Origin of the sequence: Neoroseomonas lacus, from assembly GCF_014644535.1 — a bacterium.
Taxonomy (GTDB): domain Bacteria; phylum Pseudomonadota; class Alphaproteobacteria; order Acetobacterales; family Acetobacteraceae; genus Neoroseomonas; species Neoroseomonas lacus.
In genome coordinates this window covers 333,754-390,124 of the sequence record NZ_BMKW01000005.1, presented here as the reverse complement: position 1 = coordinate 390,124, position 56,371 = coordinate 333,754, and the positions used below count along the sequence as shown (strand labels likewise).

Here is a 56,371-nt window from a genome sequence, read left to right as displayed (position 1 = left end):
GATGTTGGGCCGATCGAAGGACGCCCGGAACACCGGCGCCTCGGACAGGTCCAGCTGGTGGCGGATATCCTCGACCGTGCGCGGGTCGGCGGTCGCGGTCAGCGCCAGGCGCGGCACGCCCGGGAACCGCGCCCCCAACACGCCGAGGCCGCGATACTCCGGCCGGAAGTGATGGCCCCATTGGCTGACGCAATGCGCCTCATCCACCGCGAACAGCGCGATCGGCATTTCGTCGAGCCGCTGCAGCGTGCCTTCGAGCGTCAGGCGCTCGGGCGACACATACAGCAGCTTCAACCGCCCGCCATGCAGGTCGCGCAACACGGTGCGCGCCTCATCCGGCGGCAGGTCGGAATGCAGCGCCGCGGCCGCCACGCCTTGCTGGCGCAGCGCCGCGACCTGGTCTTCCATCAGGGCGATCAGCGGGGAGACGACGATCCCGACGCCAGGCCGGCACAGCGCCGGCAACTGGAAGCACAGGCTCTTGCCGCCGCCCGTGGGCATGAGGACGACGCCCGAGCCACCCTCGGTGGCGTGGCGGACGATCTCCTCCTGCCGCCCGCGGAACCCCTCATGCCCGAAGACGCGGCGGAGGACCTCCCGCGGGTCCTCCAGGTCGAGCATCAACCGTCGATACGGATCTCGACGCGTCGGCTCTCGGTCGCGATGGACTCGAACGGCACCGGGCCGCGCGGGATGATACGGATGCGCTCGCGCGCCACACCGTTGCGCACCAGCTGGTCGCTGACCTGCTGCGCGCGCGCTTCGGACAGCGCGACGTTGTAGGCGACGCCGCCGGCAGGCCCGGCGAAGCCCAGCACCAGCACCGGCCCGGTGGTCGCCTTGGCACGCTGCGCGGCACCGGCCACCACTTCCAGCGCCTCGGGTTCCAGCGTCGCGCTATCGGCGGTGAAGAAGACGGCGATCGGCGGCAGCGGCGGCGGTGCGCTCGTGCAGGCGGCGGCCAGCAGGATCGGGGCGGCAGCGAAGAGAGTGCGGCGGCGCATCTTGGAACGACTCCGGGGTTGGATTGCCCCCTTGGTCGCGCGAAGCCCGGCAGCCCGTCAACTCCCGCGCGAGGGGAATCGCACGATCATCGTGAACAGGCCGCGCCGCCGAGCACGCAGAAGGTCGCGCAATGCGGGTGGTTCAGCGCCACCGGCCGCGATGCCTCGGCCAAGGTCGCCCCCAACTCGAACTGCGGATCGTAAGGCAGCAGCGTGCAGGCCAGCACCGCCGGCCCGGCCGAGCCGCGCCGCTTCACCACCATGCGCGCCGAGGCGCACATCAGGCTGTCGGGCGACTTGCGCAGGATACCCCAGCAGGCCGTCGTGATTTCCGGCACATCGGTCTCGGCATCCATCTCGGGGAACAGCATCAGCGCGACCGGGTCGCCAGCATCCACCGGGATGCCGCGCGCGGCGAACAGGGCCGCATAGCCGGCCCGCATCGCCGCCTCCCCGTCATCGCCGAAGGCGAGCCGTCCCGCGACATGGATGGTGAACCCCTGCCGCGCCAGCCAGGCGAGGCCCTCCATCGTCCTGGCGTAGGCGCCATCGCCGCGTTCGATGTCGTGCAAGGCCGGCTCGAAATGGTCGAGCGACACCCGCATGGTCAGCCGCGCGCCGAATTCCGCCTGGAGAACGGACAACGCCGCAGCATGGTTCATCATCGGCTTCATCGCATTGGTCAGCACCAGGGCCGACAGTCCGCGCCGCAATACCTCCCGCAGCATCGCCGGCAGGTCGCGGTTCAGGAAGGGCTCGCCGCCGGTGAAGCCAACCTCCGTCAGCGGCGCGCCGAGCGCGGCGGCCTCGTCCAGATAGGCCACCAAGTCGCCCAGGGTGAAATAGGCCAGCGCATCATTGGTCGGGCTGCTGTCGATGTAGCAGTTGCGGCAGGTGATGTTGCACAGCGTGCCGGTATTGACCCACAGCGTCCGCAGGCCGGCCAGACCCACGCTCGCGCGCGTTTCCCCCTTCGCCGTCACGACGGGGTCGCGGAACTTGGCCGGGTCGAGCGACTTCGGCCGCATGGTGATAGGCGCAGTCATGCGGGGCTTGATCCATGGCAAGGCGCAGGTTGGGCGGACAGGTTAGACGAGGTTTCAATGGCCCCGACGGGCCAGGTGACAAGGAGGGAGAGAACCATGTTGCCTCGTCTTCCCATGTTCCGTTCCGAATCTTCGTCCGATGCGCTGACAACGTTACAGCGCGAGGTGAACCGGGTCTTCGATCAAATGTTCGGCGGTGCAGCATCGGCGCCGCTCGCCAGTTTCGCCCCATCCGTCGAGATGAAGGAAACCGACCAGGGCCTCGTCGTCACCGCCGAGTTGCCCGGCATTGACGAGAAGGATGTGGAGGTTTCCCTGGAAGGGGATCTGCTGACGCTCTCCGGGCAGAAACAGCAGGAGAAGGTTGAGGAAAAGGCAGGCGTCCACCTTTCCGAACGCTCCTATGGCAGCTTCCGCCGCAGCCTTCGGTTACCCTGGGCCGCAGACCCGGCCAAGGCGCATGCGGGCTTCGACAAGGGTGTTCTGACCGTGACGCTGCCACGGCCGCCGGAAGCAGCGCCTTCGGTCAACCGTATCCCGATCAGCGGAAACGGCGCGCCGCCGGCCTGAACGGCCTCATCCGGTGGCCGGGATCGCCCGGCCGCCGACCAGGCGGAGGATGCGGGTCGGCCGTTCGACACCGATCAGCCGGTGCAGGATCAGGATCACCGTCCGCCCCGCTGTCGCCTCGTCCAGCGTAGCCAGGAAGGCTCGCTCGGTATCGGCATCCAGCCCCGCCGCCGGCTCATCGAGGATCAGCACCGGCGCGGGAGACAGCAGCGTTCGCGCCAGCGCGATGCGCCGCGTCTGACCACCCGAGAAGCGGCCACCGGCCTCGCCGCAGACCGTCTCCAACCCTTCCGGCAGGCCGCGCACCACATCGCCGACCTGGGCGCGGTCGAGCGCCTGCCACAGCGCCGCATCACTGGCCTCGGGTGCCGCGAGCCGCAGATTCGCCGCGATGGTGTCGTCGAACAGCCGGGCATCCTGGGTCAGCCAAGCGACGCGGCGGCGCAGTTCAGATGCGGCCAACGTCGCGATTTCGACCCCGCCAAGGGTGATCAGCCCCGCCTGCGGCGCGGCGAATTTCAGCAGCAGCGCCGCCAGGGTGGATTTGCCTGTCCCCGACGGCCCCAGCAGCGCGATGCGCGCCCCTTCCGGCACATCGAGGTCGAGCCCGTCAAACACCGCCGGTCGATCCGGCGCCCAGGCGAAGGTCACGCCCGACAAGCGTAGCGCATGCCCTTTCGGCGGTGCGGCCGGCACAGCGGGGTCAGGCACGGGTTCGGGCGTGTCGGCGGCCTCGAACAGCCGATGCGCGGCGGCGGCGGCGGCAGCCAGCGCGGCGCCGGCCCGCGGCATCAGCCCAAGTGCCTCGGCCGCGGCGATCGCCAGGAAAATGGCCATCAACCCCACCGCCAGCGCCTGCTCCCGCGTCGACAGCGCCCAGGCCACCGAACCGAGCAGCGCGACCTGCGTCAGCAGCGAGCCCATCGCCCCGCCCCAGGCGGCACGCCGCGCCAACGCCGACTGCGCCCGGGCCAGCGCCCCGCCCTCGGCGGCGACGCGCCGCCCGGCCAGTGCCTCGCCATTGGCGGCCAGCGTGTCCTCCAGCCCGGTGAGGGGTTCGACCACGGCGCTGCGCAGCGCGCCCTGCGCCTCGGCCACATGGGTGCCGGCGCGCGCCGCCGCGGGGGCGAGCAGCACTGGCAAGGCCAAGGCGGCCGCGAGCGGCAAGGCGAGGATGGCGGCAAGCCCCGGCTGCGCCGCACCCACCATCAGCGCGAGGGTCAGCACCACGGCGAGCGACGCCGCCCCCGGCACGATGACGCGGAGATAGAGCCCGTCCAACGCCTCGACATCCGCCACCAGCCGGCCCAGCAGATCCCCCGCGCGGCGCAGCCCGAGCCCAGCCGGCAGGCGCTGGGCGAGGCGGGTGAAGAACCACACGCGCATCATCGCCAGGGCGCGGAAGGTCGCCTCATGCGTGACCAGCCGTTCGAGGTAGCGCGCCACCGGCCGAAACAGCATCACCGGCCGCAGCCACAGCAGCGCGGTGAAGCCGAAGCCGGTCAGCGCCACGGCGCCACCTTGCCCCTGCGCCACCGCGCCTGAGATCACCCGCGCCGCCAGCACCAGCAGCGCCACTCCCGCCAGGGCCGAGACCACCGCCACGGCGACACCGGCCAGCAACCAGCCGGCATGGCCGCGCCACAGGCCGAGGACCCGCATCACATCGCGCCGCATCACTCGCCTGCCATCCGTGCCGGGCCCGCGCGGCCGGCCTGCAATTCCAGGACCTGCCCGAAGATGTTGCGCGCCGCACGGGCATGCGTCGCGACGATCGCGGTGCGGCCGACACACAGGCGGCGCACCGCCTCGAACACGATCGCCTCGGTGCCCGGGTCGAGATGCGCGGTCGGCTCGTCCAGCAGCACCAGCGGCGTGTCGCGCAGGAAGGCGCGCGCCACGGCCACGCGCTGCGCCTGGCCCCCGGACAGGCCGAAGCCGCCCTCACCCACCTGCGTGTCGAGGCCCTGCGGCAGGGCGGCGGCAAATTCCATCACCTGGGCGGCGCGGGCGGCCGTCTCGATCGCCGTGTCATCGGCGTCGGGCCGGGCGAAGCGGATATTGTCGCGGATCGAGCCGCGGAAGATGAAGGCGCGCTGGCCGACATAGGAGGACAGCCGGCGCAATTCGGCCGGCTTGAGTAGGGTCGCGTCACGGCCATTGATGGCGATGCGCCCGCTGTCGGGCCGGCGGAAGCCCATCAGCAGGCGTAGCACGCTGGTCTTGCCCGAGCCCGAGGGGCCGGTCAGCAACAGCGTTTCGCCGGTCAGCACCCGAAAACCGAGGCCATCCAAGGCCGGCGGTCGGTCGGGCGCATAGGTGAGGACCACCTCATGGAAGGTGACCGTCACCTTGGGCGGCACTTCCTCGAGCAGCAGGCCTTCGGGTTCCGGGGCATCGAGCAGCGGCGCGAGGTCCGCCGCGGCGCCACGGGCGGAAAGCTGTTCGTGATAGGCCGCCGAGAAGGCCCGCAGCGGCGCGAAGAAGGCCGGCACCAGCAGCAGGGCGAACAGCGCGGTGACCGGCGTCGGATGCGTGCCGCGCACCAGCGCGCCGTGGTGATAGGCGAGCGAGGCCAGCGTCGCGGCGATGATCAGTTCCATCCCGCCGGCCGAGATGAAGGCGACGCGCAGCACCCGCATGGTGCGCTGGCGAAGCTCCTCGGCCGCCGTGCCGAGCCGCAAGGCCTCGGCCTGCTGCTGGTTGAACAGCACGAGCACCGGCAGGCCGCGCATGCGGTCAAGGAAGCGGCCCGACAGGCGTTGCAGGGCGGCAAATTGCCGCCGGCTCGCCTGCGCCGCGCCGATGCCGGTCAGCGCCTGCACCACCGGCACCAACAGCCCGGCACCGAGCAGGATCAGCCCGCTCACCAGGTCCGCGGCGGCGGCAGCGGCGGCGACCATCAGCGGCGCGAGGATGGCGAGCATCGCTGCCGGCAGCCAGCGGGCGAAATAACCCTCCAGCGCTTCGATACGTTCGACGACCAGGGCGGATTTCTCGCCCACGGCGCGGTCATCGGCGGGGCCGATGGCGAGCAACCGGGCGAAGGCGGCGGCGCGCAGCCGAGCCTTCGCGTCCTCCCCGGCGGCGAGCTGCGCGCGTTCCTGGGCGATGCCGAGGGCGGCCATTAGCAACGCCAGCGCGGCCGCCGCGGCGAGGTCCGGCCAGCCGGCATCGCCCCGCCCGAGCAGGGTCGCCAGCAGCCGCGCCAGCAGGAAGGCCTGCGCGATACCGCAGGCAGCGATGCCAAGGCCGAGCAGGACCGGAGGAATGAGGCGGGCACGCTCGGAACGCGCCTCCCGCTTCAGGAGTGACGCGGCAGCAGCTTCCGCGCCCGTCGAAGGGGTCGCCATGGGGTGCAGCATAGCCGAGATCGCTTGGCGCCGAAATCACGCCCGGCGGGACGCTTGCGGTAACCCAGGACCGGCCCCATCACGGCTGGGCAGGAAGGGAGACCCGGATGCTGATCACCCATGGGCGCTACGATTACCACGCCTGGCCGGACCGGCCGTCCTATGCTTGGCCGGGCGGGGCGCGGCTGGCGGTCTATCTCGGCGTCAATCTCGAGCATTTCGCCTTCGGGGAAGGGCTGGGCGCGGAACTCGCCCCCGGTGGGCCGCAGCCGGATGTGCTGAACTTCGCCTGGCGGGACTATGGCAATCGCGTCGGCGCGTGGCGCTTGCTGGCCTTGCTGGAAGAGACCGGCTTCCCGGCGACGGTGCTGCTGAACAGCGCGATGTATGACTACGCGCCGGGGCTGGTCGCCGCGCATCGCGCCCGCGGCGACGAGATCGCCGGCCATGGCCGGACCAATTCCGAGCGCCAGTCCACCCTGCCGGAGCCCGAGGAACGCAGCCTGATTGCCGAGAGCACCGCCGCGATCCTGCGCCACGAAGGCGCCGCGCCGCGCGGCTGGCTCTCGCCCTGGATCGCCGAGAGCCGCATCACGCCCGACCTACTGGTCGAGTCGGGCTATGGCTACACGCTGAACTGGTGCGTCGATGACGCGCCGGTCTGGATGCGCACCCGCGCCGGCCGACTCCTTGCCATTCCCTACCCGCAGGAGGTCAACGACATCCCGGCGATCGCCGTGCGCAAGGATGGCGCGGCGCAGTTCGCCGACATGATCATCGACGATTTCGAGGAGCGCCTGCATCAGGTCGCCGATGGCCGGCCGCAGGTGATGGGTATCGCGCTGCATCCGTACCTGGTTGGCCAGCCTTATCGGCTGCGACAGTTGCGGCGCGCGCTGATGCATCTTTCGGCGCGGCGCGCCGTTGTCTGGGTCACCACCGCGGGCGCGGTGTTCGACCATGTCCGGTCCCAGCCCGCCGGACTGGTCCCTGGAGGCTGAGATGCGTCACCTTCTGCTGGCCCTGCCGTTGTTGCTCGGCGCCTGCGTCACCGAACCCGGCCCGACCACGCCGCGCACCGTCGGCACGGTGGATCTGCAACGCTATGTCGGCACTTGGTACGAGGTGGCGCGCTTCCCGACCTCGTTCCAGGACAGCGGCAGCCTGCGCTGTGACGATGTGACCGCGACCTACACCGCGCGACCGGACGGCAGGATCGATGTGGTGAACCGCTGCCGCAACGGCCTGGCCGGTGGTGCGCCGCGCGTCGCCGAAGGCGTCGCCTACAGCGCCGCGCCGGACAATGACAGGCTGCGGGTGTCGTTCTTCTGGCCGTTCTACGGCGATTACTGGGTGATCGGGCTCGACCCCGACTACCGCTGGGCGGTGGTGGGCGCACCGGGGCGCGACTACCTGTGGGTCCTGTCGCGCACCCCGCAGATGACGCCGGCCGACTACGCCGCGGCGGTGGCGATCGCCGCCCGGGAAGGCTTCGACACCAACCGCCTGCGGCGGACGCCGCAGCCCGGCGGTTAGCGCCGGTCCGGCGACCCGGACCGGCTCGACGTCACCGTCCCGACGGCAGCAGGATCAGCTCGAACGCACCGGCGCCGTCCCCGAGCACCCCGGCGCGCAGGAAGGCGCCGCCCTTGTTCGTGCCGTCTATCGCGAGGCGCGAGGCCAACCCGTCCCCGCCATCATCATCCTCGGCAAGCATCTGGCCATTGGCGTCGAGCAGTTCCAGGATCGTATCCGTCCCGTCGCGCAACTCCCGCGTAGCCGCCACATGCGCGCCAGGTGGCAGCATGAAATAGGCCGACTGGCCGCGCCGCAGCCGGATCGGCACCGCCGCGCCGGGCTGCAGCATTGGCGCGGCCTGTGCCGCCTGCAGCGAGGTCGGGAAGGTGGGCGGCCCGGCCGTATCGGCCTCGACCATGATGTCGAACTCGCCGGCCCCGTCGCCGATCACCCGCGCCCGGACGAAGGCCGGCCGCGGATCCCCTGCGGCGATCTCGATGCGGGAGGCGAGGCCGCCGCCGCCATCGTCATCTTCGCTGACTTCCTGGCCCTGCGCGTCGAGCAGCGTCAGCACCGTATCCGCGCCGCGACGCAGATTGCGGGTGAAGACGGCGATGTCACCCTCCGGCAGGCCGAACACCGCAGTCTGGCCGCGCCGCAGCCGCAGTGACACCGACTGGCCGACCGCCAGCGCCGGCGCCGCCATCGCCTCCCGCAGGGAGCGCGGGAAGCTGGGGCCGGGCGGCGCCGTGTCGGGCTGCAGGACCAGCTCGAAACTGCCGCCACCCATCGTCCCGGCACGCAGGAACAGCGGCCGCCGCTGCGCCCCGGGCACTTCGAGGCGCGAGGCGAGTTCCTCGTCCCCGCCATCATCGTCATTGCCGAGTTCGCGCCCATTGGCATCCATCAGGGTCAACACCGTGTCGGTGCCGGCAGCGAGGCCGCGCGTGACGGCGAGCAGGTCCGGCGCATTGGCCGGCATCCGGAAATAGGCCTCCTGCCGGCCGCGCAGCGTGACGTGCTGCGGCTCACCCACGACAAGCGGCGCGCGGCCCGCCGCCTCGGCGAGGGTGCGCGCCGGCGCCTTGGGGTCGGCCGCCGGCGCCTGGGCCAGCGTCAGGTCGAAACGCCCACCGCCGCCCTCGAGCAGGCCGAGGCGCAGGAACAGCGGCCCGCGCTGCTCGGCGCCGATCTCGATGCGGGAGGACAGGTTCTCCTCCCCGCCATCATCATCCTCGTCGAGCACACGACCCTGCGAATCGAGCAGGGCCATGACGGTATCGGCATCACCGGTGAGGTTGCGCGTCTCGGCCACCAGGTCGCCGGCGCCGTCGGGCAGGCGGATGAAGGCCGATTGGCCGGGGGCGAGTTCGATCGCCAGCGCGGTGTCGACCGCCATGGCTGGCTGCGACAGTGCATCGGCCAGTTCCATCGCCGGTGGCGCAGCCGGTTGCTGCGCCATTGCCGGCAGCGGATGAAGGATCGCGAAACCCAGCAACGCAGCGGCTAGCATGGCAGCGGGTCGGGTCGCCTGGCGGGTGTTCGGCCGAAGCATCGCGGTGCATCCCCTGTTCGGTACGCGACAGCGCTAGCGCCTGCGGGTCACGGGGGTCAATCGCGCCGCCGTGTCAGCCGAGCATGCGGTGTTCGCCGGCATTCCCTGACGAGCATCGTCACGCCTCAGGATGATCCGACCAGCAGGTGATCCGCCCTACCCCAATTCGAAGCTGGTGATGCCATAGATGTCGTGCAGCGGCAGGGCCGGCGCCGGCCCGGCATACATGCGGGCGGTCTCGAAGGCGGGCGTCATGCCGGCCTCGCGCGCCATGGCCAGGGCATCGCCATTGGGCTCCGGCATGTCGAGAAACACCGGCCCGGGCGGTGCCGCTGCCAGCAGATCGGCGAACAGCGCCCGCGCCATCTCCGGTCCCTGCGCGAACAGCGGCCCGATCTTCGAGCCCTCGCGACACGGCCGCAGCACCGCGAATCCGCGCAGCCCCTGCGCACCGGTCACGACGCGCGCGACATGGCCGGGGGCGGTGATCCAGCCGCGCAGGAAGGCCTCGCGCGCGGCCGGGAAGTGGCGGCGGTCGAAGGCCGCGATGGCAGCGAAAGGCACGCTGGCGGCATCGACCACCGCTGGCGCGCCCACCATGCTCGGCGCCTGCGGGGCGGCGGCGGCATAGCGGATGTTCCGGTGCAGCAGGTCGAAGCCGGAGCGCCGGTAATTCGCCTGCTGCGCCACCACGCCATCGAGCCCCACCACGCCCGGCCGCAACCGCGCCATCGCCGCCTGCCACAGCGCCAGCCCGTGGCCCTGCCCGCGAAACCCAGGTCGCACGATGTAGAAGCCCAGGAAGCCAAAGCCATCGCCGTACCGCACGGCTGAAACGCAGCCGACCGGCTCGCCCGCCAGTTCGGCGATCAGGAACCCGTCGGGATCGGCGGCAAGGAAGCAGGCGGCGTCGGCCAGGCCGGGATTCCAGCCTTCCGCCGCCGCCCAGTCGAGCGCGAGCGGCAATTCCGCCGCCCGCATGGTGCGGACCGCCACGGTGCTCAATGCATCACATCCCCGCCATTGGGCGACAGGCAGGCGCCGATGTAGAAATCCCCGCCGCGCCCGGCCAGCAGCAGCGCCGTCGGCGCGATGTCCTCCGGCACGCCGAGCCGCCCGGACGGCAGCGACGCCTCGATCATCGCGCGCCATTCCGGCCCGCGCGACTGGGTCAGGGCGGTGTCCACCGGGCCCGGCGCGATGGAATTCACCCGCACGCCATGCGGCGCGGCCTCGAGCGCCAGGGCGCGGGTGAAGGCGAGAATCGCCCCCTTGGCCGCGCAGTATGGCACGATGTTCGGCGCCCCCTTGAAGACGAGCTGCGAGGAGATGGTGATGATCCGCCCCCGCTTGCGCGCCACCATGCCGGGGTAGACCGCCTGCGCAGCGGTGACCGTGTGCATGTAGTGGACGTCCATCACGCGGCGGAACGTCTCCTCCGGCAGGGTCTCGAAGGCGCCGCGCAGATTGATCCCGGCATTGGTCACCAGGATGTCGGGCGGGCCGAGCGCGGCCTCGGCGGCGGCGATGAAGCCGCGCAGCCGCGCGCCATCGGCAACGTCGAAACTCTCTTGGTACACGCGCCGGCCCAGCGCCGTGATGGCCCCGGCGGTCGCCGCCGCGCCTTCCGTATCATCGAGATGGCATAAGGCGATATCCGCCCCGGCCCGTGCGAAGGCCAGCGCAATGGCACCACCGATGCCACGGCTGCCGCCGGTGACGATGGCGACCTGTCCGGCGAGTTCCGTCATGCTGAACATCCTTGCGATCGCCGCCATGCTCGCATCGCCCCGCCGGGGAGGCCAGCCTCCGGGCGGGATGGCGAAGCCGACCGCGCTCGGGCAGCATCCGCGCCCCCACCGCCGGAGAGATCGCATGGACGACCCTTCGCCCTCCCCCGCCGCCATCCAGGCGGTGGTGCATCAGGGCGTACCGCTCGCCGCCGCCTGGGGGATCGAGGTGGTCTCGGCCGCCGACGGTGCGGCCCTGTGCCGGCTGCCCTGGCGCGAGGAATTGCTGCGCCCCGGCGCCACCGTCTCCGGCCCCGCGCTGATGGGCTTGGCCGACGTGGCGATGTGGGCGGCGCTGCTCGGCATCACCGGCGGCAAGGATGAGAGCCTGACCACCAGCCTGACCATCCATTTCCTGCGCCGCTTGGCCCCCGGCCCGGTCCTGGCCGAGGCGCGCATCCTCAAGCACGGCCGCATCATCGTGGGCGAGGTGCTGATCCGATCGGAAGCGTCGGAGGAGGTCGCCGCCCATGTGACGCCCTCCTGGACCGCGGTCAGCCCGGCGCGGCGCCCCAGCCGATGAAGGGGCCGTTGCGCCAGTCGGCCTTGCCATAGCGGAAGGACGCGCCCTCGGGCGTCAGCACCCGGCCGCCGGCGGCTTCCAGCACCGCTTGCCCGGCCGCGGTGTCCCATTCCATCGTGGTGCCGAAGCGCGGATAGACATCCGCCTCGCCCTCGGCGACCAGGCAGAACTTCAGCGACGAGCCCATCGAGCGCATCCCCGCGACCGTCTGCCCGGCAAGAAATGCCTCGGTCGCTGCATCGAGATGCGATCGGCTGGCGACCGCGACGACCCCCGTCTCGCCCGGCCGCCGGCAGCCGATCGGCTGCCATGGCGCATCACCGGCCGCGCGCTTGCGGGCCCCGGCGCCCGCCGCGCCGATCCACAGCCGCCCCAGCGCCGGCGCGAAGACGACACCGGCCACCGGACGACCCTGTTCGATCAGCGCGATGTTCACGGTGAACTCACCATTGCGGGAGATGAATTCCCGCGTGCCGTCGAGCGGATCGACCAGGATAAAGCGCTCGGCCGCGTCGGGTGTGCGGTGGGCGGCATCCTCCTCGGACACCACGGCGATGCCGGCGCAGTCGCGCGCCAGGCCCTCCAGGATCACCTGATGCGCGACGAGGTCGGCTTCGGTCACCGGGCTGCCATCGGCCTTGGACTCGGACGCGGCCGTGCCATAGACCGCCATGATGCGCTCCCCGGCGACTTCGGCGATCGCCGCAAAACACTCCGCCAAGCGCATCCGGGAAACTGGATCGGTGTTCACGCGGCGAGGCTCCACAATCATAGGCTGTGGAACTTGCGCGGATCGGGCTGTCATGGGAAGAGGCTTCGCTGCGCTGCACAAGTTTTTCGCCGCGCTGTCATCATGGTGAGGGACCCGTGCAGAGCACCTCCACGAAAGCCCCGCTGACCCCGCATCTTGCGCGGCTCGAAGCGGAATCCATCGGCATCATCCGCGAGGTCGCGGCGTCCTTCCGCAAGCCGGTCATGCTCTACAGCATCGGCAAGGATTCCGGGGTGATGCTCCACCTCGCGCTGAAGGCTTTCGCGCCGGGCAAGCCGCCCTTCCCGCTGCTGCATGTCGACACAACCTGGAAGTTCCGGGAGATGATCGCCTTCCGCAACATGATGGCCGAAAGGACCGGCATGGAACTGCTGGTCCATACCAACCCCGACGGCATCGCCCGCGGCATCAACCCGATCGATTCCGGCTCCTCGCTGCACACACAAGTGATGAAGACCGAGGGGCTGAAGCAGGCGCTCGACAAGCACGGCTTCGACGCGGCCTTCGGCGGCGCGCGGCGCGACGAGGAAAAATCCCGCGCCAAGGAACGCATCTTCTCCTTCCGCGGCCCGGGCCATTCCTGGGACCCGCGCGCGCAGCGGCCGGAATTGTGGTCGCTGTTCAACACCCGCATCCGCGACGGCGAGAGCATCCGCGTCTTCCCGCTGTCCAACTGGACCGAATACGACGTGTGGGACTACATCCTCGCCGAGGATCTGCCGATGGTGCCGCTGTACTTCGCCAAGATGCGGCCGGTGGTGCGGCGCTCGGGCACCTGGATCATGGTCGATGACGACCGCCTGCCGCTCGAACCCGGCGAGACGCCCGAGATGCGCATGGTCCGCTTCCGCACCCTCGGCTGCTACCCGCTGTCCGGCGCGGTTGAGAGTACCGCCACGACGCTGCCCGAGATCATCACCGAGATGCGCGCCGCCAAGACCAGCGAACGCGAAGGACGGCTGATCGATTCCGACGAGGAAGCCTCGATGGAAAAGAAGAAGCGCGAGGGGTATTTCTGAGATGACGCATCATCGCGCACCGGATCACCGCGAGCTTCTCCGCTTCATCACCTGCGGCTCCGTCGACGACGGCAAGTCCACGCTGATCGGCCGGCTGCTGTATGACAGCCAGCTGATCTTCGAGGACACGCTGGCCGCCATCACCAAGGACAGCCGCAAGCACGGCACTACCGGCGACGACATCGACCTCGCGCTGCTGGTCGACGGGCTGGAGGCGGAACGCCAGCAGGGCATCACCATCGATGTCGCCTACCGCTTCTTCCAGACGCCGGGGCGCGCCTTCATCGTCGCCGATACGCCGGGCCATGAGCAGTACACGCGCAACATGGCGACGGGTGCGTCCAGCGCGTCGCTCGCCGTCATCCTGATCGATGCGCGCAAAGGCGTGCTGACGCAGACGCGGCGGCATTCCTACATCTGCTCGCTGCTCGGCATCCGCGATATCGTCGTCGCGGTCAACAAGATCGACCTGGTGAATTTCGACGAGGACACCTTCGACCGCATCGTCGGCGACTACGTCACCTTCGCCTCGGAACTCGGCTTCCGGTGCATCGTGCCGGTGCCGATCAGCGCGCGCTTCGGCGACAACGTCTCGACGCCGTCGGGCAACATGCCCTGGTATCACGGCCCGACGCTGATCCAGCATCTCGAGCACGTGGACGTCGCGCAGGACCTCGCGGTGCGGCCCTTCCGCTTCCCGGTGCAGTGGGTCAACCGGCCGAATCTCGATTTCCGCGGCTTCGCCGGCACCATCGCGTCGGGACGCGTCGCACCGGGTGACCAGGTGGTCGTCGCCGCCTCGGGCAAGACGTCGCGCATCGCGCGCATCGTCACCGCCGATGGCGACCTGCCCGTCGCCGAAGCCGGCCAGGCCGTCACGCTGACGCTGGAGGACGAGGTCGATGTCGCGCGCGGCGACATCCTCGTCCACACCGCCGACCGCCCCCCCGTCGCCGACCAGTTCGCCGCCCATCTGATCTGGATGGACGAGGAAGCGATGCTGCCCGGCCGCTCCTACCTCATGCGCATCGGCAATATCTGGACGCCGTGCTCGATCACCTCGATCCGTCACCGGGTGGATGTGAACACGCTCGAGGAACACGCCGCGCGGCGCCTCTCACTGAACGAGATCGGCTTCTGCAACTTCTCCGCCGGGCAGCCGATCCCGATCGATTCCTACGAGGACAACCGGACCACCGGCGCCTTCATCCTGGTCGACCGCTTCACCAACCGCACCGCAGCCGCCGGCATGGTCGCCTATCCGCTGCGCCGGGCGTCCAACATCCACCACGAGCACTTCACGGTGGATAAGGCGGCGCGCGCCGCGCTGGTCGGCAACAAGCCGATGGTGCTGTGGTTCACCGGCCTGTCGGGCTCGGGCAAGTCGACCATCGCGAACATCGTCGAACAGGCGCTGCATCGCGCCGGGCGCCAGACCTACAGCCTGGACGGCGACAACATCCGCCACGGGCTGTGCCGCGACCTCGGCTTCACCGCGGCCGACCGTGTCGAGAACATCCGCCGCGTCGGCGAAGTGGCGAAGCTGTTCGTCGATGCCGGCGTGATCGTGCTGGCCTCCTTCATCTCGCCCTTCCGGGCGGAACGGCGGATGGTGCGCGACCTGCTGGCGGAGGGCGAATTCCTCGAGGTCTTCGTCGACACCCCGATCGAGGATTGCATCAAGCGCGACCCCAAGGGCCTCTACGCCAAGGCCAAGGCCGGCGAGATCAAGAACTTCACCGGCATCGACAGCCCCTACGAACCGCCGGAGGCGCCGGAGCTGCATCTGCTGACCGCCGGCAGCACGGCCGAGGAATCCGCCAACGCCGTGCTCGAACAGCTCCGCGCGCGCGGTATCGCCTGCTGATAGCAACGGTCGAATTCGTCGACCATTGGCATTCGCCTGTTCATGCCCTCAGACGCCGGGCGCAAACCTCCGGTTTGCTTGGCTCTTGCCGGACTCCCGGTGGGCCGCATTCGCGGCCTCGACACGAGTCAAAACCTCGTGCCGTTGGTATGAGTAACGCGTCGGCATGGACGGGGCGGTGGCCCTCCCCTGCCAGCGCGCTCACCTCGGCCAGATGAACGGCGCCGCCGGATCCCCCGCGAAGGGGTCCGGCCCATCGGCGATGGACGCGGCCAGCAGCCCCTCCGCCGCCCGCGCCAGCCGCGCGAGGCTGCGCCGCCACGCCGACAGCAGCTCCACATCCGGCGCCGCGCGGCCCATCGCCTCGTCGAGCCAGGCGCCATAGGCCCCCGGCATCGCCGTCAGCAGCCGGGCGAACAGCAACCCGTCACGCGTCGTCAGCCCGGCCGGCAGGCCAAGTTCCCCCGCCGCGCTCATCGCAGCCTGCAGCGCCGGCCCGCCGGGCGCGGCCACGGCCAGTTGCAGCGCCTCAGCCTCCGCCCGGAAGGCGCAGGCGAGATGCGGTTGCGGAGTCGGCCCCAGCCGCGCCGCCTCCAGCCGCATGTCGAGCATCCGGGCTGGGCCATCCGACAGGAAGGCCATCCTCGCCCGCCCCGTCATCACCGGCAGGCGATCGTCGAGGAACCGCCGGCCGGCGACCAGCGCCAAGGCGTCGCCCGCCGCGCCGGGCCCCGCCGCGGCGCTCTCGAGCACCAGGGTCGACAGGCGGAAGCCGACCGCGCGCATGCCCTGCATCGGCGCCGGCAACAGGCGCAGCTTAGCGGCATGGAACCAGAATTCGGCGCGCACCTCCCCGGCCATCGCCGCGTCGTCCCAGGCGAAGTCGAGCACCGCCATGCTGCCGAGCCGGCGCGGCGTGACCGCGAGCCGATGGCCATTCAGGAAGATCGCGACATCAGGCACCGGCTCGGGATCGACCAGGGCGAGATGCGCCTCGCCACGCCCCGCACCGGCCGGCAGATGGACGCGCAACACCGAGAAATGCCCCGGCCCGCTCCAGCGATACCCGGTGGCATCGCGCAGCTCGGCCGGATGCCAGCCGCTGCCCTCGATGCCGAACAACATGTCGTGCACATGGCGCCGTCGCCAGTGGGCCGCTTCCATTCTCACTATTCCAATGTCCAGGCTTGGCGCTCGGCGAGGCGAACCACCTCGATGCCGAAGCGCGTGCCCGCCGTCTCGGCCAGTTCGGACAGGGGATAACCCTCCTGAGGCGAAGCCGCCACCGCCGCGAGCATATCCGCCGTCGCCTCGGCGATGCTGCCCATGCCAAGGCCTGACAAGGCCGCCCGGCGCGGCGCGACATGCGCCATCATGCTGCGCAGCGCCGCAAGCCAGGCTGGCCGCTGCCACGCCGCACGATGCGACAGGTGCCGCACGCCGGCGCATTGCACGACCTCGACCGGCAGGCCGTGCAGCAGGGCATCGAGCAGGATCCAGTAATCCCACCACGGCACGCCGAGGGCAAAGCCGCGCATGTCGAGCATCATCGCAAGTTCGCGCGGCATCAGCAGCAGGTCGTACCCATAGCGATAATACGGCCCCTCTTGCTGCCCGGGATGACCGAGGTCCATCCGATTGCAGGCGAGGATTCCATGCCGCGCCCGCGCCATCAGCGCATGACGTCGGCCAGCGTCGAGGTCGAACCGGATATCCGCATTGACGATGCCCACCACCGAGGCCCCGGTGCCGACCGCCTGGCCCAGCGCATCCCACACCCAGGTGCCGGGCCGGCCGAAGGCCTCCGCCACGCCAGGCTTTGCCGCCACCGCCGAGACACCGTCCGGCAGGTTGGTCAGCGTGCCCAATTCCTCGGCCGGATTGACCGACAACACACGCCAGCCCGGCGCCGCCCAGGATGCCGCGCAGGCCGCGCGCCACGCCGGACCACAGTCCTCGCCGCCGGGCGCCGGGCGGCGCATGGAAGGCGGGATGGAGGTGGCGAGGACGACCTCAGTCACGGGCATCCAGCCGCCGCGCCTTGGCGACATTCCAGGCAATGCCGATGCTGCGGAAGGCATGCCCCGCGATGGTGCGCAGCCGCGTCTCGACCGGCGCGGCGATGTCGCGCAGCGGGGTCCCGTTGCTCGCCCGGGCGAGTTCGCGCCCCAACGCCGTCGCCAGCGCCACGCCGCGGCCATTGCAGCCGGTCCAGCTCAACACGTCGGGGGCGAGTTCATAGACATGCGGCATCTTGTCCGCGGTGGCGGCGATATAGCCCCACCAGCTGTAGTCGAAGCGAATTTCGCCGATCTGCGGATAGACGCGGCGGAGCCGCTCGGCGATGCGCGCACGGATGCGGCTGTCCCAGCCGAAGGGGATCATCAGCCCACCGCCGGTCACCAGCCGCCCATTCGCGTCGAAGCGGTAGAAGTACAGATCCCCCCGCGTATCCGACAGCGCATGGCCTTCCGGCAGGATGGTCTTGCGGATGTTGTCCGACAACACCGAGGTCGCCATCTGGTAGGACCGCACCGGCACGATGGTGCGCTTCAGCCCGGGCCAGAAATCCCCGGTATAGGCCTGCGTCGCGATGACGATGCGTTCGGCGGTGAGCGTGCCGCGCGGCGTGTCGAGCGCCCAACCGCCCGGCACCGGCCTGATCGCCTGCACCGGACTGCCGGTGTTCACCACTGCCCCCGCGCCGATCGCCACCCGCGCCATGCCGCGCGCAAGGCCCAGCGGATTGATCCGCCCCCCCGTCGTGTTGCCCCAGCCGCCATGCCAGTGGACCGAACCGGTCAGCGCCGCCATCTCGTCGCGCGAATACAGCCGCACCGGCGCACCGCGGCGCCCCCACTGCTCGGCCCGCGCCGCCGAGAGCTTCAGCCGCGACGCGCGATGCGCCGGCTGAATCCAGCCATTCTGGACCGCCTCGGCCTCGATGCCGTGGCGGCGGATCAGGTCGAAGGTGAAGGCGGCGCTGTCGCGGATCAGCCCGACCAGCGCCTCGCCCTTCTCCCGCCCGCCATTCTCGGGCGCGACGGCCGCGACGATGTCATCGGGGTCGATGCGCGAGAGCGTCGGGATGACCTGGCCATTGTTGCGCCCCGAGGCGCCCCAGCCGATCTCGGCCGCTTCCAGCACGGTCACCGGCACCCCGGCCTCGGCCAGGTGCAGCGCGGTCGACAGGCCGGTGAAGCCACCACCGACCACCGCGACGCCGGTCCGTGCCTCCCCCATCAACGGCGCCGTCGGCGGGGCGGCGGGCGCGGTGGCGGCCCACAGGGTCGGCGGCATCGGCGGTGTGGTCATGTGGTTTTCCGTCCGGTGAACAGCACGGCCGCCAGCATGCCGCCCGCCGCCAGCGTCGCCCCGAGCCCCTGAAGGAGCGAGATCGGCTCATGCAGCAGTAGGCCGGCGAGCAGAAGGGCGGTCACGGGCACCATGATACCCAGGGTGGCCGCTCGCGTCGGCCCGAGCAACTCGACCGACCGCGCATAAAGGAACATCGCCAGCGCGCCGAGTGCCACACCCTGGGCAATGAACTGCACCAGCAGCGGCCCCGCCGGCAGCGCCAGCACCGCCGCCGCCCGCCAGGGCAGCCAAAGCGGCAGCACCGCCACGGCGGAGATCATCGTCACCGCCGCCGTCGCCGGGATGGCCGGCACCTGCCAGCGGCGCAGCAGCAGGGTGAAGATCGCCCAGGTCGTGCCCGCCAGCACCAGCAGGATATCGCCTCGCCAGGCCCCTGGAAAATTGCCCGTCACGCCGTCCCAGCCGATCATCAGCACGCCCACGCCCATTACCGCGAGGGTCGCCGCCCGGCCGCGGCTCGGCCATTCGCCGATCATCGGTATGGCGAGCAATGCACCGGCGATCGGCATCACCATCGGCGCGATGGTCCCGCCATGCGCGGCCGGCGCATAGAGAAGCGCGCAGACGAACAGCAGCAGGTTCGGCGCGCCCCCGAAGGACGCCAGCACCAGCAACCGCCACCAGCCGACGCGCGCCAGCGCCTCCCGCGCGCGCCACGCCAGCGGCGCCAGCAGCAAGGCGGCCGGCCCGTAGCGGAACGCCGCGAGGTCGAGCGGATGGAACCCCTGCCCCGCCAGGGCGGGCCGCGCCACCACGGCATGGCCGCCCCAGATGATCGAGCAGGCAATGCCGAAGGCCAGGCCGAGCAGGATCTTCGGATTCATCGGGGCGGAACCTGCATCGCGGGACGCGTTTCGGATACGTCGCGGCGACGCGCGTCAGCCATGCCCGATGAGGCCGGCCGTCACAAGAGCGACGATGGTCGCGCCGGGCCGGCCGTGGCGGCACGCTCGCCGTCCGGACGGCACCGGCCGGCATCCGACAGGCCAGAAACGCCCTGGCGATCAGGCCGCGAGGACGCGGTTCAGGTCCGAGCAGAAGCGGCCATAGGGCAGGCCATAGGCGTGGATGGACACCGCCGTCTCGGTGCCGAGATTGGCCAGCCGATGGATCGCGTCCGCCCGCGCCGGGCCGAAGGTGATCTCGCCCGGCCGACGCAGCGCGACGCCCGTCAGCAACGGCGGGCCGCCGGCCTCGTCCTCGGCATAGAAGGTCTCGGTCATGGTCGCGTGGTGGAAGGCGACAGCGCACCACGCGTGATGGCCATGCACCGGCGACATCTGCCCCGGCCGCCACACCAGCGCCGCGACCGCCCAGCCGCCCTCGGCATCCTCGTGCAGCAAATGGCGGATATAGGTTTCGGCGCGACAAGGGCAGTCATGGCCGGCGAGCAGCAGCGGGTCGGTCGCATGCGGCGCCATGGCCGCGGCGACGGCGGCGGAGGGGTCGCCCTCGACGCTGTCCAGCGCGGCGCGGATGGCGTTCACCATGGCATCGAGACGCGTGCGGGTGGCGATGACGTTCATGCGCGTGTCCTGCGATCAGGCCGGAAGCGGTGCCCGAATGCACCGCACCGCAGCAGGATAGCCGAGAGATAATTATCGCTCAATTTCTATTTTGCATGGAATGAACATCCATCGCATATCGATGATGAGGATTTTTCATCTCCCGCCAAATGCGCCTCCGTCGGGTAGCCCGATGCGGAACGGGCGGCATCGGGTCCCTCATCGGCCGCGGCCCGAACGCCGCCGGCTCGGCGTCCCATGCCGGCGGCCGGGTTCCTCGACCGCTGGAATCGGCGTTTTCAGATCCTCGAACGCCGGACGTAAACCTCCGGTCTGCTTGGCGTTCGCCGGGCTCGCGGCCTCGGCGCCACCGGCACGACCGATGGCGGCATGACCGACGCGGATGTGGAGAAGAATGCGCGCGCCGCCGCCGCCGCGACCGGGTCCCAGCCCGCCCGAACCGATCGGCGACCGTCAGGCGACGGTTTTCTGGAACGCCACCTGGTAGGTCGAGTGCCAGTCGAGCAGCCGCAGGCGCCGGCGGAAGATGGTGGTGAAGCTGTCGATCGCGATCTTCGGGGTGTCGAGGACGTCCTCCTCGCCCGGGCGCTGCCGCTGCCAGATGTAGTCGTCGCAGATCACCACGCCGCCGCGGCGCAGCAGCGGGAAGGCGAGCACCAAATCCTCCAGCACATCGGCCGCCTGGTGCGACCCGTCGACATAGACGAAGTCGAAGGTGCCGGCGAAACCCTTGGCATGGAGGTCGCGCAACGCCGTCGAGGAAAGCGCCCTGTGCCCAATCACCTTGTGCTGCGGAAAGCGCTTCAACATCGCCGCGACATTGGTCCGGAAGCGGTCGAACACCGCATCCATCGCGATCCCGCCATGCTCCACGCCACCGGCCCAGCTGTCGACGCAGTGGATCTCGCCGCTGAGATCCGGCGGCAGGATGTGCTCGAGCATGAAGCAGGTGGAGCGGCCCTCGAAAGCGCCGATCTCCAGGATGCGCTGGGGTCGCGGCATCACGCGCGGGAACAGGTGCTTCCAGGCCGGGATCGACCGGCTGAACCAGTCGGCGGTGAAGGCCGGCGTCGAGGCGCCGTCGGTCTGGGAGCCGCCCGACATGTGGGGAACCGCCTGTCGTATTCGTGATGTCTGATCGACGGCGCGTATTTGGCACCCCGGGGCGCGGATTGGCTACCCACCGCGCAAACGCAACGCGCGCCGGGCGTGAGCCACGGCGCGCGTGAAGCAACGGGTGGCCGGCGCGAGGCCGGCCGATATCAGGTCAGCGGCTGTAGAATTCGACGACCAGGTTCGGTTCCATCTGGACCGGGTAGGGCACGTCGGACAGCTTCGGCGCGCGGAGGAACTTGCCGCGCATGGCGCGGTGGTCGATCTCCACATACTCCGGCACGTCGCGCTCGCCGGACTGGGCGGCGTCGAGCACGGCGACGAGCTGCTTCGACTTTTCCTTCACCTCGATCTGGTCGCCATCCTTCACCAGGTAGGACGGGATGTTCACGCGCTTGCCGTTCACGGTGATGTGGCCGTGGTTGACGAACTGGCGCGCGGCGAAGGGGGTGACGGCCAGCTTCATGCGGTAGATCACCGCATCGAGGCGACGCTCCAGCAGCTCGATCAGGTTCTCCGAGGTGTCGCCCTTCCGGCGCACGGCTTCCTCGTAGTACTTGCGGAACTGCTTCTCGCCGATGTTGCCGTAGTAGCCCTTCAGCTTCTGCTTCGCCATCAGCTGCACGCCGAAGTCGGTCGGCTTCTGCTTGCGGCGCTGGCCGTGCTGGCCAGGGCCGTATTCGCGCTTGGAGATGGGCGACTTCGCACGGCCCCAGAGATTGACGCCGAGGCGGCGGTTGATCTTGTACTTGGATTCTGCGCGCTTGGTCATGCGCTGATCCCGCCGCGTTAGGCGGTCGGGCCTTCTTCGCTATGCCCCTGGGGGCTGTTGTCCCGGTAGTCCCCCGCCCGGCTTGGGCGGCAGCGGGCGCGGACCCCGAAGGCCCGTCCACGTTCCCGGAAGGAAGGCGGCCACATAAGTGCCCGGGCGGGCCTTGTCAAACCGGCGCTGCCCGGCCTACTCGCCGGCCATGGTATCGCGCTCGGACATCCTCGTGCTCGGCCTCACGGCGGGCGTCATCGGCAGCCTGGTCGGCGGGCTCATGCTCTATGCCGGGCTCGCGCTCGTCATGGCGGGCAATCATGCCGGCTGGGTGCTCGCCCTGCCAGCCGCCCCGGCGGGCGGCGGGATCGGGCTGCTGCTGGCCCGGAAGCTCGCGCGACAGCTCTAGGCGCCGCCATACGCCTTACCGCGCGGTCCGCCGGCGGCGACCCGCCGGCCATTCGCCCGCCAGATAGGCCGACACCGCCCGGTGATAGTCGCCCAGGCCGGGCCGTGACCCACCGCCGCCCACCAGCCGGTTCATCGCCCGCCACCGGCGCAGCACAGTGGCCGCCGCGCCCGCATGAGGCCCGAAGCCCGCGCCATCCGCCGCGATCAGGCCGAGCGCCCGCGCGTATTCGGCATCGAAGCGCCCGCCCTCCGTATCCGTCGCCTGGCCCGGACGCAGCTGGTAGCGATAGGCAAGGCCTTCGGCCACCGGCACTTCGCCGCCCGCCGCGGCGAGGACGGCGAGGTCGAACAACACATCGTCGATCAGCCTGAACGGCCGGAACATTGGCGCGAGATCCCGCCGCGCGATCAGGTGCAGCGAGGCGAAAGCCGAGGCCCAGCCCGCGAAGCCGAAGCGCCGCACCCCCTCGGCCGGGACGCGCCGCACCGCCTGGCCCGCCGCATCGCGCACGACGCTCGGCACCACGACGGCGCCGGCAGGCCCGACCGCCGCCAGGGCACTGGCAAGCGCATCGACCGGCCCCTCCAGCGCGTCGTCGCCGTCGAGCATCAGCACATGGCGGCCCGTGGCGAGTGAAAGCGCCCGGTTGCGCGCCGCATACGCGCCGCTGGCCACCGGCCCGACCAGGGTGAAGCGCAGCCGGGCATCCGCCGGCAGGATCCCGGCGTAATCCGTGCCGTCATCGGAGGCGACCACGACCTCCACCGCGACGCCGGCGGCGCGTTCGAGGACCGAGGCGACCGCGACCGGCACCTCCCGCCGCAGGCGGTGGGCGGCGATCAGGATGGAAAGGTCCGGGCGGCGCATGGCGCCCTTCTGTGCCAGCCGGGACGACCCGAGGCGAGACCCGCGCGGCAAATTTCATCCACAGACTCATCCACAAGCAAAAGCATTTGACTGTGGCACTGGAACCTAAATAGAACACGCTTGACGTTGCCCATTTGTTCCGACCGAGTCGCAAGGCCCGGCGCCTGGAGGAGGAGCAGGAATGCTCACGCGCAAGCAGCACGAATTGCTGATGTTCATCGACCGCCACCTGCGCGAGACAGGGTTCTCCCCCTCCTTCGAGGAAATGAAGGGCGCGCTCAGCCTCAAGTCGAAGTCAGGCATCCACAGGCTGATCACGGCGCTGGAGGAACGCGGCTTCCTCCGTCGCCGCGCCCATCGCGCCCGCGCGCTGGAAGTCATCCGCCTGCCGGAGAGCCTGGCCCCGCGCGCCGCCCGCGCCACCGCCAAGTCGCCCGAGGCACCGCTCGGCCCCAATGTCATCCGCGGCCCCTTCGGCACCCATGCCCCGGCCCGGCCGGCGGCCGACGCACAGGACAACGCGCCGATCACCCTGCCGCTCTATGGCCGCATCGCCGCCGGCCTGCCGATCGAGGCGCTGCGCGACAATGGCGCGAGCGTGGACGTCCCCGCCTCGCTGATCGGCAGTGGCGACCATTACGCACTCGAGGTGGCTGGCGATTCCATGATCGATGCCGGCATCCTCGATGGCGACACGGTCATCATCCACCGCGCCGAGACGGCCGAGAACGGCTCTATCGTCGTCGCCCTGGTGGATGAGAACGAGGTGACGCTGAAGCGCATCCGCCGCCGCGGCAATTCGATCGCGCTGGAACCGGCGAATCAGCGGCACGAGACGCGGATCTTCGGACCGGATCGCGTCAAGGTGCAGGGTCGCCTAGTGGGCCTGCTGCGGCGGTATTGAAGCCCGCGCGGGTGCCCTCGGCATCCGCGCCTATTCGACCGGCGCGCTCGGCAGGGCCTCCCGCCCCCGTGGCACCGGCATGGGCGGCACCCAGGGCCGCTCGCCGCGCCAGGCGCGGTCCGAGACGACGCGAATGCCATCCGGCTCGATCCACACCGCGTGCGGCCCGTTGCGCCACACGGAGAAGCGGTCGATCACCTGGCTGCCGGCGCAGCGCCCACGCAGCGGTTCCGCCGAGATCACGAGCCCGACGCGACCGCAGGCCTCGCCCGGCGCGTCGCCGCGCAACAGCAGCGCCACCGGCCCGTCCACCACCGGCTGCAGCCGGCATGCACCCGGCAGGCAGGCGATGGCACCGCCCGCCTCCTCGCCGCTCGACGGCAATGCCCGCGCCGCCGTCAGCCCATGCGCCCGCAGCCAGAAATCGCGCGTCATCGCCGAAGCGCCGGACTGCCGCTGCACCCACATCTCCCCGCCCGCCATCACGCCGAGCAGCCGCGCATCCCCCGAGACGAACAGGTCCGGCGCCCGATGCAGCATCGGGCTCATCAGCCCCAGCACCAGCACCGGCACCCCGAGCCACCGCCACCGCAGCCGCCACAGGCAAAGCCACACCATGCCGAAGGCCGCTGTCGCCAGCCCCCAGGGCGGCAGCGGCCGTGCGGTCTGCGCAGCACCCGGCCAGGACGCGACCTCCCGCGCCACCACCAGCACCGCCTCGCACCCCCAGCCCATCACCCACAGAGCCGGGCCGTCCAGGCCGAGCGGCATCAGCGCCGCAGCGAGCATCCCAGCCGGCATGACCAGCACCGAAGTCAACGGCACCGCCACCGCATTGGCCGCCACGCCATACCATTGCAGCCGGCTGAAATGCGCGAGGCCGAAGGGCGCCGTCGCCATCCCCGCCAGCACCGACGTCCCGACCAGCCCCGCCGCGAGCACCAGCCCCTTGCGCCACGAGGCGCCATCGCCGCGCAGGCGCCTCATCGGCTCCTTCAGGATCTCCCACCCGGCGATCAGCGCGAGCACGGCGGCGAAGGACATCTGGAAGGACGGACCGAGCAGCGCCACCGGGGAGATCAGCATCACCGCCGCCGCCGCCAACGCCAGGCTGCGCATGGACACCGCCTGCCGCCCTGTCAGCAGCGCCAGCGTCACCAGCACCGCGGAGGCGAAGGACCGCTGCATCGGCACCTGCGCGCCCGTCAGCATCATGTAGAACCCGCCGGCGACCAGCGCGGCGACCCCGGCGACCGCCTTGCCATCCACCCGCAAGGCCAGCCAGCGCCAACAGGCGATGAGCAGCCGCACCACCCAGAAGCTCACCCCCATCACGATGGCGATGTGCAGGCCCGAGACCGAGAGCAGATGCGCCAGCCCCGCATCCCGCATCGCCGTGAGGTCGGCGGCCGGAATGGCGCTCTGGCCGCCCGTCAGCAGTGCCGCGGCGACAGCCCCGGCCGCGCCGGGCAATGCATTCGTCGCGCGCGCCTCCAGCGCCGCCTGCAGGCCCGACAGCGGCTGGCTGCCGCCCGCCGCGGCGACGACCTCGGACGGGCCGATGGCGAAGCCCGACCCGCCCTCCCCGGCGAAGAAGGCCGCGCGCTGGAAGTCCCACGCCCCGGGGAAGGCTGGCGCCGAGGGCGCCCGCACCAGGGCGCGGACGGCGACGCGATCGCCGGGCTGCGGTCGCGCCGGGTCATTGGCGCGCAGCCGGACGCGGAAGCTGCGGGGCTGCACCGGCTCATCGGGGCCGAAGCGCACCCCGGCGAGGGTCAGGCGCCGGCCCGCCGGCAGCAGGTCCACATGCTGCACGATGCCGTTTAGGATCACCGCCTGGCGTGGGGGCGTCGCCAATGGCGGGGCGCGCCAGCCATGCCAGGCCGCAGCCCCGAAGCCGAGCGCCGCCGCCCCCGCCAGCCCGATCACCCAGCCGGCCTGCGGCATGCGTTGCGCCACCAGCACCGCGACCAGGATCAGCACGGGGGCCAGCAGCAGGGTCCAGCCCGGCGGTTCCTCCCGCAGCCCGAAATAGGTGATCACCCCCGCACCCATCGCCACCGCCAGCCAGGGCGCCAACCGTCCGCGCTCGCCGGCCAGCAGCAGGCCCGCCCCGCCGGCGATGGCGCGCAGGCGGTCGACAGCGTGCCTCGGGGCCATGCGCGTCACGGTGCTGGACAGGGGTCGGTTCCACAACCTGTGCGTTCATTCTACCCACAACACCGTCGGGCGCGGGAGGGGCTTGCGCCCCGCCGCGTTCACCCCTTCCGCCGATCCGGTATAAACGTCGGTCTGGTAAGTCCGGCACCGGCCCGCACCCCAACCCGGCCACCCACGTCAGTATCCTGGAATGGGCGACCGGGTTGGGGTGCGGGCCGGTGCCGTCTAATCGGAAATGCTCTAAGAAGCCCCCCCCCGCCAAGAAGCTCAGGTATCATGTCCGTCCGCACCCGTTTCGCTCCCTCCCCCACCGGCTACCTGCATATCGGCGGGGCGCGCACCGCGCTGTTCAATTACCTGTTCGCCCGCCACCATGGCGGCACCTACCTGCTGCGCATCGAGGACACCGACAAGGAACGCTCCACTCAGGCAGCGGTGGACCAGATCCTGGAAAGCCTCGCCTGGCTCGGCCTGTCCCCCGACGAGGCGCCGGTCTTCCAGGCCAGCCGCGAGGCGCGCCATGCCGAGATCGCCCGCGCCTTGCTCAACATGGGCAAGGCGTATCGCTGCTGGGCGACGCCCGAGGAACTGACCGAGATGCGCGAGCGCGCCGCCGCCGAGGGCCGCCCGCCGCGCTACGACCGCCGCTGGCGCGACCGCGAGCCCGGCCCGGAGCAGGAAGGCAAGCCCTACGTCATCCGCATCAAGGCGCCGCTCGAGGGCGAGACCGTCGTCGAGGACCTGGTGCAGGGCGAAGTGCGTGTCGGCAACGTCGAACTCGACGACATGATCATCCTGCGTTCGGACGGCACGCCGACCTACCTGCATGCAGTGGTGGTGGACGACCACGACATGGCGATCACCCATGTCATCCGCGGCGACGACCACCTGACCAACACCTTCCGCCAATGCATGGTCTATGACGCGATGGGCTGGCGGCGCCCGCATTTCGCGCACATCCCGCTGATCCACGGCGCCGATGGGTCGAAGCTGTCCAAGCGCCACGGTGCGGTCTCGGTGCTCGACTTCCGCGAGCAGGGCTACCTGCCCGAAGCGGTGAACAACTACCTGCTGCGCCTCGGCTGGGGCCATGGCGACGAGGAAGTGGTCCCTCACGACCGCGCCGTCGAGCTGTTCGATATCAAGGATGTCGGCCGCTCCGCCTCGCGCATGGACTACGCCAAGCTGACGCATCTCAACGCCGTCTATCTGCGCCAGACCGACGATGAACGGCTGACGCGCGAGGTGCTGGAATTGCTCGCCAGGCGCGGCGTGCTGTTCGGCACCGATGGCGCGCAGCGCGTCGGCATGCTGATGCCCGACCTCAAGGAACGCGCGCGCACACTGGAGGAACTCGCCGGTGCCGCCGCCTTCGCCGCGCATGAAGGCCCGCCGGCGATGGAGGAGAAGGCGCTCGCCCTGCTGACGCCCGATGCGAAGGAGCGGCTGCAGAACCTCGCCGAATTCCTCGCTGATGCGCCGTGGGAGAAGACCGATCTCGAGCAATGGCTGCGCGACTACGCCGATGTGAAGGGCGTGAAGCTCGGCCAGGTGGCGCAGCCGCTGCGCGCCGCGCTGTCGGGCAGCACGACCAGCCCGCCGATCAATTCGGTGCTCTGGGCGCTGGGGCGGGATGAGAGCCTGCTGCGGATCTTCGCCGCGGCGAGCGACTGACGACACAGCGCGGCGGGCCCATGCAGCATGGGCCCGCCTTTTTCGATCGAGCGGGGCGCCCTGATCAGGATACGCTTCAGCGTCCCATTGCACCGCCAGCTTGGCCCATCGTCATGGGCGCCGCCATGCTTGGCATTCCCGCGGCGCCCATGCCGCCGCCTGCCGGGAACGTCGGCAAGGCGCGCGGCATGGCCAGGACGACCAAGCCGTAGGCGACGAGCCCGACCGCCGCGCCCCGAGCCAGCCAAAGCCCCAGGGCGAGTGACTTCTCGGCAAAGACCAGCGCTGCCAGCGCAGCCATGGCGGTGATGTTCATCATCCCGAGTGGGAACAGGATGGCAAAGAGCAGCCAGCAGCAGCCCAGGCACCAGAGCCCATGCACGAGACCCATTCTGAACGCGCCGCCTGCCCCGTCGCGCCATGAGGTCATGATGAAACCGACCGGGCTGCGGCATTTCGACAGGCAGAGATCCTTGATCGGCGTGAGCTGGTAGATCCCGGCCGCGATGAGCAGCCCGCCGCCGACGCGCGCCGCGGTCGACGCGGACATCCCCGCGCGGGCGGCCAAGGCCTCCCCCACCGTCGCCACTGCGTAGGCGCCGAGTCCGGCTGCCGTCCAGACCACCATGTAGCCGGCGACAAAGACCCAGGTGGAGACGAAGGCCTCGCCACGATTCGAGCGGCCCGCCTGCACGCGATGGAAGGTCAGGATCATCGGTGCAGCGGCCGGGAACATCATGGCTACCATCATCACGACCCAGACCGCGAGAAAGAGCAGCCAGCCGAGACCCATGGTCGGCGAGCCCATGGCCGCGACGTCCATGCTGGCATCTTGCATGCGCGCCATCGACAGCAGCCACAGCCAGCAGGCCGCGGCGATCAACACCAGCAGCGCGAGCAGAATACTACGCGGCAGGACGGTGCTGCCGGTCGCATCGTCCGTCATCACACGGGTCCTTCCGGCCAGCAACGCATCGCGGCACCGGTCCCTGGCCGGCGCCGGGACATTCTCAACCTGACCAGGCGATCGGTGCGTAATGACCGTTCTTTCCCGAATTGTCCCAGACCATCCCGTGGTCCGTGTAGCTGTTGCCCGGCAGGCCCACCGCCAGCGCCATGCGGTCCGGCGCGATGGGGTGGCCGGCGGCAATCCATGCCTCGCCGCTTTCATGCATTGTCGGGATCGGCGCAACGGTCATGCGCATGACGCCCGGAATCTCGGCCGAGCGGTTCTTGCCATCGATGGCATAACGGATCGGCACCTTCCTGACACCGAGATGCTGGCCAACGAGGGGCGCGAAAGCCGCCATCGGCCCGCCCTCGGCACCGCCGAATATGGCGCCGAGCGCCTCGGCCTGGCGATCGTCGGCGCGTTCGTCGATATAGGCGGCCAAGGTCATGTTGCCGTCCGCCATGGGGCCGGGCGCATAGCCGATCAGCGCGACGTTGAGGCCGTCCAGCGCGACGCCGTCATAAGTGCCGCGATCGATGTGAAAGGCAATCGCTACGTCGCAATGGCCCTCGCTTGGCTTTGCGGTCAGCGGCGCGGCGGTCGAAACGAGACAGGGGCAGACAACGTCACAGTTGCAGTTCTCGAAGTAGTCACCGCTGATTTGCCATTTCTTGTGTGCGCTCATTCGAATGCCCTCCCTCAGCTGGATGGTTCGTGGAGCGTACCAACGCTGATCCTGCAGGCGGATGGGTGCAATCGAATATCACATGCAAAATCCATCACCTGCTGCGCCGGCGCGTCGCGGCGGGGCACCGCCGATCATGTGCCGGCGATGATCCGCCAGGAGAGCGGCCCCATGGGCTCGATCCGCGCGAAGCGGTCATGCGCGGCGAGCGACCCGACCAGGAGTTCGCTCCATGCCGCGAGCATCGCCGGGTGCGGGTCACCGACGCCGCGCAGCAATGACAGGCGCGACCGCGTCAGGATGACGCTGCCATCAGGCTGCATCACCGCATCCGACGCGTCACCCTCGGCCACGGCGAGCGCCACGAGGAATTCGGCGAACCCCGTCACGCCGAGCGATGCCGCTGTCGCGTGATAATGCTGCATCGCCACCAGCCTGGCCGCCTGACCGAGCAGTCGCCCACCCGCCTCCGCGCCCCACAGCGCCACCGCTTCCTGCATCACCGTGCGCGCGTATTCCATCGCATAGCCACGCTTCGCTTTCGCGACGCGTTCCGCCGGCCACTCCGCCGAAGGCAGTGATGGTGCCTGCGACGGATCGAAGCGCGGCATGCGCTCGTGTTTGGCGAAGCGCAGCCGCTCCTCCTCGGCGAGGTCGCGGTCATGCTCGATGTAGTAGCCCTCGAGCCCCGGATCGCCATCCACCGTCTGTCCGGTGCAGACGAAGCCAAGGCCGAGCCGCCCCAGCATCACCCCGTTATTGGCGTGCCAGCCGCGCAGCATGGCGGCATTCACCTCCGACGGGATGCCGCAGATCGTCGCCCCCGGCCACACCCAGCGCGGCGGCGGATAGCGGATCCAGGCCTTGCGCGGGCTCTCCTCGACATACTCGACGCCGACGCCACCGATGAAGTTGGAGAGGTAGTGGTAGCGCGCCGCCGCCACCGCCGGCGGCAACCCGTCGATGCCGAGCTTCGCCAGCCCGGCAAGGAAGGTCTGCTGCTGCTGGCGACGGAACACCCGGAACACCAGTTCCGCCGCCTCCGCCGGCCCACGGCGCGAGACGGCGACGAGCACCGTCCCGGTGAACCAGGCATGGTACCAGTCGCCCACCGCCTCCCAGGCGGCGCGGTCATCCATCGCGTCAGTCCGCCTGAATATTGCCGCGGCGAATGACCTCGCCCCATTTGTCCAGTTCGGCGCGCAGGAAGGCACCGAATTCGGCGCGCGAGTTGCCGCCCGGAATCGCCCCCTGATTGTTCAGCGCCTGGCGGATCTCGGGATCGTTCAGCGCGCCGGCGATCGCCGCATGCAGCTTTTCGAGGATCGGCTGCGGCACCTGCGCCGGCGCGATGAAGCCATGCCAGTTGTTGGCGTCGACCGAAGGAAGTCCGACCTCGATCATGGTCGGCACATCCGGGATCCAGGACAGCCGCTGCTGCGTGCCGACCGCCAGCGCGCGCAGCGCCCCGGCGCGCAGATGCGGCAGCAGGATCGGCAGGTCGGCGAAACCGAGCTGCACCTCATTCTGCAGCAGCGCCGTCGTCAGCGGCGCGCCGCCACGATAGGAAATATGCGTGATGTCGATCCCCGCCGCCGCGCGCAGCAACTCGCCCGCCAGATGCGGCATGCTGCCCGACCCGGCCGAGCCGAAATTCAGCTTGCCGGGCTCCGCCTTCGCCGCCGCGACGAGTTCGGCCACCGTGCGATAGGGCGTCGCCGCCGGCACCACCAGCGGTTCCGGCACCAGCACCGCCAGGGTGATCGGCGCCAGGTCGCGCAGCGGGTCATAGGGCGTGCCGCGATCCAGCCGCGGCGAGATGGCGAGCCCACCCGCGCTGCCGATGCCAAGCGTGTAGCCATCCGGCGCCGCCTTCGCGACCGCGTCCACGCCGGTCACGCCGCCGGCACCGGCACGGTTGTCGACCACCACCGGCTGCCCCAGCGTCGCCGTCAGCCGTGGTGAGAGCAGCCGCACCACGATGTCCGACGGCCCACCGGCCGCGAAGGGCACGACCACGCGGATCGGCCGGTCCGGCCAGGGCGCCTGTGCGAGCGCGGGCGTTGCGAGCGAGATGGCGGCCATGCCGCCGAGGAGCGTTCTGCGATCCATCGGAATCCTCCTGCGCCGGCTTCTGTCCGCCGGGCCTTCGAGGCAGTATCGACGCAACGCGCCGCGCGCGAAAGGGAACGCCGATGAAGATCACCAACGTCACCACCCACCACCACCGCACCGACTTCACCTATGGCGCGAGTGCGGGTGGCGTCGGCGGCAACCTGCATCTCAAGGCGATGGACACGCTGCTGGTGCGTGTCGAGACCGATGCCGGTATCCATGGCTGGGGCGAGGGTTTCGGCTTCACGCTGGTGGAAACGACGAAGGATGCGATCGACCGGCTGATCGGCCCCGCCTGCATCGGCCAGGATGTGAGCGACATCGCCGCGCTGATGCGCATGCTCGCCCGTCGCTTCCACAATTTCGGGCGCAACGGACCGGTGACCTTCGGGCTGTCGGCGATCGACATCGCGCTGTGGGACATTCGCGCCAAGGCGGCGGGCAAGCCGCTGCATGCGCTGCTCGGCAACGCGGCACGCAGCAGCGTGCCGGCCTATGCGTCCTTGCTGCGCTACGGTGCGCCCGATGACGTCGCGCGCAACGTGACGGACGCCATCGCGCGCGGCTATCGGCACATCAAGCTGCACGAATTCGACCTGCGCTGCATCCGGGCCGCCCGCGACGCCGCGCCACGCGACGTACCGCTGATGCTCGACATCAACTGCGTCTGGGACACCGAGGCCGAGGCCGTCCAGTTCTGCGAGGATGTCGCCGGGCTGAACATCGCCTGGGTCGAGGAACCGATCTGGCCGCCCGAGGACATCCCCGCCATCGCGCGCATCCGTGCCGCGGTGGACGTCCCGATCTCGGCCGGTGAATGCAACGGCACGGTCGAGGAGTTCTGCCGCACCTTCGAGACCCGCGCCGTCGATGTCGCGCAGCCTTCCATCACCAAGATCGGCGGCATGTCGGCCATGCTGGAGATCGCCGAGCTGGCGCGCGAGGCGGGCGTGCGGCTGGTGCCGCACTGCCCCTATTTCGGCCCGGGGCTGCTGGCCACGCTGCATTTCCTCGCCGCGACCGAGGAGGCCGAGCCGGTCGAGATCTATTTCGCGGACCTGCGGAACGCGCCCTATGGCGCGGCGTTGGTGCCCAAGGACGGCGTCATCGCCGTGCCGACGGGGCCGGGGCTGGGGCTGGAGCCGGATCTCGGCTGAGGGACGTTCCCGCGCCGTGCGGAACTGGAGGGGGCTTTGCCCCCTCCAGTCCACCCCCACCAAAGGCCAGCGGGCCTTTGGAAACCGATACTTGGCATTGGGCGGAGCGGGAGGTTCGCGAAAGCGGGGCACCCGCCCTGCCCCGGTATCAAGGAGCTTCCTGGGCATTGTGCCCGAAGCACCTCATCGTTCTTGATGAGGCCGTCGGGCCCAGCGCCAACTCGAGGTGTCCAGAGGCTCTTAGGCTAATGGATTCCCATTGGCGTTGCGGAGCAACGTCAATGGGTACCCGTGGCGGGACGATGTTTGGAGAGGGGCAGAGTCCCTCCCCAAGCCAGTCAGTGCCATAACGGCACGCCCATGGGGCCGAGCCCCTCCATTCTTCGCAGCCTGGCGCGAGAACCCTCGCCCTCAGCCTTCCAACCGCACATTCGCCGCGCGGGCAACCTCGCGCCACTTGGCGATCTCCGTGCGCAGGAAGGTCGCGTATTCCTCCGGCGTCTGCGGGTCGGCGACGGCGCCCATCGAGGCGATGCGATCCGCGATCGCCGGCTCCCGCAGGATGGCGACGACATCGGCATTGATGCGGCGGATGATCGCCTCCGGCGTGCCCGTCGGCGCGACCAGGCCTGACCAGCCCGCCGCTTCGTAGCCCGGCACCAGCGTCTCGGCGATGGTGGGCACATCGGGCAGTTGCGGCACGCGGCGCGCGCTGCACATCGCGATCGCCTTCACCCGCCCATCGCGGATATGCGGCAGCGCCGAAGCAACCGAATCCGTCATCAGCTTCACATTGCCGGCGATGACGTCGGCGATCGCCGGCCCGCTGCCGCGGTAATGCACGATGTTGAAGCGGATATTGGCGCGCAGCATCAGCAACTCGGCCGCCATGTGCTGGCTGGTCGCGGGTCCGGCCGAGGCCATGTCGAGCTCGCCCGGCTTCGCCCGCGCCGCCGCGGCAAGTTCCTGCATGGTGTTGTAGGGCAGTGAGGGGTGCGCGATCACCAGCAGCGGCACCATCGCGACATTGGTGATGCCGGCGAAATCCTTCTCGGCATCATACGGCAGGCGCGGCAACACCGAGGGATTGATGCCAAGCGTGCCGGAGGTCCCGGCCGTCAGCGTATAGCCATCCGCCGGCGCACGGGCACCGGCCTCCAGCGCCGGAGCACCGGCGCCGCCCGCGCGGTTCTCCACCACGACGCGCTGCGGCCAGCGCCTCGACAATTCATCGGCCACCAGCCGCGTGATGATGTCCGAGGCCTGCCCCGGCGGGAACGGCACGATGATGCGCACGGGGCGGTTCGGCCAGTCGGACTGCGCGCGCGCGATGGCGGGCAGCAGCGGCAGGCTGGCGGCGCCGAGCAAGGCGCGGCGGGCGATGGACATTGTTCTGGCGTCTCCTCAAGGACGCCGCACTCTATCCGCGCGTCAGCGCATCCTCCAAGCGGGCCTGCTCGCGCCGCGTCGCCAGGCGGCGCTGCACGGTGGCGCGCCGTTCGCGGAGGATGCCGAGCACCTTCTCCGCCTCGCGCGCGCGCGCCAGGGCGTCGCGCACCGCCTCCTGCGCCGCCTCGGCGCGGGCGAGCGCGTCCCGCTGCGCCTGACGCACCGCCAGGCCGCGCGTCAGGAAGGCGCCATAGGTAAACAGAACGCCTTCCGGCGGCTCGGCGCACAAGGCGGCCTCGGCGACCGCGGTCGCCTGCTGCTGGGCCGTCAGCGCGATGCGGGCATCCGCCAGGCTGCGCTGCGCGGCCTGGACGTCGATGGTGCGGAGTTTCGCCAGGGTGGCGAGGGGATCACGGGGCATGGCCGCCGGATCTTGTCGCCTCGCCGTTACCCGTTGGTGAATGCCCCCGCTGGCGCCGCGCGACCCCGCATGACAGAAACCGGGCCAGGGAAAATCCGAGGAAGCGCCATGCCCTTGCCATCCAACACCCACCGCATCGCCGTACTGCCCGGCGACGGCATCGGCACCGAGGTGACCGCCGCCACCCTGGCCGTGCTGGAACCGCTGGCGAAGCGCCACGGCCTCGGCCTCGCCTATGACCAGCTCCGCGCCGGCGCCTTCTGCTACCGTGACACCGGCACGGCGATGAGCGAGGAAACCTTCGACCGCGCCGCCAAGGCGGACGCCATCCTGCTCGGCGCCATGGGCTGGCCCGAGATCCGCACCGATGACGGCACCGAGATCGCCCCGCAGCTCGACCTCCGCTTCCGCCTGAACCTCTATGCCGGCGTCCGCCCGTTCCGCGCCCTGCCCGGCGTGCCGGTGGCGCTCGCCGACCCACGCGCGCGCGACATCGACTTCGTCCTCGTTCGCGAAAGCACCGAAGGACTGTTCTATTCGCGCGACCGCGGCGTGGTGACGCATGACATGGCCGAGGAGACGCTGCGCATCACCCGCGCCGTCACCGAGAAGCTGGCGCGCTTCTCGTTCAACCTCGCGCGTCGTCGTGCAGCGCGGCGCGGCAAGCCCGGGACGGTCACGCTGGTGGACAAGGCGAATGTGTTCCGCGCCTTCGCCTTCATGCGCGGCATCTTCAGTGAAATCGCCGCCGACTTCCCCGACGTCGTTCACGGCGCGCACTACGTCGACGCCATGGCGCTCGACATGGTGCGCAAGCCCTGGACGCTCGACGTGCTGCCCACCGAGAACATGTTCGGCGACATTCTCTCCGACCTCGCGGCCGGGCTGATCGGCGGCATGGGCTTCGCGCCCTCCGCCGATGTCGGCGACACCCATGCGGTGTTCCAGCCGGCCCATGGCACCGCCCCGGACATCGCCGGTCAGGGCCTCGCCAACCCGACGGCGACGATCCTCTCCGCGGCGATGATGCTCGACTGGCTGGCCGGCAAGGGCGCCGGCCAGGCCTATGCCGACGCCGCCGCCGAACTCGATGCCGCAGTCGATGCCGCGTTCGCCGATGGATTGCGCACCGCCGATATTGGCGGCACGGACGGCACGCTCGCGGCGGCCCGCGCGGTCGCCGCCAAGATCGGTTCAGCGCCCGCCTGAACCGCCCTGCAGCCACACCGCGTCGGCACCGAGCTCCGGCCAGCCGATCGCGCGCATCGCCGCCGGCGCCTCGGGTGCCGCGGCATCCCACCGCCCGGCGGTGATGCGCCGGCCGGTGATCGCGGCCGCCGCATCCGATAGCAGCCAAGCCAGCGGCGGCCCCATGATCGCCGGCTTCAACATCGCCTCGCGCGCCCAGCCGGCCTCCGCGCCGATGAAGGGCGTATCCGTCGGCCCGCCCGGGATCAGCACATTCACCGTGATCCCGGTCCCCGCCAGCTCCGTCGCCCAGACCGCCGAAGCCGCTTCCAGCGCCGCCTTCGCCGCGCCATAGGGCAGCACACGCAACATGGTGCGGAACGAGGTCGTGTTGTTCACTACCCTGCCCCAGCCGTCCGCCCGCATCATCGGCAGCGCCGCGCGCATCAGCAGCATCGGCGCGCGGACATTGATGGCGAAGAAGCGGTCCCAGGTGGCGGCATCCAATTCCTCGATGGACGGCAGCCGCGTCTCGGCATCCGGGCGCAGGGAGGAGACGCCAATGCCGGCATTGTTCACCACCGCATCGACCCGCCCGAGCCCCGCGACAGCGGCCAGTACGCCGACCCGGCAGCCTTCCTCGGTCGCCAGCTCGGCCAGCACCGGATGCAGCGGCGCGCCCGGATGGGCGGCGACCAGCGCATCGAGCCCCGCCACATCCCGGTCGAGCGCGGCCACCGCATGCCCCGCCCCCAATGCCGCGGCAACCATGGCCCGGCCGATCCCACCAGCCGCACCGGTGATGAGGATGTTGCGTGCCATCGTTCTTCTCCTGGTGTTTCCCATCAACAACCTGGAACCACCGCGCCGATTTGCCCAGGGCTGACCGGGCGCGGCCACTGGTCTAGTCTGCCCGGGAGGGAGGACCGTTCATGCGCGTGATCATCGCCGGCGGCGGCATTGGCGGGCTGACGGCAGCGCTGTCGCTGCACCAGGCCGGCATCGAGGTCGAGGTCTTCGAACAGAGCCCCGAGATCAAGCCGCTCGGCGTCGGCATCAACGTGCTGCCGCATGCCATGCGCGAACTCACCGAACTCGGCCTGCAGGAACGCGTGGTAGCGGCCGGGATCGTCACCCAGGAACTCGCCTACGCCAACCGCTTCGGCCAGATGATCTGGTCCGAGCCACGCGGCCTTGCCGCCGGCTACACCTGGCCGCAGGTGTCGATCCATCGCGGCCGGCTGCACATGGAACTGCTCGCGGCCGCACGCGAAAGACTCGGTGATGCGCGCATCACCCTCGGCGCCCGCATGACGGGGTTCGAACAGGACGATGCCGGCGTCACGCTGCGCTTCGAAGATGGCCGCCGCGCGCGCGGCGACGTGCTGGTCGCCGCGGACGGCATCCATTCCGTCGCGCGCGGCATCTTCTATCCGAACGAGGGACCGCCGATCTGGAACGGCCCGATCCTGTGGCGCGCGACCTCCATCGCCGCGCCCTTCCTCACCGGCGCGACCATGGCGATCGCCGGCAATCGCGACGTGAAATTCGTCGTCTACCCGATCGCCGACGAGGCGGACGGCCGCAAGCTCACCAACTGGATCGCCGAGATCCGTGTCCCCGCCGACCAGCAATGGAAGCGCGAGGATTGGAACCGCCCCGGCCGCATCGAGGATTTCCTGCCCGCCTTCGAGAGCTGGCGCTTCCCCTGGCTCGACATTCCGGCGCTGATCCGCTCCGCCCAATCGGTCTACGAATTCCCAATGATCGACCGCGACCCGCTGCCGCGCTGGACGCATGGCCGCGTCACGCTGCTCGGCGACGCGGCGCATCCGCTCTACCCGATCGGCTCCAACGGCGCGTCGCAAGGCATCCTCGATGCCCGCACCCTCGCGCTGAAGCTCGCGACGATCGACAACCCCATCGCCGCCCTCGAGGCCTATGAAGCGATCCGCCGCCCGGCCACCGCCGCGTTGCTGCACGCCACGCGCGGCGACGGGCCAGACCAGGTGCTCGACATCGCCGCCGAACGCGCGCCGCAGGGCTTCGACGACATTGAAGCCGTGCTGCCGCTCGCCGAACGCGCCGAGATCGCCGCCCACTACAAGCGCCTTGCCGGCTTCGAGCCCGCCGTCCTGAACGCCCGCCCCAGCCTCAACCCACCCCGGAGAGCCGCATGAGCCAGCACTACATCCCCGTCCGCGAGGAATGGCTTGCCGCGCGGCAGGAGGAAATCCTCGACCCCGGCCAGCGCATCGTCGACCCGCATCATCATCTGTGGGAACGGCCGGGCTGGCGCTATCGCCTCGACGACATCCTCGCCGATATCCGCACCGGTCACGACGTCTACGCGACGGTGCTGGTGCAGGCGCGCGCCTTCCACCGTGCCGATGGCCCCGAGGAACTCCGCCCGGTCGGCGAAACCCAATACGCCGCCGGCGTCGCCGCGATGTGCGAGAGCGGAATCTATGGCGATGTGCGCGTCTGCGCCGGCATCGTCGGCTTCGCCGACCTGACGCGCGGCGCGGCGGCGGGTGCCGTACTCGATGCCCACCTCGCCGCCGGCAATGGACGCTTCCGCGGCATCCGCCACATCGCCACCTGGGACACCGACCCCGTGGTGCTGAACCCGGCCTACACGCCTGCCGAGGACATGCTCGACAGCGCCGGCTTCCGCGCCGGCATCGCGGAACTCGGCAAGCGCGGCCTGTCCTTCGATTCCTGGATGTACTTCCACCAGATCCCGAAGCTCACCGCCCTCGCCCGTGCCTTCCCCGCGGTGCCGATGGTGCTGAACCATTGCGGCGGCATCCTCGGCATCAGCAGCTACGCCGGCCGTCGGGATGAGGTGTTCGCCACTTGGTCGGCCAACATGCGCGACCTCGCCGCCTGCCCGAATGTGATGGTGAAGGTCGGCGGTCTCGGCATGCGTCTGCCTGGCCTGGGGCTGGAACAGGGCGAGATCGCGCCCTCCTCGACGATGCTCGCCGAGGCCTGGAAGCCCTGGATGGAGCCTTGCATCGAGATGTTCGGCACCAGCCGCTGCATGTTCGAGAGCAACTTCCCCGTCGACAAGGGCGGCTACGGCTATGCCGCCGGCTGGAACGCCTTCAAGCGCATCGCCGCGGGCGCCTCGGCCGAGGAGAAGGCCGACCTGTTCTGGCGCTCGGCCTCCCGCTTCTATCGCCTGGCCTGACCGACGGTCTGCCAGCGAGGCGCGACGCCCTTGGTGCGCCAGGGCGGGCGTCGGCGTCCTACCTGCCCACGGCGACCGGCGCCAGAGTTAGGAAAGGCGCCGAAACCCGCCTCCGCGCACGGAGCGCGTGCCGCCGGCGCAGAATGCCTCTCATGCCCAGCACCAACAGTCGGCTTTCCAAATGATACTATCATTTGTCGGGGTGGTTTGGAGGGGCAGAGCCCCTCCATCCTTGCCGCCTAAAGGTCATCAGTTAGGGCCGTTGGCAAAAGGACGAGGGGCTCCCATGGTGGGGAAAGTTCGAGAGGGGCAACGCCCCCCTCGCTCCCACCGCTCAAGACCAGCGCTATCGGCACCATGCGCGCCGGCCGCCCAGCGGATCGACCAGCGCCGACAACCGTCGCACCATCCGGAACGTCATCGCTTCTTCACCCCACTGTCATCGGCCGAACGCGAAGGCCATGTCACGCGGCTTCCACCGGGCCGCGGCGCGACAGCCGCCGGCCCCATCGTGACTGCCTGAGGAGACACGCCATGCCGCACTACGCCAGCGCCCCGACCAAGGGCATGTCGACCCACTCGATGCGGCCCGCGCCATGACCCGCGTCATCATGGTCGCCCTCGACGGCATGCGGCCTGACATGGTGGACGCCACCGCGACGCCGAACCTCTTCGCCCTAACCGCCGAGGGGACGCGCTTCGCCAATGCGCGCAGCGTCTTCCCCTCCGAAACCCGCGTCGCCACGCCGTCCTTCATCACCGGCTGCCGGCCCGGCGCGCATGGCATGGTGGCGAACACGGTGTTCGACGCCTCGGTGGCACCCGACCGCCTGCTGCGCACCAAACTGGTGGAAGACGTGCTGTTGATGGCCGCCGGCGCCGAGTCGCCGCTGCAGCGCTCCAGCCTGGCCGAGCGCCTCGCCCCCTTCGGACTGCGCTTCGCCCTGATCAGTGCCGGCACGGCGGGTGCTGCGCGCCTGCTCCATCCGGCGGCCGAACGGCTCGACGCCTTCCGCTGGAATGTCGAGGACATCGACGGCGCCTCCGCCGAGGCGGTGCGCGAGGCCCTCGGCCCGACGCCGGCGGCAAGCGTGCCCAACACCCCGCGCGTCGAATTCGCCGGCCGCGTGCTGCTCGACCATGTGCTGCCAAAGCTGCGGCCCGATGTCGCGCTGCTCTGGCTATCGGAACCCGATGTCTCCTTCCATTGGGGCGGGCTGCGTGCGCCGCACACGCTGGCGGCGCTGCACGCCGCCGACGCCGTGCTGGGGCGCATCCGCGCCTGGCGCGACGCCCAGCCCGATGCGGAGGAGATCGCCATCATCGTGCTGTCCGACCACGGCCACGTCACCGGCCGCGGCAAGCGGTCCCTGCGCGACGAGCTGTGCCGCGCCGGCTTCCGCGCCGGCACCGGCATGGGCGCGGATGTCGATGTCGTGGTCGCCCCCGCCGCCGCCCCGGGCATGTGGTTGCGTGACCCCACCCTCGCCCCACAGATCGCCGACTTCCTAGCCACCCAGCCCTGGGCCGGGCCGCTGCTCGCCCGCGACCCGGCGATCCTGCCGCCGGGACGCGCCGCCCCGCTTTCCCTGCTCGGCAGCGCCCATGCCCGCAGCGCCGACCTGGTGGCGACCTTCGCCGGCGATGAAGCGGCCGACGAATGGGGCATGCCCGGCTTCGCCCCCTTCGACGCCCCGGATGTGCCCGAAGGCGGCGGCATGCATGGCGGGCTACACCGGGCGGAACTCGCCACCGTGCTGGTGATGCAGGGCGGCCCCTTCAGGCGCGGCGCGGTGGCCCAGGAAGCCGCCGACCTGACCGACATCGTGCCGACCGTGCTGCACATCCTCGGCCTGCCCGGCGAGGGCATGGAGGGGCGCGCCTTGCTCGGCGCCCTCGACGCCACGGCCGATGCGCCGCCCGCACGGGAGGTGCTCACCCTGCCCGGCGGCTTCGTGCTGGAGGCGATGCGCGGGCCGGACGGGCGGTTTTACCCGACCGCGCTGCGGCGGGCGCTGCGGTTGCCGGCGGTGGCGCAGTAGGGGCAGCCGACATGGAGGGGCGCCGCCCCTCCAAACCTCCCCGCCAAAGGCCCAAGGGCCTCTGGACACCTCGATCTGGCGTTGGGCAGGGGAGGATCGTCGCCAGCAGGTTGGCACGGTTGGGGCGCCTCGGGGAGGGTTTGGATTGCATCTCTTGGGGATAATTCCTCATGAGATGGCAGTGGATTTCCACGGCATGCTATTGGTATAATTGAATTGTAGACGGCGGCCTGGTGTCGGCGGCATCGCAGCGAAAAGCCGTTAGAAGAATAAAATCTTAAAGCATGAAAAATCAGCCGTTTAGCCAGTACCGCGCGGCGATGGGTGCTTCCTGTGCTGCAGAATCAACGAAGAGTGAACATGACCGCGGGCCGAACCAGGGCCCAGGAGCAGCGCCACCACCTCTCGGCCGCTCCGCTGGGATTTCCGTTCGCTCCGGCACGCAGATTTCCACTTGGGTCATGGGGCTCGCGGTCATCGTCCTCCGCTCGGGTAATTCCATCTGATCAAGATCAGCTTCCGGCAAATCGCGCCTGACCGAGATCTGTCAGGCGAGTGAAGGCACTCGACGAAACACTGACTTGGAGAGACTGACGTGAGGGCGGGCCAACGCAGACCGTCCTAGCCCCTCGGCAGCACCCGGCAGGCCTCATCGGCCGCTCGGGCCAGCAGGATCATCCGCCGCGCCGCCACCGCGCCCGCCGCCGTCTCGCCCGCCACATGCTCGGCGATCCGACTGCTCAGCACGCCGCGCAACATTGCTTCCACCGCCACATCGGTCGCCGCCACCGTCGCCGCATCCATCGCCACCCGCCGCAGCAGCGCAACAGTGCCGGCGATGCCCGGCCGCAACCCATGCAACGCCGCCACTTGCCGCACCAGCCGGATGCCCCGCCAGGAGAACACCAGCACGTCGAGCCCAGGCGAAGGGCTGACCGCCGTCATCGCGAAGGCCTGGATCGCCGCCGCGCGGCCCAACGCCTCGGCATCCCGCGCGATCGGCGCCAGGGTGGTCGCCTCGACCAGCGCGCAGGCCGCATCGATCGGCATGTCGGCCAGCCCGGCGGCGCGGGCACGGCCTTCCGGCAGCCGCGCCTGCCAATCCTGCAAGGCGCCGCGCAGCGCCACGACATCGCCACGCGCATGCGCCGCCCGCACCGCGTCCACCTTGCCGAGCGCGAGATACCCGCGCATCTCCCGCCCCACCGCGGCGAAAACCAGCCCGAATCCCGCCGCCGCGACGGCCAGCGTCACCCAGCCCAGCCAGGCCGCCTGGCTGAATTGCGCCGCGACGAAATTGCCCGCCTCCAGCAGCGAGAAGCCCAGCAGCAGTACCGCCAGCCCCAGCCCGGCGAGCCCCAGGGATGACCAGCCGCGATCGATCGGCGCCGCCGGCGCGACCGCGACCTCCCAGCCGAAATCGAGCCTCTGAGCGGCCGAAGCAGGTTCTTCCAGGATCACCCGTGGCGGTGGGGCGGCGCTCACAGCGCATCCCCCAGCAGCCAGGCGAGCAGCCCATCCATGCCCAGATGCGGCACGCCGGATGCCCCGGCCGGGTCCAGACGCGGCGGGCGGAACTCCGGCATCCGGAAGAAACCGGACTGCCAGAAGGCGGGTTCGGGTGGTCGCATGGGCACCTCCCCCGGATAGATGGTGGCGCCCCGGCCCTCATTCAAAAGAATCCCGCGCACGGCGGCGAAGGCCTGACCTTCCAGCGTCGCCACCGCGTCCTCGGTGCAGCGAATGGCGGCGAGCGCATGGAAGGAAGTCGCGGCACCACCGGCCTCGGCCCGCCCCCGCGCGCCGAGGGCGATGTGTTCCACCAGCGCGGCCAACGAATCCCGGGCGCGGGATGGCACGTGGTCCGCCTTGGTCGCGGCGAAGGCAACGCGCGTCGGCGCGGCCCCCAGCAGGCGCTCAAGCCAATTGCCGCCCGAGACCACCGCGGCGACGGCGGCCAACGCCTCGGCGGTGTCCTCGAAGGCCTCCTGCCCGGCATGCAGTGCACCCAGCACATCGACCAGCACGACCTGACGATGGAAGCGCGTGAAAAAGGGGTCGAGGAAGTTGCTGCGCTGGTCGTCGAGATAGGCCGCGTAGCGCCGCGCGCACAGCGAGGCGAGCCCGCCCCGCGCGCCCTCGGGCAGCGGGAAGAACCACAGCAGCGGGGCCTCCCCGCGCGGGCCGGGGTTGAGGAAACGCCCGGGCTGGAGGAAGCGCAGCCCATGCTCGTCGCGGCAGGCGCGCAGCGCGTCGCGGTACAGCGTGTAGCCACGCTTGGCCAAGGCATCCTCGGCCGCCGCGTCGCCCGGCAGGGCGTCGATGAAGGCGAGGAAGTCGCGCGCCACCTCGGCCCGCGCGCCGCGGCGCAGGCGCGTGAGCGTCGCCGCCGACCAGCTCGCGTAATCCTGCCGCAGCATGGGCAGGTCGAGCAGCCACTCGCCCGGATAGTCGAGCAGGTCGAGCGTCACCCGCCGGTCCGGCAGCAGCCCGCCCAGCGAGGTGCGGCGCTCGACATCGATGGCGATGGACAGCGTCGAGAAATCCTCGGTGCGTTCCGGCCAATGCGGCGGGTCGGCCGCGAGCGCGCCGAGATGCGCCTCGGGGTCGAAGCGGGGCACCGTCTCGGTCCCGGCCGGGACCACCTGCACGCGGCGGATGCGCCCGCCGACGGCCTCATCCAGCGCCGGCAGGGTGCGCGCTCCGCGCCCGGCCGCGACCAGGTTGGCGATCAGCGAGGTCAGGAAGACGGTCTTGCCGGCGCGCGACAGGCCGGTCACGGCAAGACGCAGCCGTTCCCGCCCCACCAGCGCGCGGGCGGCGTCCTCGGTGGTGTCGAGGACGCCGCGGATCAGCGACAGCGGGTCCATGCCCGCGCCCACCCTAACCTTGGCTCACCGCGTGCCGGCGGCCACGCGCAGTGGCTTCCGAGAGCCAAGCCGACGCGGCGGCGGGCCGGGCGCCGATGGTCGGCTCGTGACGGGCCAGGGTTGAGGCGGGAGCATTACGGTTGGTCATGCGCCTGATCGTGCCGGCCACGACCGCCGGCGTCCACTGCCCGCCACTTGGTCCGGCCAAGGACTCCAGGCGCTGGCGCCGCGCCGGGCGGAGGCGTCACCAGGCCACCGTCGTTCAGCCGGTCGGACGTGGCGGCTCGGGCGCAATCGCCCGGAAAGATCCGATCACAGACGCGTCATATCGACGTTGCTTTTAAATTTGCGTCCGCCCTAAAATATAACCCCATCCAGCGTGGCCAGACCCGGCACGGACGGCTGGGAGAGCGTGCCTCTCTCGCCGAACTCCGTTGCAAGGAATGCCCGTGCCGCATCGTCGCACCGCGCGTTTTCCCACGCAAAATCGTCTCCTGGCTTCGCTGCCGAAACAGGAAATCGAACGGTTGCTGCCGCAGATGGAGCTGATCACGTTCCCGCTGCGGCAGACGCTTCTTGCTGCCGGGGAGGCGAACAGCTTCGTCTACTTTCCCGAAAAGGGCTGGGTCTCGATGGTCCTGATGCTGCAGCATGGCGATGCGACCGAAGTTGGACTGATCGGCCGGGAAGGTATGGTTGGTTTCGCCGCCCTGCTCGGCATCCGTCAAAGCAACATCGAGGCCATCTGGCAATCCGAAGGCACGGCGCGCCGCCTGCCGGCCGCCGTGTTTCGCGAGGCATTCGACCGCAACCCGGCGGTACGCGACCACGTGCTTCGCTTCGCCCAGGCATTCCATTTGCAGGTTGCGCAGACAGCGGCGTGCAACGGTCGCCATACCCTGAACCAACGCCTCGCGCGCTGGATCCTGATGGCGCGTGACCGGGCCGACAGCGACGCCTTCCCGATGACGCATGAGTTTCTCGCCACAATGCTCGGCGTCCGTCGGTCCGGCGTCACCGTCGCAGCCGGTCAGTTGCAGAAAGCCGGATACATCATCTACGGGTCCGGGCGCCTCATGATCCTCGACCATGGCGGGCTCCAGGCAAGGGCGTGCGAATGCCACGCCACCGTGCACCACGAATATCAGGAATTGCTTTCATTCGATGGGCCTGAAGAGGCCGATCACGGCTGAATCGGTTGCGCTAGATCATACTTGTACGGTAACGAACAGGCAGTGTCGTATAAGAAGTCTTACGATGTTCCGCGTCCTGAAACGAGAGGGAGCGGTACATGAGGCTAATGCTCAAGCATATTGCCGATCACGAACAACGCGCGAAAGCTGCTGCGTCAATTGTCGCAGTTGGTTTATATCGGAAGCGGTCGCATGTCGCGCTTGCCGCCGCACAAACCGCTGCCCGGGCAACATTGCTGGCCTGGGGCATGTCGCCTCATCGGTTCTTCTCCCACCCCGATGTATCCGTGCTGGTCGAGGTGGCAGCGGCAAGGCGGTCGGATTTCAGGGCCCGACCCAACAAACGTCTGAACCTAGCGCGTGACCTGCTGATGGCGATGCACCGCATCCTCCCGGCGCTGCACGAGCCCTCCCTGCCCGCGGCGCGCAAGCGCGCGGCCCGGACGCCACTTTCCGCGGACCCGTGGGCGGCCTTCATGGCGGGCACTCTGCCGAAACGCGATCGCGTCCCACAGGCGTCAGGCACGGGCCTGTCAGGGCGGTCATCTGATCGGCCCCTTGCCCGGCTCCGCAGCGGTTCCCATGCTGCTTTGGCCGGAGGCCCGCAGAGCTAAATCTTCCCCGGGGAGCGCCCGACGCGACATCGGCCCGCTCCACGGCCGCAGAAGAGTCCCAAGTCTAGCGCGGCAGCCCGGCCGCTTGGCAGGCGGGCCAGCCACGGCACGCCGCTGCGGCATCAGCACGGGAGGTGACCATCGGCGCGCCGAGCGACGCGCCGATGGCACACGGTTTACCGCTGGATCAGTTCAATCTTGTAGCCATCGGGGTCTTCGACGAAGGCGATGATGGTGGTGCCGTGCTTCACCGGCCCGGCCTCCCGCGTCACCTTGCCACCGCCGGCGCGCACCGCTTCGCAGGCCGCCGCGACATCCGGCATGGCGACGGCGAGATGCCCGAAGGCGGTGCCCTGCTCATACTTCTCGACGCCGTAATTGTAGGTCAGCTCGATCTCGCCCTGGCCTTCGGCATTGCCGGTGCCGTAGCCGAGGAAGACGAGCGTGTACTTGCCCGCCGGCACGTCGTTGCGGCGCAGTTCCTTCATGCCGAGCAGCTTGGTGTAGAAGGCGATGGACCGGTCGAGGTCGCCGACCCGGATCATGGTGTGCAGGAAGCGGCTCTGGCTCATGCTGTCGTTCCTTCGTTGTACTCGGCGGGATCGAAGGCGAGCAGGAAGATACCCGCCGCCGCGGCCCGCGCGATGGTGGCCTCGCGTTCCAGGAGGATGGTGCCGTTGGCCTCGAAGGCCAAGCCGCGCAGCCCCGCTGAAATCGCACCATCGACCGTGCGCGGCCCGATGGTCGGCAGGTCGGCCAAACGCGACTGGCCGGGCTTGAGGCATTTCACCAGCACGCCGCCCGGCCCCTCGCGATGCAGCGGGCCGCAGCGGGCGAGCATCGCATCGGTGCCCTCGATCGCCTCGACCGCCAGCACCAGGCCGTGCTGCACCACGCAGCCCTGCCCGACATCAGCGATGCCGAGCGCCCGGCAGACCGCGATGCCGCGCTGGATATCCGCCCGCGCGAGTTCATCCGGCGCCGCTCCGGCCAGCAGGGCGGCCGGCGGTAACAGCCCGGCCAGCACCTCCTGCGCGCCCAGCACCTCGAAGCCCTCCTCATCCAGCACCTTCATCACCGCGCGCAGGATGGAATCATCGCCGCTGAAGGCGGCACGGCCGACCCGCGCCAGCAGCTTCATCCCCGCCGCATCGGGTCGCAGCGACAGGATGGAGGGGCGCGACACAGTGCCGGCCAGCACCAGCTGGCGCACGCCCTGCGCCTTCAGCCACACGAGCAGCTGCGCCACCAGCCCCCAGCGGAAGGAACGCGACGGATAGGCGCCATAGGCCTGCGCATCGCCATGCCCGTCGAGCACGGCCACCACCACCGGCCGGCCCGACGCCGCTACCGCTTCAGCGATGCGCACCGGCAGCCCGCCGCCGCCGGCGATGATGCCAAGGGGCTCGGCAGCGCCCATGGCGGGGCGCTCAGCCTTCCTCGTCGTCGTCGGCGGTGTCGGTGTCGCGGCCGGCCTTGCACAGGCCACGCTTGGACGGCGCCTTGATGAAGGCGAAGATCTCGGCGACCGGCGCTTCATCGAGCCACCGCGCCTCGGCCGACGCCAAGCGTTCGCTGAACACGCCGGGTTCCTTGAACAACAGGCGGAAGGCGGCGCGCAGTGCGTGGATCTGCGGCCGGGTGAAGCCGCGCCGCTTCAACCCGATCAGGTTCAACCCGATCATCCGCGCCCGGTTGCCCATGGCGGAGCCGTAGGGGATCACATCCGCCTCGACACCGCTCATGCCGCCGATCACCGCCTGGCGGCCGATGCGCACGAATTGATGGATCGCTGTACCGCCGCCGACGAAGACGGTGTCGCCGATCTCGACATGGCCGCCGAGCATGACGTTGTTGGCGAGGATCACCCGGTCATGGAGCGTACAGTCATGCGCGACATGGGCGACCGCCATGATCATGCAATCGGTGCCGATCGTGGTGACGCCATGGCCGCCGACACTGCCGCGATGGATCGTCGCGTGCTCGCGCACCAGGGTGCGGGCGCCGATCTCGCAGCGCGTCGGCTCGCCTTTGTATTTCAGGTCCTGCGGCGCCATGCCGATGGTCGCGAAGGGGAACACCTTCACGCCGGCACCCAGGCGCGTATGCCCGTCCACCACGACATGGGAGAGCAGTTCGACGCCGGCCTCGAGCACCACGTCAGGCCCGACCACGCAGGCCGGACCAATGTGGCAGCCCTCACCGATGACGGCGCCCGGGGCAACCGCCGCGGTGGGATGGATATGGGTCATGCGTTTAGCGGTCCAGGATCATGGCAGTGTAGGTCGCCTCGGCCACCACCTTGCCGTCCACCTTCGCCTCCGCGGAGAACTTCCAGATGTTGCTGCGCTGGCGCTGCTTGACGACGTCGACGCGCATCTGGTCGCCAGGGACCACCGGTTTGCGGAACTTCGCTTCCTCGACGGACATGAAATAGACGAGCTTGCCCTGCCAGGCCGGCCCGAGCGTCGTGACCACCAGCACGGCCGCCGTCTGCGCCATGCATTCGATGATCAGCACGCCGGGCATCACCGGCATGGACGGGAAATGGCCCTGGAAGAAGTTCTCGTTGATGGTGACGTTCTTGATGCCGGTGCAGGATTCGCCCAGCACCATGTCCACCACCCGGTCCACCAGCAGCATGGGGTAGCGGTGCGGGATGGCGTTCATGATCTGCGCGATGTCGAAGCTCTCGATCACGCGCGGCGCGGCGGCCGGTTTCTCGTTGTCGCTGGTCATGGCGTCCCGCCCGATGTCCCGTCCCTTTTGGTTGCCGCCAACTGCCGCAGCCTAGCGAAGGCGCGCAGCGTCTCGCGCGCCGGCCATGCCGGGCTGCCGACCACGTCAGTGGCGGCCGGCACGTCGTTCATCACACCCGCCTGGGCACCGATGCGCGCCTGGGCGCCAACCTTGATGTGGCCGACCAGCCCCGCCTGGGCGGCGACCACCACATAGTCGCCGAGTTCGGCCGAGCCGGCGATGCCGACCTGGGCCACGATCACGCACCCGCGACCCGTCTTCACGTTGTGGCCAATCTGCACGAGGTTGTCGAGGCGTGTCCCCGGCCCCAGCACCGTATCGCCGCCGGCGCCGCGATCGACGCAGGAATTGGCGCCGATCTCGACGCCGTCACCGAGGATGACGCGGCCGATCTGCGGCACGGTCACATGTTCGCCCGCCTTGGTGGTGATAAAGCCGAAGCCTTCATTGCCGACCCGGGCGCCCTGGTGCAGCACAACGCCGGCCCCGGCGATGCAATATTCCATCGAGGCCTGCGCCCGCAGAACCGACCGGGCGCCGAGCACACAGCCGCCGCCGACCACGGCCTGCGCGCCGATGACGCAGTCTTCGCCGATCTCGGCGCCGGCGCCGATCACGGCGTACGGCCCGATCTCGGTGCCGGCGCCGATCCGCGCATCGGGCGCCACCACGGCTGTCGGGTGAATGCTGGCCACGGGCACGGGGCGCGGATGGAACAAGGCGGCTACCCGCGCATAGGCGAGCTGCGGTGTTTCCGTGACCAAGGCGATGCAGCCCGCGGGCACGTCCTTGGCGGCCGCCGCAGCCACCAACACGGCACCGGCGCGGGTTTCCCGCAAGGCCGCGAGCATGCGACGGCCTTCGAGGAAGGCGACTTCCTGCGGTCCGGCATCGCCGAGCGGTGCGACGTCGGCGAACAGCCGGTCCTCGCCTTCGGCGAGCGTCACGCCCGCCGCCGCCGCGATCGCCGAAAGGGCGATTGGGCCATGCGCGAGGAAGAAGCGCGGATCCGCGCCCATACCGGTCAGTTCCGCCGCTGGCCCCGGGCCGGTGCGGCCGGAGCCGCCGCCGCCGGAGCCGGGGCAGCCGGGGCGTCACCGGTCTCGGCCGGCAGCGTCACGTTCGGGATCATGCGGTTGAGCTGCGCCGCGACTTCCTCGGTCAGGTCGAAGGGCGGCTCGTTGAAGATGACCAGCGGACGCGGCAGCACGATGTTGACGTTGCGGCTGCTGGCCACCTGGCGGATGACGATGCCGAGCGCCTGCTCGATCTCGCGCAGCGCGCCCTGCGCGAGTTGCTCGATGTCGCGGGCGCGTTCGCGCAGCACGCGCTGGCTATCGGTGATGCGGTCCTGCAATTCGCGCTCGCGGGTGCGCAGTTGCTCGGGCGTCAGGGTCGGGCGATCGGTGGCGAGGCGCTGCTGCGCATCGCGCCATGACTGCTGTTCGCGCTGCAGATCCTCGTTGAGCCGGCCGCGGCGCTGCTCGATCGCTTCACGCACCTGGGTGAAGGCGGAGGAGACACGCTGGATTTCAGGCACGTCCACAATGCCGATCACCGGGGCAGGCGGCGGCTGGCCGGGAGCCAGCGCCGGCGGTGCCTGAACCGGGGCCTGGGCGGGCGCCTGGGCGGGCCGCTGGCCCTGCTGTGCCGGGCGCGGGGGACGCTGTTGTTGCTGCTGCTGCTGTGGCTGGCCGGGCACGAACCACTGCTGTTGTTGCGCGACGGCAGGGGAGGCAATGAGCAGGGCCGCGAAGGCGGCCGGAAGAATACGGGCCATGTCAGCTATTTCCTGAATCAGAAGCGCGTGCCGAAGCCAAGGCGGAAGACCTGAGTCTCATCGTAGGACTTCTTCACCACGGCCTGCGCGAGGTCGATGTTGATGAGGCCGATCGGGCTCCGCCAGGAGAAGCCGAAGCCGATGCCAACGCGCGGCGAAGCATCGTCGCGCACGCAGTTCGGCACGTTGCTTGGGCAACCCGTGTCATTGACGTTGGTCGGCAGTTCATAGTTGCCGCCGACATCGACAAACACGCGCCCGCCCAGGCCCAGTTCGGCCGGCAGCGGCAGCGGGAAGCGGAACTCCGCCGAGGAGGTCCAGATGATCTGGCCGCCAAGGGCATCGTTGGTTGAGACGTCGCGCGGGCCGGCGCCGCCGATGGCGAAGCCGCGCAAATTCTCGCCGCCGAGGAAGAAGCGGTCGACGATGCGGCTGTTGCCGCCATTGTAGGGCAGCAGCCAGCCGCCGCCCACGGCGAAGACCAGCACGTAGTCCGGGTCGCCCAGCAACTGCTCGAACGGAATGTAATACTGCCCGTCGCCGCGCAGACGGACGTAGTAGACATCGCCACCGAGGCCGGCGAGGTCGGCGCCGCCACGCACCACGTAGCCGTCGCGCGGCTCGATGCGGCTGTCGCGATGGTCGTAGGTGATGGTGGTGGAAACCTGGCTCAGCAGCGTCGTGCCGGCCTGCTCCTGGATGAACCGCGACGTCGAGGAATCGACGTCATAGAGATTGCGATTGACCAGCGAGTAGGACCAGGTCTGGCGCAGCCGCTCGTTGATCTCGTAGCCCATGCGCGCAACGAAGCCGGCACGCCGCTCATTGTAGCCCGAGGTGGACTGCAGGTTCCGCTGCACGAGGAACACGTCGGCGCCGGCGGCGAGGTTGCGCTCGAGGAATTGCGGGTCGGTGACCGAGATGTCCACCTGGCTGCGCTTCTGCGCCAGCGTCACGTTGGCGCGCGCATCGACGCCGGTGCCGAGCAGATTGCGCTCGCGCAGGCCAACGTCGGCGAGGAAGCCGGCATCGGTCGAATAACCGCCACCGAGGGTGAACTCGCCGGTCGCCCGCTCAGTCACCTGGGTGTTCAGGATCACGCGGTCCGGCGCCGAGCCGGGTGTCGAGTTGACCTGCACATCGGAGAAGAAGCCCAGGGCGCGGATACGCTCACGCGAGCGGCGCACCTGCTGGGTGATCAGCGGATCGCCTTCGGCCAGCCGGAATTCGCGGCGGATGACACGGTCCTGCGTGCGGGTGTTGCCGTTGATCTCGATCCGCTCGACGAAGGCGCGCGGACCTTCCGAAACCTCGAAGGTCAGCTCGACCTTGCGTTCCTCGCGATTGCGCACGACGCGCGGCTCGACATTGGCGAAGGAGAAGCCGCGCGCGACCAGCAGGTCGGTCAGCAGCGTGTCGGCACGCTCCACGGCGTCGCCATCGTACCAGTCGCCGGGCGAGATCGGGATCTCGCGCTGCACCGACGCGGGGTCGAGACCGCGCAGCGTGCTGGTGACCTGCACGTCGCCGATCCGATAGCGCGGCCCTTCGTCGATCGTATAGGTCAGGAAGAAGCCACTGCGATCAGGGGCCAGTTCCGCGGTCGCGCCGGTGATCTGCACGTCGGCATAGCCCTGGCGCAGATAGAATCGGCGCAGCAATTCGCGATCGAAGGCGAGCCGGTCGGGGTCGTAGTTGTCGGAGGTCGACAGGAGCCGGTACCAAGCCTGCTCGCGCGTCGCGATGACCTCCTTGAGCCGGCTGTCGGAATAATCGCTGTTGCCGACGAAGTTGATGCGCGCGACCAGCGCCGTGGCACCCTCATTGATCTCGAAGACGACGTCGACGCGGTTCTGGTCGAGTTCGATGATCTTGGGTTCCACTGTCGCGCCGAAGCGGCCGCGGCGGGCGTAGATCTCGAGGATCCGCTGGCGGTCGGCCTGGGCGGCGGCGGGCGTGAACACCGAGCGGGCGCGCAGTTGCACTTCGCCGCGCAGGATTTCGCTGGTGATTCGGCGGTTGCCCTCGAAGCCCACGCGATTGACCAGCGGGTTCTCGACCACCCGCACGATCACGCGGGTGCCGTCGGGGCGGATCTCGACGTCGCGGAACAGCCCGGTCGCGAATAGGGCGCGCAGGCTGCGGTCCAGCTGGTCGGGGTCGGCCGTGCCGCCGGGCTGCACCAGCATGTACGAGCGGATGGTATCCGCTTCGATGCGCTGATTGCCCTGGACCTCGATCGCGGTCACGCGTCCGGGCGCTTGCGCCGAGGAAGGGAGCGCCACGAACAACGCGGCGAGGACGACGAGGAGGGTGCGCAGGCTTTTCAACGAATCGGCACCTGATCTTGGGGGCGGGCGGAGGGAGCGGACACTAGCCGAGGTCCCCGTCCGGCGTCACCCCTTGGCGCCTGATCGCGGCATGAACAAGGCACGGCCGTGGAAGCGGGCGGCACAACCCACCCTCACCCGCCTCCCCTGGCACGGTCGTCCCGGCGCCAGGGTTGGTCAGGCAATACCCCGTGCGAGGGGCGCTTCAGCCGATCAGGGACGACACCCAGCGCACCACGCCCAGCTGCGTGAGGTCGTTCCAGGTGGCCAGGATCATCAGCGTCGCCAGCAGCGCGAAGCCGCCGCGGAAGGCGTATTCCTGCGCTCGGACCGTCAGTGGCCGACCGCGAATGGCCTCCGCCGCGTAGAACACCAGATGGCCACCATCGAGGATCGGGATCGGGAAGAGGTTGATCAGGGCCAGATTGACCGAGAGCAGGGCAATGAAGGTCACTAGAGACAAAATTCCCATCTCGGCGACTTCGCCTGACATTTGCGCGATGCGCAGCGGGCCGCCGATCTCATCGGCACTGCGTGCGCCGCTGATCATCTGCCAGACGCCGGCCAGGGTCTGGCCCGAGACCGAGATCATGTGCCAAGTGCCGGCCACCACGGCGCTTGCGGGGTCGAGCCGTTCACGTTCGATCACCCCGCCGGTGACGCCGAGCATGCCGCGTCCGTCCTCGGCCCGCGCGATCGGCGTGGCGATGACCTTCACCTCGTTCTCGCCGCGACGCACCAGCACCTCGACCGGCTGCCCGGCGCGCGGCTGGATGTGGTGCTGGAGTTCCTCGAACCGGGTCACCCGTTCGCCATCCAGCGCCAGAATGCGGTCGCCCGGCTGTAGCCCGGCGCGTTCGGCCGCCGAACCGGCCACTACAGTCTGGACCGCGGTGGTGCCGACCGGCCGGCCTACCGTCGCGAAGATGCCGGCGAACAACACCGCGGCGAGCAGGAAATTGAAGATCGGCCCTGCGGCGACCACGATGGCGCGGTCGCCCACACTCTTTTCATGGAAGGCCTCGCCGGGGCGATAGGCGGCGGGGTCGGGCTCGACCTCCCCGGCATGTTCCATCCCGTGCATTTTCACGTAACCGCCGAGCGGGATCCAGCCGACCTGCCATTCGCAGCCGCGCTTGTCGGTCCAGGTGGCAACCGCGCGGCCGAAGCCGATCGAGAAGCGCTCGACATGCACGCCGCGCCAACGGGCGGCGAGGTAGTGGCCCAGCTCATGCACGAAGATCAGAACGCCGAGCACCACGGCGAAGGAAATGATGGTGCGGAAGGGCTCAGGCAGGAATTCCATAGGGTCCGTTTCCGGTTGCGCGGTGCCGCTCAGGCAGCCGCCCGTTCCGCGGCGATCCTCGCCGCCTCCACACGCGCCGCCCCGTCCAGCGCCAGGATGGCGGCGAGATCCGCCACCTCCGGCGCGCCGAGCCGGGTCAACGTCTCCTCAACCACGGCGGCGATATCCAGGAAGCCGATGTGGCGGCTCAGGAACAGCCCGACTGCTGTTTCATTCGCCGCGTTCAATATGGTGGTTGCCCCGGCGCCCGCCCGCAAGGCCTCCCGCGCCAGCCGTAACGCAGGGAAACGAACGGGATCGGGCGCATAGAAGTCGAGCCGCCCCAGTGTGACGAGATCAAGCCGCGGGACGGACGACATCATCCGCGCCGGCCAGGCCAGCGCATGGGCGATCGGCGTGCGCATGTCCGGCGAGCCAAGCTGCGCCACCACCGACCCATCGGCGTATTGCACCAGGCCATGCACCGTCGATTGCGGATGGACCAGCACCTCGACCCGCGCCTCGGGCACCGGGAACAGGCGCACCGCTTCGATCAGTTCCAGCCCCTTGTTCATCATGGTGGCGGAATCGATCGAGATCTTCGCCCCCATCGACCACACCGGGTGGCGCACGGCGGCCTCCGGCGTGACGGAGGCCATCTCCGCCAGGGACATGGTGCGGCACGGGCCACCGGAGGCCGTCAGCACGATCTTCTCGACCGTGGCATAGGGGTCGGCCGCCGTGCCGCGCGCCTCGAGCGCCTGGAAAATGGCGTTGTGTTCGGAATCGACCGGCAGCAGCGTCGCACCCCCGGCCCTGGCCGTGGCCAGCACGATCTCGCCGGCGCAGACCAGGCTTTCCTTGTTGGCCAGCGCCAGCACGCCACCGCGCGACACGGCGGCGAGGATGGCCGGCAGGCCCGCCGCGCCGACGATGGCCGCCATGGTCCAGTCAACCGGGCGCGCCGCGGCGGCGACCACCGCCTCCGGCCCGGCCGCGGCCTCGATGCCGGTGCCGGACAGCGCGTCACACAGTGCCTGGTAGCTGGCCGGATCGGCGACGACCGCCAGCCGCGCGCCCAGGCGCCGCGCCTGGGCCGCCAGGGCGATGACGTCGCGATGGGCAACCAGCGCCTCGATGCGGAAAGCGCCTTCGGGGGCTTCGTCGAGAAGGGCGACGGTGCTGCGGCCGACTGAGCCCGTGCTGCCGAGGATGGTGACGCTGCGGGTCATGACGCCGGCTGGAGGGGCTTTGCCTCTCCAAGCCACCCCACCAAGGGCCTAAGGGCCTTTGGAAACCGATACCTAGTGCTGCGCCGGGAGGGGCGGGCCGCGAGGCCGTGCGACCGCGCTTGCGTCACCACCATAGCGGCTGCCCCCGCCCCAGGGCGAAGGCCAGCAGGGCGGCCACCGGCGCGGCCGCCAGCACGCCATCGAGCCGGTCCAGCAAGCCGCCATGGCCGGGGATCAGGGCGGAGGTGTCCTTCACCTCGAAATGCCGCTTGATCCAGGATTCCAACAAGTCGCCCGCCTGCGCAGCCACGCCCAACATGGCCGCGACTGCGGCCGCGCGAGCGGCCCCGCCCGGGGCCAGCAACATCGCCGTCGCCACCCCCACCATCATGGCCGCGACCAGCCCGCCGCCGGCACCCGACCAAGTCTTGTTCGGGGAGACAGCAGGGGCGATCCTGGGCCCGCCAAAGAACCGGCCGGCCATGTAGGCGCCGATATCCGACGCCCAGACCACCAGGAACAGGAACAGGACATTGGCCTGCCCGGCCGCATTGTCGTGGCGCAGTTCGATCAGCGCGATGCCGGCCAACCCGATATACAGCACACCGACGGCGAGCCAGCCGGCCGATTGACCCCGGCCATCCACATCCCGGCCGCGATCGGCGGTCCACCAGGCCACCGCCCACAGCGCCGCCAGCAAGGCGAGCGCGGCGCGTGAATGCTCGGACACCGCCAGCGTGCCCGCCGCGAAGACCGCGACCGGCACGGCCAAGCCCGGCATCGTCCGCGTGCGATACCCGCACAGATGCACCCATTCCCAGGACAGCAGTGCCGCCGCAATGGCGATCAGCATCGTCCAGGGCTCGGACCCCAGCCAGATGCAGGCCAGCGCCGTCGGCCCCAGCACCAGGGCGGAGAGGAAGCGCTTGCGCAGGTCCCGCCAGCGCTTGGGCTCCGCCGTCAAGGCTGTGGCCGCGCTCAGGGTCGTGCCCCGTAGCGGCGCTCGCGACGGATGAAGGCGGCCACCGCCTCGGCCAGCTGCTCGGCGCCGTAATCGGGCCAGAGCACCTCCTGGAAGACGAATTCGGCATAGGCCGCCTGCCAGAGCAGGAAGTTGGACAGCCGCTGTTCGCCCGAGGTGCGTATGATCAGGTCTGGGTCCGGAATGCCGGCGGTCTGGAGGAAGCCGCTGAAACACGCCTCGTCGATGGCCTCGGGCGCGAGCCGCCCCTCGGCTACCGCGCGGGCCGCGGCGCGCGCCGCGGCCAGGATCTCGTCCCGCGCGCCATAGGACAGCGCGACATTGAGGTTGAGCCGCGTGCCGCCGGCCGTCGCCTGCTCGGCGGCG

General features: G+C 70.1%; 53 protein-coding genes (2 of these 53 running past the window's edge). 15 read left to right on the top strand and 38 right to left on the bottom strand.

The window, feature by feature from the left end; genetic code table 11:
• From recQ to IEY36_RS12480, 3 genes are all read right to left on the bottom strand, one after another.
• On the bottom strand, nt 1–621 hold the beginning of the coding sequence (recQ, locus tag IEY36_RS12490; protein WP_188967392.1) for a DNA helicase RecQ. The gene continues 1,176 nt to the left of window position 1, outside the view; 621 of the gene's 1,797 nt are visible here — the first part of the coding sequence; it begins with the start codon at nt 619–621; its stop codon lies beyond the left edge, outside the window.
• Nucleotides 621–1,004 carry an OmpA family protein gene (locus tag IEY36_RS12485; protein ID WP_188967391.1) on the bottom strand — a complete coding sequence of 128 codons (384 nt, stop codon included), beginning with the start codon at nt 1,002–1,004 and terminating at the stop codon, nt 621–623. Before IEY36_RS12485 ends, recQ begins: the two co-directional genes overlap by 1 nt.
• A gap of 86 nt (nt 1,005–1,090) precedes the next feature.
• Nucleotides 1,091–2,050 carry a radical SAM protein gene (locus IEY36_RS12480; protein ID WP_188967390.1) on the bottom strand — a complete coding sequence of 320 codons (960 nt, stop codon included), beginning with the start codon at nt 2,048–2,050 and terminating at the stop codon, nt 1,091–1,093.
• Between the two features lie 96 nt (nt 2,051–2,146).
• Between IEY36_RS12480 and IEY36_RS12475 the strand changes: the two genes are divergently transcribed.
• The gene (locus IEY36_RS12475; RefSeq protein WP_188967389.1) at nt 2,147–2,620 is read left to right on the top strand and encodes an Hsp20/alpha crystallin family protein; all 474 of its coding nucleotides are present in this window, start codon (nt 2,147–2,149) and stop codon (nt 2,618–2,620) included.
• A 6-nt stretch (nt 2,621–2,626) separates the two neighbouring features.
• Here the strand turns inward: IEY36_RS12475 and cydC are convergent, their stop codons facing one another.
• Nucleotides 2,627–4,297 (bottom strand): thiol reductant ABC exporter subunit CydC, encoded by a 1,671-nt coding sequence (cydC, locus tag IEY36_RS12470; RefSeq protein WP_229681279.1) that lies wholly within the window; start codon nt 4,295–4,297, stop codon nt 2,627–2,629.
• A complete protein-coding gene (gene cydD, locus IEY36_RS12465) occupies nt 4,297–5,973 on the bottom strand; it encodes a thiol reductant ABC exporter subunit CydD (protein WP_188967387.1) in 1,677 nt (558 codons plus the stop codon). Before cydD ends, cydC begins: the two co-directional genes overlap by 1 nt.
• Nucleotides 5,974–6,080: 107 nt before the next feature.
• Between cydD and IEY36_RS12460 the strand changes: the two genes are divergently transcribed.
• On the top strand, nt 6,081–6,974 hold the full coding sequence (locus IEY36_RS12460; protein WP_188967386.1) for a polysaccharide deacetylase family protein: 894 nt from the start codon (nt 6,081–6,083) through the stop codon (nt 6,972–6,974).
• A gap of 1 nt (nt 6,975) precedes the next feature.
• Nucleotides 6,976–7,509 carry a lipocalin family protein gene (locus IEY36_RS12455; protein ID WP_188967385.1) on the top strand — a complete coding sequence of 178 codons (534 nt, stop codon included), beginning with the start codon at nt 6,976–6,978 and terminating at the stop codon, nt 7,507–7,509.
• A gap of 31 nt (nt 7,510–7,540) precedes the next feature.
• On the opposite strand, the gene IEY36_RS12450 is transcribed toward IEY36_RS12455, so the two are convergent.
• The 3 genes from IEY36_RS12450 to IEY36_RS12440 form a co-directional block, all read right to left on the bottom strand.
• A complete protein-coding gene (locus tag IEY36_RS12450) occupies nt 7,541–9,004 on the bottom strand; it encodes a hypothetical protein (protein ID WP_229681274.1) in 1,464 nt (487 codons plus the stop codon).
• A 198-nt stretch (nt 9,005–9,202) separates the two neighbouring features.
• Complete coding sequence (locus tag IEY36_RS12445) at nt 9,203–10,042, bottom strand: GNAT family N-acetyltransferase (protein ID WP_229681278.1); 840 nt, start codon at nt 10,040–10,042, stop codon at nt 9,203–9,205.
• Nucleotides 10,043–10,047: 5 nt separating this feature from the next.
• Nucleotides 10,048–10,797: an SDR family NAD(P)-dependent oxidoreductase gene (locus tag IEY36_RS12440; protein WP_188967383.1), complete on the bottom strand. Its 750-nt coding sequence runs from the start codon at nt 10,795–10,797 to the stop codon at nt 10,048–10,050.
• Between the two features lie 124 nt (nt 10,798–10,921).
• Between IEY36_RS12440 and IEY36_RS12435 the strand changes: the two genes are divergently transcribed.
• Entirely contained in the window at nt 10,922–11,359 is a 438-nt protein-coding gene (locus tag IEY36_RS12435) for a PaaI family thioesterase (RefSeq protein WP_188967382.1), read from the top strand.
• Here IEY36_RS12435 and cysQ read toward each other — a convergent pair.
• On the bottom strand, nt 11,331–12,110 hold the full coding sequence (gene cysQ / locus IEY36_RS12430; RefSeq protein ID WP_229681273.1) for a 3'(2'),5'-bisphosphate nucleotidase CysQ: 780 nt from the start codon (nt 12,108–12,110) through the stop codon (nt 11,331–11,333). The two genes, IEY36_RS12435 and cysQ, sit on opposite strands and share 29 nt — an antisense overlap.
• A 116-nt stretch (nt 12,111–12,226) precedes the next feature.
• Here cysQ and cysD point away from each other — a divergent pair, with 116 nt between their 5' ends.
• Complete coding sequence (gene cysD, locus IEY36_RS12425; RefSeq protein ID WP_188967381.1) at nt 12,227–13,150, top strand: sulfate adenylyltransferase subunit CysD; 924 nt, start codon at nt 12,227–12,229, stop codon at nt 13,148–13,150.
• Between the two features lies 1 nt (nt 13,151).
• Nucleotides 13,152–15,017, top strand: coding sequence for a sulfate adenylyltransferase subunit CysN (cysN, locus tag IEY36_RS12420; RefSeq protein ID WP_188967380.1), 1,866 nt, complete (start codon nt 13,152–13,154; stop codon nt 15,015–15,017).
• Between the two features lie 201 nt (nt 15,018–15,218).
• Here the strand turns inward: cysN and IEY36_RS12415 are convergent, their stop codons facing one another.
• The 7 genes from IEY36_RS12415 to rpsD form a co-directional block, all read right to left on the bottom strand.
• On the bottom strand, nt 15,219–16,181 hold the full coding sequence (locus tag IEY36_RS12415; protein ID WP_188967379.1) for a hypothetical protein: 963 nt from the start codon (nt 16,179–16,181) through the stop codon (nt 15,219–15,221).
• A gap of 5 nt (nt 16,182–16,186) precedes the next feature.
• Nucleotides 16,187–17,038, bottom strand: a complete 852-nt coding sequence (locus IEY36_RS12410) for a hypothetical protein (RefSeq protein WP_188967378.1) — start codon at nt 17,036–17,038, stop codon at nt 16,187–16,189.
• Nucleotides 17,031–18,332, bottom strand: a complete 1,302-nt coding sequence (locus IEY36_RS12405; protein WP_188967377.1) for an NAD(P)/FAD-dependent oxidoreductase — start codon at nt 18,330–18,332, stop codon at nt 17,031–17,033. The genes IEY36_RS12410 and IEY36_RS12405 overlap by 8 nt, the downstream gene beginning before the upstream one ends.
• A complete protein-coding gene (locus IEY36_RS12400) occupies nt 18,329–19,219 on the bottom strand; it encodes a DMT family transporter (protein WP_188967376.1) in 891 nt (296 codons plus the stop codon). The genes IEY36_RS12405 and IEY36_RS12400 overlap by 4 nt, the downstream gene beginning before the upstream one ends.
• Nucleotides 19,220–19,399: 180 nt before the next feature.
• A complete protein-coding gene (locus tag IEY36_RS12395; RefSeq protein WP_188967375.1) occupies nt 19,400–19,921 on the bottom strand; it encodes a cysteine dioxygenase family protein in 522 nt (173 codons plus the stop codon).
• Between the two features lie 453 nt (nt 19,922–20,374).
• The gene (locus IEY36_RS12390; RefSeq protein WP_188967374.1) at nt 20,375–21,025 is read right to left on the bottom strand and encodes a class I SAM-dependent methyltransferase; all 651 of its coding nucleotides are present in this window, start codon (nt 21,023–21,025) and stop codon (nt 20,375–20,377) included.
• 163 nt (nt 21,026–21,188) lie between these two features.
• Nucleotides 21,189–21,806 (bottom strand): 30S ribosomal protein S4, encoded by a 618-nt coding sequence (rpsD, locus tag IEY36_RS12385; RefSeq protein ID WP_188967373.1) that lies wholly within the window; start codon nt 21,804–21,806, stop codon nt 21,189–21,191.
• Nucleotides 21,807–21,954: 148 nt separating this feature from the next.
• On the opposite strand from rpsD, the gene IEY36_RS12380 reads away from it, so the two are divergent.
• Nucleotides 21,955–22,206: a hypothetical protein gene (locus IEY36_RS12380; protein WP_229681272.1), complete on the top strand. Its 252-nt coding sequence runs from the start codon at nt 21,955–21,957 to the stop codon at nt 22,204–22,206.
• A 15-nt stretch (nt 22,207–22,221) separates the two neighbouring features.
• On the opposite strand, the gene IEY36_RS12375 is transcribed toward IEY36_RS12380, so the two are convergent.
• Nucleotides 22,222–23,076, bottom strand: a complete 855-nt coding sequence (locus IEY36_RS12375) for a glycosyltransferase family A protein (RefSeq protein WP_188967372.1) — start codon at nt 23,074–23,076, stop codon at nt 22,222–22,224.
• 181 nt (nt 23,077–23,257) lie between these two features.
• Here IEY36_RS12375 and lexA point away from each other — a divergent pair, with 181 nt between their 5' ends.
• Nucleotides 23,258–23,980, top strand: a complete 723-nt coding sequence (gene lexA, locus IEY36_RS12370; RefSeq protein WP_188967371.1) for a transcriptional repressor LexA — start codon at nt 23,258–23,260, stop codon at nt 23,978–23,980.
• Nucleotides 23,981–24,010: 30 nt separating this feature from the next.
• Here lexA and IEY36_RS12365 read toward each other — a convergent pair whose 3' ends face one another.
• Entirely contained in the window at nt 24,011–26,140 is a 2,130-nt protein-coding gene (locus tag IEY36_RS12365) for a ComEC/Rec2 family competence protein (RefSeq protein ID WP_188967370.1), read from the bottom strand.
• Between the two features lie 276 nt (nt 26,141–26,416).
• On the opposite strand from IEY36_RS12365, the gene gltX reads away from it, so the two are divergent.
• On the top strand, nt 26,417–27,814 hold the full coding sequence (gltX, locus tag IEY36_RS12360; RefSeq protein WP_188967369.1) for a glutamate--tRNA ligase: 1,398 nt from the start codon (nt 26,417–26,419) through the stop codon (nt 27,812–27,814).
• Between the two features lie 76 nt (nt 27,815–27,890).
• Here gltX and IEY36_RS12355 read toward each other — a convergent pair whose 3' ends face one another.
• From IEY36_RS12355 to IEY36_RS12340, 4 genes are all read right to left on the bottom strand, one after another.
• Complete coding sequence (locus tag IEY36_RS12355) at nt 27,891–28,760, bottom strand: DUF2182 domain-containing protein (protein WP_188967368.1); 870 nt, start codon at nt 28,758–28,760, stop codon at nt 27,891–27,893.
• Nucleotides 28,761–28,824: 64 nt separating this feature from the next.
• Nucleotides 28,825–29,451: a DUF1326 domain-containing protein gene (locus IEY36_RS12350; RefSeq protein WP_188967367.1), complete on the bottom strand. Its 627-nt coding sequence runs from the start codon at nt 29,449–29,451 to the stop codon at nt 28,825–28,827.
• A 134-nt stretch (nt 29,452–29,585) separates the two neighbouring features.
• Nucleotides 29,586–30,590 (bottom strand): hypothetical protein, encoded by a 1,005-nt coding sequence (locus IEY36_RS12345; protein ID WP_188967366.1) that lies wholly within the window; start codon nt 30,588–30,590, stop codon nt 29,586–29,588.
• A gap of 4 nt (nt 30,591–30,594) precedes the next feature.
• On the bottom strand, nt 30,595–31,563 hold the full coding sequence (locus tag IEY36_RS12340) for a Bug family tripartite tricarboxylate transporter substrate binding protein (protein WP_188967365.1): 969 nt from the start codon (nt 31,561–31,563) through the stop codon (nt 30,595–30,597).
• Between the two features lie 83 nt (nt 31,564–31,646).
• Here IEY36_RS12340 and IEY36_RS12335 point away from each other — a divergent pair, with 83 nt between their 5' ends.
• A complete protein-coding gene (locus tag IEY36_RS12335; protein WP_188967364.1) occupies nt 31,647–32,723 on the top strand; it encodes a mandelate racemase/muconate lactonizing enzyme family protein in 1,077 nt (358 codons plus the stop codon).
• A gap of 411 nt (nt 32,724–33,134) precedes the next feature.
• Here IEY36_RS12335 and IEY36_RS12330 read toward each other — a convergent pair whose 3' ends face one another.
• Nucleotides 33,135–34,112 carry a Bug family tripartite tricarboxylate transporter substrate binding protein gene (locus IEY36_RS12330; RefSeq protein WP_188967363.1) on the bottom strand — a complete coding sequence of 326 codons (978 nt, stop codon included), beginning with the start codon at nt 34,110–34,112 and terminating at the stop codon, nt 33,135–33,137.
• A 31-nt stretch (nt 34,113–34,143) separates the two neighbouring features.
• Complete coding sequence (locus IEY36_RS12325) at nt 34,144–34,533, bottom strand: hypothetical protein (RefSeq protein ID WP_188967362.1); 390 nt, start codon at nt 34,531–34,533, stop codon at nt 34,144–34,146.
• 108 nt (nt 34,534–34,641) lie between these two features.
• On the opposite strand from IEY36_RS12325, the gene IEY36_RS12320 reads away from it, so the two are divergent.
• Entirely contained in the window at nt 34,642–35,742 is a 1,101-nt protein-coding gene (locus IEY36_RS12320) for an isocitrate/isopropylmalate dehydrogenase family protein (RefSeq protein ID WP_188967361.1), read from the top strand.
• On the opposite strand, the gene IEY36_RS12315 is transcribed toward IEY36_RS12320, so the two are convergent.
• Entirely contained in the window at nt 35,728–36,543 is an 816-nt protein-coding gene (locus tag IEY36_RS12315; protein ID WP_188967360.1) for an SDR family oxidoreductase, read from the bottom strand. The two genes, IEY36_RS12320 and IEY36_RS12315, sit on opposite strands and share 15 nt — an antisense overlap.
• A gap of 110 nt (nt 36,544–36,653) precedes the next feature.
• Between IEY36_RS12315 and IEY36_RS12310 the strand changes: the two genes are divergently transcribed.
• The 3 genes from IEY36_RS12310 to IEY36_RS12300 all read left to right on the top strand — a co-directional run bounded on the left by IEY36_RS12310 (nt 36,654) and on the right by IEY36_RS12300 (nt 40,959).
• On the top strand, nt 36,654–37,901 hold the full coding sequence (locus IEY36_RS12310) for a flavin-dependent oxidoreductase (RefSeq protein ID WP_188967359.1): 1,248 nt from the start codon (nt 36,654–36,656) through the stop codon (nt 37,899–37,901).
• Entirely contained in the window at nt 37,898–38,917 is a 1,020-nt protein-coding gene (locus IEY36_RS12305) for an amidohydrolase family protein (protein ID WP_188967358.1), read from the top strand. The genes IEY36_RS12310 and IEY36_RS12305 overlap by 4 nt, the downstream gene beginning before the upstream one ends.
• Nucleotides 38,918–39,513: 596 nt before the next feature.
• Nucleotides 39,514–40,959, top strand: a complete 1,446-nt coding sequence (locus tag IEY36_RS12300) for an alkaline phosphatase family protein (RefSeq protein WP_188967357.1) — start codon at nt 39,514–39,516, stop codon at nt 40,957–40,959.
• A gap of 621 nt (nt 40,960–41,580) precedes the next feature.
• On the opposite strand, the gene IEY36_RS12295 is transcribed toward IEY36_RS12300, so the two are convergent.
• Both IEY36_RS12295 and IEY36_RS12290 read right to left on the bottom strand, forming a co-directional pair.
• On the bottom strand, nt 41,581–42,444 hold the full coding sequence (locus tag IEY36_RS12295) for a DUF697 domain-containing protein (protein ID WP_188967356.1): 864 nt from the start codon (nt 42,442–42,444) through the stop codon (nt 41,581–41,583).
• A complete protein-coding gene (locus IEY36_RS12290; RefSeq protein ID WP_188967355.1) occupies nt 42,441–43,829 on the bottom strand; it encodes a YcjX family protein in 1,389 nt (462 codons plus the stop codon). The genes IEY36_RS12295 and IEY36_RS12290 overlap by 4 nt, the downstream gene beginning before the upstream one ends.
• Nucleotides 43,830–44,278: 449 nt before the next feature.
• Between IEY36_RS12290 and IEY36_RS12285 the strand changes: the two genes are divergently transcribed.
• On the top strand, nt 44,279–45,022 hold the full coding sequence (locus IEY36_RS12285) for a Crp/Fnr family transcriptional regulator (RefSeq protein WP_229681271.1): 744 nt from the start codon (nt 44,279–44,281) through the stop codon (nt 45,020–45,022).
• A gap of 790 nt (nt 45,023–45,812) precedes the next feature.
• Here the strand turns inward: IEY36_RS12285 and gloA are convergent.
• From gloA to uppS, 11 genes are all read right to left on the bottom strand, one after another.
• Complete coding sequence (gloA, locus tag IEY36_RS12280) at nt 45,813–46,208, bottom strand: lactoylglutathione lyase (protein ID WP_188967353.1); 396 nt, start codon at nt 46,206–46,208, stop codon at nt 45,813–45,815.
• Nucleotides 46,205–47,056, bottom strand: coding sequence for an LpxI family protein (locus IEY36_RS12275; RefSeq protein ID WP_188967352.1), 852 nt, complete (start codon nt 47,054–47,056; stop codon nt 46,205–46,207). The genes gloA and IEY36_RS12275 overlap by 4 nt, the downstream gene beginning before the upstream one ends.
• 10 nt (nt 47,057–47,066) lie before the next feature.
• Nucleotides 47,067–47,888: an acyl-ACP--UDP-N-acetylglucosamine O-acyltransferase gene (gene lpxA / locus IEY36_RS12270; protein ID WP_188967351.1), complete on the bottom strand. Its 822-nt coding sequence runs from the start codon at nt 47,886–47,888 to the stop codon at nt 47,067–47,069.
• Nucleotides 47,889–47,892: 4 nt separating this feature from the next.
• On the bottom strand, nt 47,893–48,375 hold the full coding sequence (gene fabZ / locus IEY36_RS12265) for a 3-hydroxyacyl-ACP dehydratase FabZ (RefSeq protein ID WP_188967350.1): 483 nt from the start codon (nt 48,373–48,375) through the stop codon (nt 47,893–47,895).
• Nucleotides 48,372–49,415, bottom strand: a complete 1,044-nt coding sequence (gene lpxD, locus IEY36_RS12260; protein WP_188967349.1) for a UDP-3-O-(3-hydroxymyristoyl)glucosamine N-acyltransferase — start codon at nt 49,413–49,415, stop codon at nt 48,372–48,374. Before lpxD ends, fabZ begins: the two co-directional genes overlap by 4 nt.
• Nucleotides 49,416–49,420: 5 nt before the next feature.
• Nucleotides 49,421–50,176 carry an OmpH family outer membrane protein gene (locus IEY36_RS12255; RefSeq protein WP_188967348.1) on the bottom strand — a complete coding sequence of 252 codons (756 nt, stop codon included), beginning with the start codon at nt 50,174–50,176 and terminating at the stop codon, nt 49,421–49,423.
• A 17-nt stretch (nt 50,177–50,193) separates the two neighbouring features.
• Nucleotides 50,194–52,506, bottom strand: a complete 2,313-nt coding sequence (gene bamA, locus IEY36_RS12250) for an outer membrane protein assembly factor BamA (protein WP_188967347.1) — start codon at nt 52,504–52,506, stop codon at nt 50,194–50,196.
• Nucleotides 52,507–52,711: 205 nt separating this feature from the next.
• Nucleotides 52,712–53,812 (bottom strand): RIP metalloprotease RseP, encoded by a 1,101-nt coding sequence (gene rseP, locus IEY36_RS12245; protein WP_188967346.1) that lies wholly within the window; start codon nt 53,810–53,812, stop codon nt 52,712–52,714.
• A gap of 29 nt (nt 53,813–53,841) precedes the next feature.
• Nucleotides 53,842–55,023, bottom strand: coding sequence for a 1-deoxy-D-xylulose-5-phosphate reductoisomerase (dxr, locus tag IEY36_RS12240; protein WP_188967345.1), 1,182 nt, complete (start codon nt 55,021–55,023; stop codon nt 53,842–53,844).
• A 124-nt stretch (nt 55,024–55,147) separates the two neighbouring features.
• Entirely contained in the window at nt 55,148–55,987 is an 840-nt protein-coding gene (locus tag IEY36_RS12235) for a phosphatidate cytidylyltransferase (RefSeq protein WP_229681270.1), read from the bottom strand.
• A 14-nt stretch (nt 55,988–56,001) separates the two neighbouring features.
• On the bottom strand, nt 56,002–56,371 hold the end of the coding sequence (gene uppS, locus IEY36_RS12230) for a polyprenyl diphosphate synthase (RefSeq protein ID WP_188967344.1). 374 nt of this gene lie beyond the right edge of the window; only the last 370 of its 744 coding nucleotides appear in the window; the start codon falls outside the window, past its right edge; the stop codon is at nt 56,002–56,004.

Coding starts and splice junctions, on each gene's coding strand:
- IEY36_RS12485 (WP_188967391.1), bottom strand. CDS start 1,004: ATGCGCCGCCGCACTCTCTTCGCTGCCGCCCCGATCCTGCTGGCCGCC.
- IEY36_RS12480 (WP_188967390.1), bottom strand. CDS start 2,050: ATGACTGCGCCTATCACCATGCGGCCGAAGTCGCTCGACCCGGCCAAG.
- IEY36_RS12475 (WP_188967389.1), top strand. CDS start 2,147: ATGTTGCCTCGTCTTCCCATGTTCCGTTCCGAATCTTCGTCCGATGCG.
- cydC (WP_229681279.1), bottom strand. CDS start 4,297: ATGCGGCGCGATGTGATGCGGGTCCTCGGCCTGTGGCGCGGCCATGCC.
- cydD (WP_188967387.1), bottom strand. CDS start 5,973: ATGGCGACCCCTTCGACGGGCGCGGAAGCTGCTGCCGCGTCACTCCTG.
- IEY36_RS12460 (WP_188967386.1), top strand. CDS start 6,081: ATGCTGATCACCCATGGGCGCTACGATTACCACGCCTGGCCGGACCGG.
- IEY36_RS12455 (WP_188967385.1), top strand. CDS start 6,976: ATGCGTCACCTTCTGCTGGCCCTGCCGTTGTTGCTCGGCGCCTGCGTC.
- IEY36_RS12450 (WP_229681274.1), bottom strand. CDS start 9,004: ATGCTAGCCGCTGCGTTGCTGGGTTTCGCGATCCTTCATCCGCTGCCG.
- IEY36_RS12440 (WP_188967383.1), bottom strand. CDS start 10,797: ATGACGGAACTCGCCGGACAGGTCGCCATCGTCACCGGCGGCAGCCGT.
- IEY36_RS12435 (WP_188967382.1), top strand. CDS start 10,922: ATGGACGACCCTTCGCCCTCCCCCGCCGCCATCCAGGCGGTGGTGCAT.
- cysN (WP_188967380.1), top strand. CDS start 13,152: ATGACGCATCATCGCGCACCGGATCACCGCGAGCTTCTCCGCTTCATC.
- IEY36_RS12415 (WP_188967379.1), bottom strand. CDS start 16,181: ATGGAAGCGGCCCACTGGCGACGGCGCCATGTGCACGACATGTTGTTC.
- IEY36_RS12405 (WP_188967377.1), bottom strand. CDS start 18,332: ATGACCACACCGCCGATGCCGCCGACCCTGTGGGCCGCCACCGCGCCC.
- IEY36_RS12400 (WP_188967376.1), bottom strand. CDS start 19,219: ATGAATCCGAAGATCCTGCTCGGCCTGGCCTTCGGCATTGCCTGCTCG.
- IEY36_RS12395 (WP_188967375.1), bottom strand. CDS start 19,921: ATGAACGTCATCGCCACCCGCACGCGTCTCGATGCCATGGTGAACGCC.
- IEY36_RS12390 (WP_188967374.1), bottom strand. CDS start 21,025: ATGTCGGGCGGCTCCCAGACCGACGGCGCCTCGACGCCGGCCTTCACC.
- rpsD (WP_188967373.1), bottom strand. CDS start 21,806: ATGACCAAGCGCGCAGAATCCAAGTACAAGATCAACCGCCGCCTCGGC.
- IEY36_RS12375 (WP_188967372.1), bottom strand. CDS start 23,076: ATGCGCCGCCCGGACCTTTCCATCCTGATCGCCGCCCACCGCCTGCGG.
- lexA (WP_188967371.1), top strand. CDS start 23,258: ATGCTCACGCGCAAGCAGCACGAATTGCTGATGTTCATCGACCGCCAC.
- IEY36_RS12365 (WP_188967370.1), bottom strand. CDS start 26,140: ATGGCCCCGAGGCACGCTGTCGACCGCCTGCGCGCCATCGCCGGCGGG.
- gltX (WP_188967369.1), top strand. CDS start 26,417: ATGTCCGTCCGCACCCGTTTCGCTCCCTCCCCCACCGGCTACCTGCAT.
- IEY36_RS12355 (WP_188967368.1), bottom strand. CDS start 28,760: ATGACGGACGATGCGACCGGCAGCACCGTCCTGCCGCGTAGTATTCTG.
- IEY36_RS12350 (WP_188967367.1), bottom strand. CDS start 29,451: ATGAGCGCACACAAGAAATGGCAAATCAGCGGTGACTACTTCGAGAAC.
- IEY36_RS12345 (WP_188967366.1), bottom strand. CDS start 30,590: ATGGATGACCGCGCCGCCTGGGAGGCGGTGGGCGACTGGTACCATGCC.
- IEY36_RS12340 (WP_188967365.1), bottom strand. CDS start 31,563: ATGGATCGCAGAACGCTCCTCGGCGGCATGGCCGCCATCTCGCTCGCA.
- IEY36_RS12335 (WP_188967364.1), top strand. CDS start 31,647: ATGAAGATCACCAACGTCACCACCCACCACCACCGCACCGACTTCACC.
- IEY36_RS12330 (WP_188967363.1), bottom strand. CDS start 34,112: ATGTCCATCGCCCGCCGCGCCTTGCTCGGCGCCGCCAGCCTGCCGCTG.
- IEY36_RS12325 (WP_188967362.1), bottom strand. CDS start 34,533: ATGCCCCGTGATCCCCTCGCCACCCTGGCGAAACTCCGCACCATCGAC.
- IEY36_RS12320 (WP_188967361.1), top strand. CDS start 34,642: ATGCCCTTGCCATCCAACACCCACCGCATCGCCGTACTGCCCGGCGAC.
- IEY36_RS12315 (WP_188967360.1), bottom strand. CDS start 36,543: ATGGCACGCAACATCCTCATCACCGGTGCGGCTGGTGGGATCGGCCGG.
- IEY36_RS12310 (WP_188967359.1), top strand. CDS start 36,654: ATGCGCGTGATCATCGCCGGCGGCGGCATTGGCGGGCTGACGGCAGCG.
- IEY36_RS12305 (WP_188967358.1), top strand. CDS start 37,898: ATGAGCCAGCACTACATCCCCGTCCGCGAGGAATGGCTTGCCGCGCGG.
- IEY36_RS12300 (WP_188967357.1), top strand. CDS start 39,514: ATGACCCGCGTCATCATGGTCGCCCTCGACGGCATGCGGCCTGACATG.
- IEY36_RS12290 (WP_188967355.1), bottom strand. CDS start 43,829: ATGGACCCGCTGTCGCTGATCCGCGGCGTCCTCGACACCACCGAGGAC.
- gloA (WP_188967353.1), bottom strand. CDS start 46,208: ATGAGCCAGAGCCGCTTCCTGCACACCATGATCCGGGTCGGCGACCTC.
- IEY36_RS12275 (WP_188967352.1), bottom strand. CDS start 47,056: ATGGGCGCTGCCGAGCCCCTTGGCATCATCGCCGGCGGCGGCGGGCTG.
- lpxA (WP_188967351.1), bottom strand. CDS start 47,888: ATGACCCATATCCATCCCACCGCGGCGGTTGCCCCGGGCGCCGTCATC.
- fabZ (WP_188967350.1), bottom strand. CDS start 48,375: ATGACCAGCGACAACGAGAAACCGGCCGCCGCGCCGCGCGTGATCGAG.
- lpxD (WP_188967349.1), bottom strand. CDS start 49,415: ATGGGCGCGGATCCGCGCTTCTTCCTCGCGCATGGCCCAATCGCCCTT.
- IEY36_RS12255 (WP_188967348.1), bottom strand. CDS start 50,176: ATGGCCCGTATTCTTCCGGCCGCCTTCGCGGCCCTGCTCATTGCCTCC.
- rseP (WP_188967346.1), bottom strand. CDS start 53,812: ATGGAATTCCTGCCTGAGCCCTTCCGCACCATCATTTCCTTCGCCGTG.
- dxr (WP_188967345.1), bottom strand. CDS start 55,023: ATGACCCGCAGCGTCACCATCCTCGGCAGCACGGGCTCAGTCGGCCGC.